Source organism: Hymenobacter cyanobacteriorum (genome assembly GCF_022631375.1).
Taxonomy (GTDB): domain Bacteria; phylum Bacteroidota; class Bacteroidia; order Cytophagales; family Hymenobacteraceae; genus Hymenobacter; species Hymenobacter cyanobacteriorum.
In genome coordinates this window covers 57672-115342 of the sequence record NZ_JALBGC010000004.1, presented here as the reverse complement: position 1 = coordinate 115342, position 57671 = coordinate 57672, and the positions used below count along the sequence as shown (strand labels likewise).

General features: G+C 65.0%; 35 protein-coding genes and 2 tRNA genes (2 of these 37 cut by a window edge). 15 read left to right on the top strand and 22 right to left on the bottom strand.

The genetic code is table 11. The features are described 5' to 3' along the window. Both MON38_RS14595 and MON38_RS14590 read right to left on the bottom strand, forming a co-directional pair. A protein-coding gene (locus tag MON38_RS14595) for a T9SS type A sorting domain-containing protein (protein ID WP_241936919.1) crosses the window boundary here: on the bottom strand, positions 1-4385 show its 5' portion. The gene continues 2398 nt to the left of window position 1, outside the view; the window shows 4385 of its 6783 coding nt (coding positions 1-4385); the start codon lies at positions 4383-4385; its stop codon lies beyond the left edge, outside the window. Positions 4386-5445: 1060 nt separating this feature from the next. Next, complete coding sequence (locus MON38_RS14590; RefSeq protein WP_241936918.1) at positions 5446-8277, bottom strand: 4-alpha-glucanotransferase; 2832 nt, start codon at positions 8275-8277, stop codon at positions 5446-5448. Positions 8278-8520: 243 nt separating this feature from the next. Between MON38_RS14590 and MON38_RS14585 the strand changes: the two genes are divergently transcribed. Together MON38_RS14585 and tamL are read left to right on the top strand one after the other, a co-directional pair. Then, positions 8521-13773: a translocation/assembly module TamB domain-containing protein gene (locus MON38_RS14585; RefSeq protein ID WP_241936917.1), complete on the top strand. Its 5253-nt coding sequence runs from the start codon at positions 8521-8523 to the stop codon at positions 13771-13773. Then, a complete protein-coding gene (tamL, locus tag MON38_RS14580; protein WP_241936916.1) occupies positions 13770-16211 on the top strand; it encodes a translocation and assembly module lipoprotein TamL in 2442 nt (813 codons plus the stop codon). The genes MON38_RS14585 and tamL overlap by 4 nt, the downstream gene beginning before the upstream one ends. A 105-nt stretch (positions 16212-16316) precedes the next feature. Here the strand turns inward: tamL and MON38_RS14575 are convergent, their stop codons facing one another. After that, complete coding sequence (locus MON38_RS14575; RefSeq protein ID WP_241936915.1) at positions 16317-17486, bottom strand: hypothetical protein; 1170 nt, start codon at positions 17484-17486, stop codon at positions 16317-16319. Between the two features lie 199 nt (positions 17487-17685). Beyond that, the gene (locus tag MON38_RS14570) at positions 17686-17970 is read right to left on the bottom strand and encodes a hypothetical protein (protein ID WP_241936914.1); all 285 of its coding nucleotides are present in this window, start codon (positions 17968-17970) and stop codon (positions 17686-17688) included. Between the two features lie 1169 nt (positions 17971-19139). On the opposite strand from MON38_RS14570, the gene MON38_RS14565 reads away from it, so the two are divergent. Then, the gene (locus MON38_RS14565) at positions 19140-19973 is read left to right on the top strand and encodes a universal stress protein (protein WP_241936913.1); all 834 of its coding nucleotides are present in this window, start codon (positions 19140-19142) and stop codon (positions 19971-19973) included. 181 nt (positions 19974-20154) lie between these two features. After that, positions 20155-22176 (top strand): cation:proton antiporter domain-containing protein, encoded by a 2022-nt coding sequence (locus tag MON38_RS14560; protein WP_241936912.1) that lies wholly within the window; start codon positions 20155-20157, stop codon positions 22174-22176. On the opposite strand, the gene MON38_RS14555 is transcribed toward MON38_RS14560, so the two are convergent. After that, complete coding sequence (locus MON38_RS14555; RefSeq protein ID WP_241936911.1) at positions 22173-23057, bottom strand: bestrophin-like domain; 885 nt, start codon at positions 23055-23057, stop codon at positions 22173-22175. The two genes, MON38_RS14560 and MON38_RS14555, sit on opposite strands and share 4 nt — an antisense overlap. A gap of 294 nt (positions 23058-23351) precedes the next feature. Between MON38_RS14555 and MON38_RS14550 the strand changes: the two genes are divergently transcribed. The 9 genes from MON38_RS14550 to adhP all read left to right on the top strand — a co-directional run bounded on the left by MON38_RS14550 (position 23352) and on the right by adhP (position 36213). After that, a complete protein-coding gene (locus MON38_RS14550; RefSeq protein WP_241936910.1) occupies positions 23352-24809 on the top strand; it encodes a BON domain-containing protein in 1458 nt (485 codons plus the stop codon). Positions 24810-24843: 34 nt separating this feature from the next. After that, positions 24844-25671 (top strand): universal stress protein, encoded by an 828-nt coding sequence (locus MON38_RS14545; protein WP_241936909.1) that lies wholly within the window; start codon positions 24844-24846, stop codon positions 25669-25671. Continuing rightward, positions 25668-25895 (top strand): hypothetical protein, encoded by a 228-nt coding sequence (locus MON38_RS14540; RefSeq protein WP_241936908.1) that lies wholly within the window; start codon positions 25668-25670, stop codon positions 25893-25895. The genes MON38_RS14545 and MON38_RS14540 overlap by 4 nt, the downstream gene beginning before the upstream one ends. A gap of 168 nt (positions 25896-26063) precedes the next feature. Further along, positions 26064-27704 (top strand): sensor histidine kinase, encoded by a 1641-nt coding sequence (locus MON38_RS14535; protein ID WP_241936907.1) that lies wholly within the window; start codon positions 26064-26066, stop codon positions 27702-27704. After that, the gene (locus tag MON38_RS14530; protein WP_241936906.1) at positions 27682-28734 is read left to right on the top strand and encodes a response regulator; all 1053 of its coding nucleotides are present in this window, start codon (positions 27682-27684) and stop codon (positions 28732-28734) included. Before MON38_RS14535 ends, MON38_RS14530 begins: the two co-directional genes overlap by 23 nt. A 549-nt stretch (positions 28735-29283) precedes the next feature. Next, on the top strand, positions 29284-32592 hold the full coding sequence (locus MON38_RS14525; protein ID WP_241936905.1) for a T9SS type A sorting domain-containing protein: 3309 nt from the start codon (positions 29284-29286) through the stop codon (positions 32590-32592). Between the two features lie 439 nt (positions 32593-33031). Then, positions 33032-33958 (top strand): coproporphyrinogen III oxidase, encoded by a 927-nt coding sequence (locus tag MON38_RS14520; RefSeq protein ID WP_241936904.1) that lies wholly within the window; start codon positions 33032-33034, stop codon positions 33956-33958. 164 nt (positions 33959-34122) lie between these two features. Next, positions 34123-35079, top strand: a complete 957-nt coding sequence (locus MON38_RS14515) for a 1-phosphofructokinase family hexose kinase (RefSeq protein WP_241936903.1) — start codon at positions 34123-34125, stop codon at positions 35077-35079. Between the two features lie 48 nt (positions 35080-35127). Then, positions 35128-36213, top strand: a complete 1086-nt coding sequence (gene adhP / locus MON38_RS14510; protein ID WP_241936902.1) for an alcohol dehydrogenase AdhP — start codon at positions 35128-35130, stop codon at positions 36211-36213. Between the two features lie 185 nt (positions 36214-36398). Here the strand turns inward: adhP and MON38_RS14505 are convergent, their stop codons facing one another. The 13 genes from MON38_RS14505 to MON38_RS14445 all read right to left on the bottom strand — a co-directional run bounded on the left by MON38_RS14505 (position 36399) and on the right by MON38_RS14445 (position 53027). Further along, entirely contained in the window at positions 36399-37382 is a 984-nt protein-coding gene (locus MON38_RS14505) for an MlaD family protein (RefSeq protein ID WP_241936901.1), read from the bottom strand. A gap of 174 nt (positions 37383-37556) precedes the next feature. After that, a complete protein-coding gene (locus MON38_RS14500; RefSeq protein ID WP_241936900.1) occupies positions 37557-38342 on the bottom strand; it encodes an ABC transporter ATP-binding protein in 786 nt (261 codons plus the stop codon). A 12-nt stretch (positions 38343-38354) separates the two neighbouring features. Continuing rightward, positions 38355-39113, bottom strand: a complete 759-nt coding sequence (locus tag MON38_RS14495) for an MlaE family ABC transporter permease (protein WP_241936899.1) — start codon at positions 39111-39113, stop codon at positions 38355-38357. A 38-nt stretch (positions 39114-39151) separates the two neighbouring features. After that, positions 39152-40042 carry a universal stress protein gene (locus MON38_RS14490; protein WP_241936898.1) on the bottom strand — a complete coding sequence of 297 codons (891 nt, stop codon included), beginning with the start codon at positions 40040-40042 and terminating at the stop codon, positions 39152-39154. Positions 40043-40057: 15 nt separating this feature from the next. After that, the gene (locus tag MON38_RS14485; RefSeq protein WP_241936897.1) at positions 40058-40942 is read right to left on the bottom strand and encodes a universal stress protein; all 885 of its coding nucleotides are present in this window, start codon (positions 40940-40942) and stop codon (positions 40058-40060) included. An 80-nt stretch (positions 40943-41022) separates the two neighbouring features. Continuing rightward, on the bottom strand, positions 41023-41868 hold the full coding sequence (locus MON38_RS14480; protein ID WP_241936896.1) for a universal stress protein: 846 nt from the start codon (positions 41866-41868) through the stop codon (positions 41023-41025). Between the two features lie 69 nt (positions 41869-41937). Beyond that, positions 41938-42756 (bottom strand): universal stress protein, encoded by an 819-nt coding sequence (locus MON38_RS14475; RefSeq protein WP_241936895.1) that lies wholly within the window; start codon positions 42754-42756, stop codon positions 41938-41940. A 45-nt stretch (positions 42757-42801) separates the two neighbouring features. Continuing rightward, entirely contained in the window at positions 42802-44280 is a 1479-nt protein-coding gene (locus MON38_RS14470; protein ID WP_241936894.1) for a BON domain-containing protein, read from the bottom strand. A 335-nt stretch (positions 44281-44615) separates the two neighbouring features. Then, complete coding sequence (locus tag MON38_RS14465) at positions 44616-45944, bottom strand: L,D-transpeptidase scaffold domain-containing protein (protein WP_241936893.1); 1329 nt, start codon at positions 45942-45944, stop codon at positions 44616-44618. Between the two features lie 243 nt (positions 45945-46187). Next, on the bottom strand, positions 46188-48845 hold the full coding sequence (locus MON38_RS14460) for a cation-translocating P-type ATPase (protein WP_241936892.1): 2658 nt from the start codon (positions 48843-48845) through the stop codon (positions 46188-46190). Between the two features lie 132 nt (positions 48846-48977). After that, a complete protein-coding gene (locus MON38_RS14455) occupies positions 48978-49997 on the bottom strand; it encodes a 2-hydroxyacid dehydrogenase (protein WP_241936891.1) in 1020 nt (339 codons plus the stop codon). A gap of 71 nt (positions 49998-50068) precedes the next feature. Then, the gene (locus tag MON38_RS22715) at positions 50069-51580 is read right to left on the bottom strand and encodes an amidohydrolase family protein (RefSeq protein WP_277881512.1); all 1512 of its coding nucleotides are present in this window, start codon (positions 51578-51580) and stop codon (positions 50069-50071) included. A 49-nt stretch (positions 51581-51629) separates the two neighbouring features. Continuing rightward, positions 51630-53027, bottom strand: a complete 1398-nt coding sequence (locus tag MON38_RS14445) for an MBL fold metallo-hydrolase RNA specificity domain-containing protein (protein ID WP_241936890.1) — start codon at positions 53025-53027, stop codon at positions 51630-51632. Positions 53028-53184: 157 nt separating this feature from the next. Between MON38_RS14445 and MON38_RS14440 the strand changes: the two genes are divergently transcribed. Then, entirely contained in the window at positions 53185-54003 is an 819-nt protein-coding gene (locus MON38_RS14440; RefSeq protein ID WP_241936889.1) for a universal stress protein, read from the top strand. Positions 54004-54203: 200 nt separating this feature from the next. Here MON38_RS14440 and MON38_RS14435 read toward each other — a convergent pair. Continuing rightward, positions 54204-54278, bottom strand: a tRNA-Val gene (locus MON38_RS14435). An 89-nt stretch (positions 54279-54367) separates the two neighbouring features. Next, a tRNA-Val gene (locus tag MON38_RS14430) sits at positions 54368-54442 on the bottom strand. Between the two features lie 257 nt (positions 54443-54699). Here MON38_RS14430 and MON38_RS22710 point away from each other — a divergent pair. Further along, positions 54700-55605 (top strand): TerB family tellurite resistance protein, encoded by a 906-nt coding sequence (locus tag MON38_RS22710; RefSeq protein ID WP_277881511.1) that lies wholly within the window; start codon positions 54700-54702, stop codon positions 55603-55605. Positions 55606-55702: 97 nt separating this feature from the next. Here the strand turns inward: MON38_RS22710 and MON38_RS14420 are convergent, their stop codons facing one another. Continuing rightward, the gene (locus MON38_RS14420) at positions 55703-56818 is read right to left on the bottom strand and encodes a mechanosensitive ion channel family protein (RefSeq protein WP_241936888.1); all 1116 of its coding nucleotides are present in this window, start codon (positions 56816-56818) and stop codon (positions 55703-55705) included. A 155-nt stretch (positions 56819-56973) separates the two neighbouring features. Continuing rightward, a protein-coding gene (locus MON38_RS14415) for an ABC transporter permease (protein WP_241936887.1) crosses the window boundary here: on the bottom strand, positions 56974-57671 show its 3' portion. Its footprint extends 565 nt past the window's final position; the window shows 698 of its 1263 coding nt (coding positions 566-1263); its start codon lies beyond the right edge, outside the window — the gene reads right to left on this strand; its stop codon occupies positions 56974-56976.

Below are 57671 nucleotides of genomic sequence, written 5' to 3'. Positions count from 1 at the left end.
GTACCGATGGTTGCAAACGTGTAGGTATCGATGCCACCGCTGGTGGATACCGTGGCCGCCCCCCCCGGGCCGCTGGCCAGTACCGTGAGGCCGGCCGGCAGCTGCAGCTTGGGCACGGCGTTGGTTACTACGGTGGGGCCGTTGTTGGTCGTCGTCACGAGGTAGGTCACGGAGTTGCCTACTACTGCCACGGGCGGGCCGCTGATGCTCACGGCCAGGTCGCCGTTGGCGGTTACGGCCGTGGCCAGGGTAGCCGCGTTGTTGCTGCTGATGCCGTCGGGCGAGGTGCTCGCCACGGCGCTGCTTACCGGGAAGTTGGCGGCGGGTGCCGTCAGCACCAGGGTGTACTGCTGCTGGGCTCCGGCAGCCAGCGTGGCTTGGTTGGGCAGCGTTACGAGGCCCGTAGCTGCATTGTAGGTGGCACCGCTTACAGGCGTGCCGGCGGCATCCAGGATGCTCACGCCACCGGCCAGGTTGGCAGGCAGCTGCACGGTTTCGGTTACGCTGCTGGCGTTGGTGGTGCCGTTGTTCACAAATTTCACCACGTAGCTCACTGGCAGGCCTGCAGGCGTGCTGGCCGGGCCCACGATGGAAGTGGTAACGTCGGACGTGGTTTGCACGCGCACACCTACCGAGGCCATGTTGTCGGCCGGCACGTTGTCGCGCAGGTCGGTGCTCACAATGGCGGTGGCCACCAGCTGGCCGTCGTTGCCAATGCCCGCCGGTACCGTCAGGTCAATTACCGGGTAAGTTGTGGTCACGCCGGGGGCCTGCGTCACCGAGTAGTACGTCAGCACGCCCGTAATCGGGTCGTAGCTGGTAGTGCCGCCGGTGGTAGCAAACAGGAGCGTGGTAGTGCCCGTGGCCGTCAGGGTGCCCACTTTCAGGTTAGCGGCCGTGAGGCCGGGCAGCAGCTGTACTTTCTGGGTCACGGAGGCGCTGGTTGTTGCGCCGGCACCGCCTTTGTTGGTCGAGGTCACCGTGTAGGTTACCGTTTCACCGGGCGTCACCACCGTCGAAGGCGTGGTGATGGTGGTGGTTTCGTTTTCGAGAGCTACGCCCGTGCCGGCCGATACCGTCAGGCTCGTGCTGCTGGCCGCGCCGTTGAGGAAGGCCCCGTTATTGGTCGTGGTCAGTTCGGTAGCAGTGCTGCTCACCGTGGCCGAGGGTGCGAAGTTGGCACTCGGGGCCAGGAAGCTGATGCTGTTGGTCACCGTCTGGCCGGCCGGTACGTTGGCCAGGGCCGGGAAAGTCACCGTGCCCACCCCACCCGAGTACGAGTAAGTGCCGCCGTTGGTGATGAAGATGTTGTTGGCCAGCGAGGCCGCCGACGGGATGGTCACCATCTGCGTGGCGTTGGGGGCCAGGTTCGGGCCGTTGTTGGTCGTCGTCACCAGCAGCGTTACGGGCGAGCCGGTGAAGGCCGAAGCCGGGCCGCTGAGCGTGGTGGTCAGGTCGAACAGGTTGGGCATCACGGCCCGGGCCACGTTGTTGGCCGTGCGGCCAGCTTCGTTGCTGGTGGTTGCTACACTGGCAATGGCCGTTACCGGGGTGCTCGGTGCAGTGTTCAGCGGGTAGTTAATCGTCACGCTCAGGGCGTTGGCCGTGTTGGCGGCAAACGTGGCCGGGGCTGCGTTGTAGGTCAGCAGGCCCGTAGCGGCGGTGTACGACCAGCCCGTGGGCGTGGCCGACAGCGTCAGGCCGGCCGGCAGCTGCACGGTAGGCACCACGCCGGCCGCTGCCTGCGGGCCGGGGTTGCCAAAGGTGGCGGTGAAGGTGCCGACAGTTGCCGTGTTGCTCATCGTGATGGCAGCCGTCACGTCAACGTTGTCAATGGTCGTGAGCGTGAGGGTAGCGGCATCGGGAGCGGCGTTGTTGCCCTGCGAAACCGTGCCCGTGGTGCCCACATTGCTGGTCAAAGCCAACGGGCCGGTAGCACTGGCTGCCGGCGTGAAGCTAAAGGTGAACGTGTTGGCAGCGCCGCTGTTCAGCGTGGTTGCCGTGCCGAAGTCAATCACGCCACCGGTTGCCGTAACCGGAGCGCCGTTTACGAACACATTGGTGGCACCGGTCGGCAGCGTCACTTTCTGCGTAACGAGCGTGGCCTGGCTCGAGCCTTCGTTGGTGAACGTCACCGTGTAGTTGCCCGTTGCCTGGCCCGGCGTTACGGAAGTCGGGCCGGTCAGGGAAGTGGTCAGGTCAGCGGCCGGAGTCACTACATAGCTGGCGTTGGCCGTGTTGTTGTCGGTCAGGCCGCCTTCGCTGGTCGTAGTATTGATTACCGACGAAGCGGTAACAGTGCCCGACACCGGAGTCGTAAAGGTGATGGTCGAGTTCAGGTTGCCGCCGTTGGCGAGCGAAGCAGTATTGGTGTAAGTAACCAGGCCCGAGGCCGAGTCATAGGTGCCGCCGTTGGTAGCTACCACACCCACCAGGTTCGGGATGAGTTGCACTTGGCGCGTTACGCTAGCCGCAGCGTTGGGGCCGTTGTTGACGAATGTTACGTTCAACTGAGCCTGCGAGCCGCCGAACAGCGGCGTGCTGGCCGCCGTGATGGTCGTAGCGACATCGGCCGGCGAGCAGTACGTCAGCAGGGGGATACCAAACGTCTGCTGGCGGCTGGAAGCCGTGCTGGTGCTCGTGTTGGTGTAGGTGAACACGATGCGCTGCACGGGCGAAGTAAACTTCACCGTCAGGTCGCCCAGTGTTTCGTTAGATGCCGAATTGTTGGTGCCTTCTACCGTATTGTTGCCAATAAAGCTGTTCGATGACCCCAGCGTGAAGTTGGCGGCCGTCAGGGTAGCGGCCGTGCCACCGGTGGCCGTTGGGTAGCCATCGAGGGTAAGGCGGTCAGTAAAATTCTGCGTGTTAAGGTTTTTGTCGATGTCCAGCAGTTTCAGCGACAGGTTATCAACCGGCCGGCTGAGCAGCATCGTCACCGTCGACTGGTCGCCAACCGCAGTGCTGGTAATCTGCCATACCAATGCCTGGCTGCTTAGTGCTACACTGGTGCCCACGTAGTAGTCGTTCTGCGTCGTGGTACTAGGTGAAGTATAGTTTTGATATTTAACTGTGATGCCATCGGAGGCCGCATCGGTGGTAGGCCCTTGCGAGGTGGCCCCGCCATTGATAGCACCGCGGCGGATGCCGGTGACAGCCGTTCCAGGTGTCAGGGCGGTGTAGTCCAACGATGCCGTGGTCGTGCAGTTGCTCACTACCAGCGTGCGGGTGGCGGTGTTATTGGCCAGGTTCGGGTCTTCGGCCGGGCTGCTGGTGCTGGCTACCAGGCTGTAGGTACCGGCCGTAGCCGGTGCGTTGAAGCTAAAGGCGAACGTATTGGTAGTGCCGCTAGCTACTGTAGCCGAGCCAAAGTCGATAACCCGGGTAGCGGCTGTGTAAGTAGCGCCCGTGGGCACCACCACGTTGGTTACGCCGGCCGGCAGGGTCACGGTGCGGGCCTGGGGGTTGGCCGCGTCGGCGCCGTTGTTGCCGAAATCAACAGTGTAGTTGACGTTGCTGCCCGTAGTAGTGGCCGTGGTGCCGCTGGCAAACTGCGTAAACACTTCGGCCTGCGAGCAGAAAATAAGCGACGGAATGCCCACTGTTTGTGTGCGGTTAGTAGTACCATTCACATAGGGAGCCGTGTTACGGTAGGTCAGTACCAGCTTCTGTACGGGGCTCGGAAAGGTCAGCACCACGGTGGAGGCCGGGTCGCTGGCACTTACCCCAATGCCCTGCACCGTGTTGGTGCCGGCTACTAGCTGGTTGACACCAGCAGCTACGGCCACGTCACCAGCCGACAAGCTGATGGGGGTGGCACTGCCAGTAGTGGCATAGCCATCAAATGTCAGTTCATCAATGAAATTGGCGTTGGTAATGTCTTTGTCAATATCACTTACTGCGAACGACAGGTTGCTTACCGGGCGGCTGAAAGTGAAAGTCACTGTCGCCACGTTGGGTGTAGTAGCGGGGTCGTTGCCGATGTTGTTCTGCTGCCATACCAGCGCCGGGCCGGGCAGGGTGCCGTTGTTGCCGATGGCAAAAGTATTCGTGTTCGTTCCGGTAACAGTAGTGCTATAGCCGCTGGTCGTAACCGTAGTATTGCCCACCGTAGCGCTAAAAGCTTTCCAGTCTTCGGCCCCGCGGCGCGAGAAATCAAGCCCCGCCGTGGCACCGCAAGCAGCTTTGCTCACCGGCAGCGAGTAGCGGGCCGTAGTACCTAAGGTGCCACTGGCATCGGCAGCAGCGTAAGTGAAGAAGGCATTGCCCGCGTAGCCGGCAGTGGGGTCAAACGTTATCTGCCCAGATTCGGCAACGGTTAGGTCACGGGCTGCAGTTACCTGCGTGCCGTTTACATAAAGCACCCCCTGCGAGGCGCTGGGCAAAGTCAGGATACGGTATTTAGCCGGCGTTAGGGTGGAGCTAACAGAAAGCGCTGGAATAGCAGTTTGCCCATTGGTATTGGGCATAATAACGGCCGTTTGGTCGTTGGCTATTATCGAGACGTTGATAGTGTAAACTGCGGCACCGACAAATGTGCCACCCGTAGTCTGCGAGTTGGCCGCGTACGTGAAAGTGAAAGTGCCCGTGTTGTTAGCCGTGTTCGCCGGATTGTAAGCCAAGGTACTAGCTTGGGCAGCAGTAACCACCGCATTGGCAGTAGCATTAGTAAAGCCACCTGTACCGTCAGCATTGGCTCGGTATTGGACAGTGCCCGTGGCAGGAATCGTATTGAACCTGTAACGTGCCGCAGCAGGTGTTCCCGTGACGCTAAAGCTTGGGATAAAGTATAGCAGGGTTGGGTTATTTCCAACATTAGCCGTTTTAGCGTCTGGTGTTTGTGCTCGGGCGGCTTGCTGGCCTATGACCGCCCAAGCCACAAACAAGATGAGAAACCGTAAGAGAATTTTCATAAAAAGTGGAAAAGGGTTAAAAAATACAGTTCAGAATCAAATGGTTAGTTACCAATGGCCGACTAGCTAACCTGGTAGAGAAAATAGTGCAGAGCAGACGGCTCTAATATTCTTGGTTTATCACATACCTAGAACACCGCAAAATTATGTTATGCAGTGTCCCACCAAGTCTAAATTTCGACCAACACCCTATTTCACACGACTAAATAGGTTGATTCTATATTTCTAAATCTGCCAGTATAACAATTAGTTAACTTTATTAAAATGAGATTAAAGAGAATATACGCCTTACTTTAGCAATCGGATTGACGTTTTAAATAACTATTATATTTATTATTATAGTACAATTTTTTATTACACAAGCAATACTTCCATTATTGCTTATCAGCTGAATATGAATAAATTGCGGTATTTCCCATCACTAAGGCGATTACCGGGTACGTTTTTGGCATTCAACCATTTTATGCACACGCAAAAAGCTCCTTTCCAAAAAGAAAGGAGCTTTCAGATTAACAATTTGTTACGAGTTGCGCTAGCCGCGCCCGCTGGCCGCCACCAGCGCCCGCAGCGGCTCGTTGAAGCCGACAGCTTCCACCAGCTCTTCTAGCGGCAGGTGCAGGCGATACTTCCAGAAGTGGGTGGGGTTGCTGGGCACGTTGATTTGCTCCTCGTGCGGGTTGGCCCGGCGCAGGTGGCCGTCGATGGCCAGCAAATCCTGGAGCGGGAAAATGGCCCACATGGCCGGCGAGTGCAGGTGTTGCACCAGAATCTCGCGTGCCACCCAGGGCTCGCAGTAGAACGGGGCCACCTCGCGCCAGTGGCCTAATATGGTTTCGAAGAAGCGCTGGGTGCGCACCCGGTCCTCCTCCCACCAGCCGCGCACGGTGCTGGTGTCGTGGCTGCTGGGCGTGACGACGCTCAGGTAGGCGGCGTCGTTGGGGTGGCTGAACTCGACTTCGGGGTTCGAGGGCATGCGCTGCACGTTCAGGCCGAGCATGCCGAGCTGCTTCATCACGCCGGGCACCGAGGCGGGCACCATGCCAAGGTCTTCGCCGCAGATGAGCATGTCGGTGGCGTAGCGCACGGGCGGCAGCTTGGTGAGGCCCTGCTGGCGCCAGAATTCCTCGTGACGACGGAAGAAGAAATCGACGTAGATGTCGTCGTAGAGGCGGCTGCGGTCCTGCTCCGAGTCGAGCTCGCGGAAGGAATAGCTCTTGTTCAGGGTGATGCGCGGGTGGTAGAAGTCGTTGCCGGCGGGCACGAACAGCACTTCGTTCACCAACCGGAACAAACCCTTTTGCAGCCAGGCGAAGTAATCGGCGTGCTCGGGCTGGGCGGCCAGCTTCTGGAGGATGTAAGCCTCGATTTTGCGCTGGTCGTTTACGTGCGGCTTAAGGTGGATGCGGCCGTAGCTGGCATCGTCCATGTACTCGTCAAACACGTGCTGCGCCTCTCCCTGGAAGATATCCTGCAGCATGTGCCAACGGATGTAGGGTTCGCACAGGCGCGAGTAGTCGAACCAGCCGAGGCGCTGCTCAATCTCGTGGCGGTGCAGCGGCAGAGCCGGCGAGAAGTGGCCCAGCAGGCCTTCCACCGACTCAATCGGCATCTCCCAGATGCGGAAGAAGCCGAGGATGTGGTCGATGCGCAGGGCGTCGAAGTAGCGGGCCAGGTGGCCCATGCGCTGTTTCCACCACAGGTAGCCGTCTTCGGCCATGCGCGTCCAGTTGTAGGTGGGGAAGCGCCAGTTCTGGCCGGTGGTCGAGAAGTCGTCCGGCGGGGCGCCGGCCTGGGCGTTCATGTGGTAGAGTTCGGGCTGCGTCCAGGCATCCACCGAGTGGCGGTAGATGCCGATGGGCAGGTCGCCCTTCAGCACCACGCCTTTGGAGCGGGCGTAGGCCACGGCTTCGCGCAGCTGCTTATCGAGATGGAACTGAGTGAAGAAGAACAGGCCGAAGTCGTCGTAGTCGGCAGCGGTTTCGGCGGTGAGCTCGCCCAGGTTCTGGGGGCTGCGGAAATCAGCAGGCCACTGGTTGAAATCGGCGGTGCCGAACCGGTCGCGCAGCGCCGAGAAGGCGGCGTAGGGCACCAACCAGCTGCCCTGGCTGGCCAGAAACTCGCGGTACTCCGGGTCGGCCAGGAAAGCCTGCTTTTCCTGCTTATAGAGCAGCTTCAGGGACTTCCACTTGGCCGCCATCACCGGCTCGTAGTCCACGAAGTCCTTGGCGTTGAGCTGTTCCTTGAGCTGGGCCAGCTCCTTCGCAGCCTTCTTGTCCTTGAGGGCGGCGATACCTTCGAGGTGGATGAACTGCGGGTGCAGCGCAAACACCGAAATGGCGGCGTACGGATAAGAATCAACCCAAGTGTGGGTGGCGGTGGTATCGTTGATTGGCAGAATCTGAATCAGCTTCATGCCCGTTTGCACGGCCCAGTCGGTCAGCAGCCGCAGGTCGGTGAACTCCCCTACCCCGAAGCCTTGGGCACTGCGCATGGCAAACACGGGCAGGGCCACGCCGGCCCCGCGCCAGGCATCGGCGTAGCGGTAGGCCTCGTCGTTGAAGACGCGGGCGGCGGTGCGGTTTTCGGTAGCGGGCACCACGCGGTTTTCGCCGCCTTCCATGTCGAGGGCGTGGCCGGCGGCCGCATCCCATATGGCATACTTATAGAAGCAGTCCTCGCCGGGGTTTTGCAGCGTCACGGTACCGGTCCAGGTCGGATACTCGGCATCCGACAGCACGAGGGCTTTGGTGTTGTCCCAGGCCCCCAGCGCCGGGTCGGAGCCGAGGACGCACAAACCCAGGTGCGAGTCGACGCGCGGAGCCAGCAGGCGGAACAGGGTTTCGCCGGCGGCGGGGGCTTTGCTGGTGGTTGGTTGCTGGTTGCTGGTTGCTGGCTCGGTTACTGATGATTCAGCAGCAGCTTTGGCAGCTTTGGTTTTGGCGGCGGGGGCCTTTTTGGCTTTAGAAACTGGCGCTTCGGCAGCTACCGCGGCGCGGGCCGGGCGGCGGAACAGGCCTTTGGTGAAGGCGGCGGTCAGCAGCTCATTTTCGGGCTGGGCGGGGGCCCGCCAGTAGTCGGCCAGATGCAGGCGGGTGGTGCGGGCGGGGTCGTAGGCGATGTGGCGGTTGGCCCCGGCTTCCCAGTGCTGCGCGCCGGTATTGTCGTCGCACAGCACGTACTTATAGGTAAGGTCGGCGGCGGTGTCGGGCAGCTCAATTTCGAGGCTCCAGCAGGTGGTGGCTTCGTCGTAGTTGAGGGCCACGGCCGCGGCGGGCTGCCAGCTGCCCAGGCTCGGGTGCGAGCCACATACGGCCAGGCGCTGGCCAAAAACGGTGCGGTAGGGTAGGGAGAAACGTAGTATCATGGGCAAGCTGGTGGGGGGTTGGGGGTGCAAGATAAGGACTTGCCGGAGGAGGATTTGTGAAGCCGAAAGCGTGGGGTTTTGCTCAAACGGTTGCGCATCCGCCGCCGCTTGGGCCGGGACTTACGCAGACCGGCGGGGCCGTGTTCAGCGCGCCACAGTGCCGCGCTATTTCCCAACCCGCGCCGCCGTTCCTGCGTTTGGGAGGATTGCCCCGCTTTGTGTCGTTGTTAATTCCTTCCCGCCTTGTCCACTTTTCTGCGCCGAACTCTTTACGGAATCCTGGGGCTGCTGGCCTTTATCCTGCTGTTAGTTATAGCAGTAGTCGTTGTGCTTCAATTCCCGGCCGGGCAGGATTTCGTGGCCCGGCGCGTCGAAAGCTACTTGCGCGGCAAGCTGAAGACGGAAGTAAGAATCGGGAAATTCCGCACCGATTTCCGCCACGCCATTAACCTCGACGGTGTTTATCTGGAAGACCAGAAGCGCGACACGCTGCTTTCCGTCGGCCACCTCGGCGTCGACCTCGACATCTGGGCGCTGCTGCACAGCCAGGTAAATGTGTCGAACGTGGAGCTGAACGACGGCCGCGTGCGCCTCACCCGCACCGAGCCCGATTCGGTAAACAACTACGACTTCATCATCGATGCCTTCGTGGACCCCAACGCACCGGTCGACACCACAGCCTCGGCCCTGAAGTACGACATCGGCAAGGCCCGCCTCACCAACATCTATTTCACCCAGAACGACCAGGTGACGGGCTCCGACATTCGGGCCCGCATCGGCGAGTTCACGGCCAACATGGACGAGGTGAATGTGGACAAGTCCATCTATAAGGTGGATAACGCGGCCCTGCGGCGCTCGGCCATCAGCATCATCCAAACCAAGACGGCGCCCGAGGTGGAAAATACTGGCCCCACCGAGCCGCTCACGCTCCAATTCGGCCTGAACCACGCGACGCTCGATAGCGTGGCATTTGTGTATAAAAACGACCCGGCAGCGCAGTTTATCAGCACCAACATCGGCCTGGCCGACATCACTGCCAAGGACATCGACCTGCAAAAGCAGCGCGTGACGCTGGGCAAGCTCACCCTCAAAAATACCGCTTTCGCCTACGCCCAGAACGAGGCCGTGCCCGTGGCCGAGCGCGTGGTGAACCCCGCCGAAGCCGTGCGCAAGCTTGACGAGGCCACCGACAAGGCCAAAGCCGCTACCGGCCAGACGGCCGCCGCGCCGGGCTGGCGCGTGCTGCTCGATGAGTCCGACATCAGCGGCCTGGCCGTGAAGTTCGACAACTTCAATCAGCCCAAGCAGCGCACCCGCATCCCGGCGCTCGACTACAACCACCTCGATTTCACCAACCTCGTGCTGAACACGCACGACCTGCGCTACTCGGAAAACAGCACCACTGGCAAAGTCGACAACCTGGCCGGGCAAGAGAAAAGCGGCTTCAAAATCGACTCGTGGAAAGCCAACGTGGTGTATGACTCGGTACAGATTCGGCTTGATAGCCTAGATTTGATTACGCCCCACACCCGTATCCGGCGCACGCTGGCCATTGGCTATAAAGATTTGGCCGCGCTGAGCGACGTGAAGCAGCTGGCTAACCTGAAGATTGAAGGCGACCTGCGCAATGTGCGCCTGGGCTTCCGCGACATTCTGTATCTGGCGCCCGACCTCGCGGGCACAGCACCTTTCAATACCGGTCCCAATCAGAGCGTGTTGCTGAATGGGCAGATTGCCGGCCGCGTGGGCGACTTCTCGGTGCGCAACTTCGAGTTTGTGGGCCTCCGCAATACCGTGCTCAAGGCCCGGCGCGGCCGCATTCAGGGCCTACCCAATACCGACGGACGGCTGTACGCCGACCTCGACATCCAGGATTTCCACACCACGCGGGCCGACATTTTGAGCCTCGCGCCGAAGGGCAGCATCCCGAACAACATCAGCATTCCGCCCACAGTGGCGGTTAGCGGTACCTTCCGGGGCCGGCCGACCACGCTGGCCTTCGATACCAATTTGAAGCTGCGCTCGACTTACGGCAACCTCGCGTTCAGCGGGCGGCTGGGGGCCAAGCAGGCCAACGGGCGGCAGCCGCTGGTGGGCACTTTCGCGGTGGGCGGCTTCGATTTCGGCAAGCTGCTGAAGGACCCTACCATCGGGCGCGTCACGGCCACGGGTCGCATCAACGCCACCGGCGACCTGCAAAACCCCAACACGCTGGTGGGCCAGGTGCGCGCCAACGTGCAAAGCGCCCGCTACAACGGCTACACCTACCACGGCGTGGCCGCCACGGTCGACCTCGACCGGAACCGCTACGTCATCAACGCCAGCAGCAAAAACGACCCCAACCTGAACCTCGACCTGACGGCCGTGGTGAACCTGCGCGATGCCAAAAACCCGACTTACGAAGTAACCAAGCTGAACCTACGCGGGGCCAACCTCACGGCGCTGGGCTTCTACACGGGCGGCGACCTGCGCGTGCAGGGCAACTTGGTAGCCAACCTGCGCGGCTCGAGCCTGAACACGCTCAACGGCACCTTCAGCGGCACTAAAATCATCATTGTGCGCGATAACCAGGCCTTCCCGCTCGATTCGCTGAACGGCCGCATCTTGCAGAATGACCGCCGCACGCTGGCCACCATCACCTCCGACATAGCCAATGTGAACCTCGACGGCAACGTGCACCTCGGCGACATCGCTACCGAATTGCAGCAGCACCTCGACCGCTACTTCGATGTGCCCGGTGTGAAGTACGTGCCCAACGGCGCTGACCGGCACTTCACCTACTCGCTCAAACTGAAAGACCCAACGCTGGCTACCAAACTGGTGAAGGGATTGAAGAAGATTTCGCCCTTCACGCTGGCTGGCGACTATTCGCGGCAGGCGGCCCGCCTCACGGCCAACACCAGCATCCCGGTTATCCGCTACGAGAATTACAAGCTCGACTCGCTGCGCCTAAACGTGGACTCGGACCCCGCGAAGCTGGACTACAGCCTGCGCCTGGCCCAGGCCGCCCAGGATACCACCCTGAAACTGCGCCGCCCGAGCATCATCGGCAACGTGGCGAATAATAAGCTGTTCACCCGCGTGGCCATTCTGGGCGACTCGGCCAACCGCGAGCGGCTGGCGGTGGCCGGCACTTTGCAGGCGCTGGCCCAGGGCGGCGGCCGCGGCAGCAGCGTGGTGTATGAGTTTGTGGCCGCGCCCGAGCAGGTGATTAACTACGAAAACTGGACGGCGGGCGCCAACAACTTCGTGCGCTACTACCCTACTGGCGAAGTGGTGGCCAACGGCCTCAACCTGACCAACGGCCGCAGCACGCTGGCCCTGCAAAGCCAGAACCCGCAGGTGCGCACCTCGCCGCTGGGCGTCACGTTCACCAATTTCGAGCTGGCCGAGCTGGCGAAAATTGTGCAGCAGTCCGACTCGCTGGTGGCCGGCAACCTCAACGGCACGGCCCGCATCGACAACCTGGGCAAGAAAAACCAGGCCTTTACAGCCGATGCCACCATCAAAAATCTGGTGTTCCAGAAGGCCCAGATTGGCGACATTGCCCTGAAAGCCACCAACCCCGCCCCCAGCCGCTACGACCTCGACGCGCGCCTGACCGGCGGGGCCTCGGGCACGGTGGGCGGCGCGGGCAACGACGTGCACGTGACCGGCACCTACCTGGCCAGCAGCGCCACCCCGCTCGATTTGGTGGTGGATGCCAACCGCCTCAACCTGAAACTCATCGAGCCCTTCTCCGTCGGCCAGGTGCGGCGGGCCAGCGGCTACGTGCGCGGCCAGCTTACGGTGAAGGGTGCCCCGAGCGCCCCGATAGTGCGCGGCACCTTGAATACTTCGGATGATGCCGCTTTTGTGGTGCCGCAGCTGGGCTCGCTCTACCGCCTGCCCAACCAGGCCATTGCCTTTGAGGAGCGTGGGCTGGCTTTCAACAACTTTACCATTCTTGATTCGACCTCGAATAAGGCGGTTATCAACGGTTACCTGCTCACGAAGAACTACGTGGACTACGCCTTCGACATGCGCGCCACGACCAACAACTTCCTGGCCGTGAACAGCACCCGCAAGAACAACCAGCTCTTCTACGGCAAGCTGGCCGTGGATTCGGACACCCGCCTGACGGGGCCGCTGACGCTGATTAAGGTGGTGACCAACGTGACCGTCGTGGAGCCGTCGAACCTCACGGTGGAGTCGCCGCTGGCCGACCCGAGCAAGGTTGATACCGAAGGCATTGTGCAGTGGATTGATAAAAGCGCGCCCATCGATACCATGCTGGCCCGCAAGCTGGCCGCCGGCGACACCCTGCGCATGGCCGCCGCCGGCTACGACGTGACGGCCGTGGTGACGGTGACCGACAAAACACCGTTCACCATCGTCATCGACCCGGTGAGCGGCGACAACCTGCGCGTGCGAGCCAACGGCACGCTCAATACCAACATCGACCCTACCGGCAACATCACGCTTAGCGGGCGCATTGTGGTGACGCGCGGCCAATACCATTTGTCGCTCTACGACCTGGCTTCGCGCGACTTCATCATCCGGCGTGGCTCCAGCATTACCTGGAGCGGCGACCCGTATAATGCCGACCTCAACATCACGGCCGTGTACCGGGTGCAGGCCGCGCCGGCCGACCTGCTGGCCGGCCAGGGCAGCAACGACCCCACGGCCAACACCATTTCGCGCAACCGCCTCCCCTTCCAAGTGCTGCTGAACGTGACGGAGAATCTCAGCAAGCCGCTCATCGGTTTCGACATCACGCTGCCCGAAAACCAGCGCGGCGCGCTCGGCGGCGAAGTCGAGGCCAAGCTGGCCCAGTTGCGCCAGCCCAACCAAACCTCGGAGCTGAGCAAACAGGTATTTTCGCTGCTGATTCTGGGCCGCTTCCTCCAGGAAAACCCCTTCCAAAGCAGCGCTAGCGAAGGCTTCGTGGCCACGCAGCTGCGCGGCTCGGTGAGCTCGGTGCTGACCGACCAGCTCCAGAACCTGACCGGTAAGTACCTGGCTGGCCTGGGCGTGGACCTGGGCGTGACCAACCAGGCCGACTACAGCTCGGGCAGCGCCAAAAGCCGCACCGACCTGAACGTGGCCGTGCGTCGCCAGTTCCTGAACAACCGCCTGTCGGTCCGCCTCGGCACCGACGTGCCGCTGAGTGGCAACCAGGGCACCCAGGCCACGCAGGGGGCCAACGCCGCCAGCAACTTCGCCGGCGACGTCAGCATCGAGTACACCGTGCTGCGCGACGGCCGCCTGCGCCTGCGCGCCTTCCGCCAGAACGCCTACGAAGACATCGACGGCCAGCTTATCAAAACCGGCGCGGCCCTGGTGTTCCAGCGCGAATACCGCGACCTGAAAGAGCTGTTCTCGAAAGTGCCCAAGGAAATCAAGGCCGAGCGCAAGCAGCAGCGCAAGCAGGAAAAAGCCGAGAAGAAAGCCGGCGGAAACGATTCGACCCAAACCGCCCCCGTTGCCCGGGCCGATAGCAGCAAAGTGAAATGAGAAAGCTGCCTTCCGATATCCGCTCGCTTGGGCTGCGCCGACTACCGGCCGCCGCCACCGCTGAAAATACCGTACTGAATTTGATTAAGCCATTCTGTTTTGTTCGAGCCGCGAAGCGCGCCACTGCGCCACTGGCGTTACTTCTGCTGGCCTCCTGCTCGGGCCTGCAATACATTCCGCAGGGCGAAAAGCTCTACACCGGCAGCAAAGTCACCATCAACGCGCCCGAGAAGCTGCCGAACCAGGCGGCGCTGCAAACCGAGCTAGAGTCGGTTATCCGGCCCAAGCCGAATGCCTCGATTCTGGGATTGCGGCCCAAGCTATACTTCTGGCACCTGGGCGTGGGCAAGAAGAAGGGCTTGGGCAAGACGCTGGCCGACAAATTCGGCGAAGCGCCGGTGCTGCTTTCGCAGGTGAAAGCCACTGCCACGCGCGACCTCATCAGCAACCGGCTGCACAACAACGGCTACCTGCGCGGCACCACCACATCGGAGGTGAAGGAGCAGGAAAAAACGGCCCAGGTGAACTACACCGCCAACGCCGGCCCGCTCTACCGCTACACCGAAGTCAATTTCCCCAAGCGCGACACGCTGATTGACGCGGCCATTCGCCGCACCCAGGGCGCGAGCCTGCTGAAAGTGGGCGACGCTTATAACCTGAACACCCTCACGGCCGAGCGGGTGCGCATCGACGCGGTGCTGAAAAACGAAGGCTACTACTACTTCTCGCCCGATTTGCTGGTTTTCCAGGTCGACAGTACGCTGGACAAGAAGGCCACCGTCGACCTGCGCGTGAAGCCGACCGCACCCGACAAAACGCTGCGCCCCTACTGGCTCGACCAGGTTTCGCTGAACACCGACTACATCCTCACCGACACGCTGCGCCACCAGCCCATCCGCTACAAAGGCTATAAGTATTACCCCGACGAGAAGGTCTTCAAAGCCTCGGCCATCACCCGCGCCACGTTCCTGTACCCGGACAGCGTGTTCCGCCGCCGCCGCCGCGACCAGACCCTAAGCCGCCTGATGAATCTGGGCACGTTCCGCTTCGTCGAAATCCGCTTCAAGCCCGCCGCGGCCGGCGATACCACCGTGACCACGCCCGCCGGCACCCCCTACCAGCGCGCCCGCCTCGATGCCGAGGTGCTGATGACGCAGCTCAAAAAGAAAAGCCTGCGGGCCGAAATTCAGCTGGCCACCAAAACCAACGGTTTCACCGGCCCGGCCCTCATTGTGGCCTTCCGCAACCGTTCGGCCCTGCGCGGCGGTGAGCAATTGCTGGTGAATGCCACCGCCAGCACCGAAACCCAAACCGGTGGCGGCAACTCCAGCGTAGGCCTCACCAGCTACGAGCTGGGTATCAATGCGCAACTGCTCATTCCGCGCCTGGTGGTGCCCGACCTGCCGTTGCTCGACGTGCACCTGCCTAATTCCGACTTCCAGCCCCGTACGGTTATTGGGGCGGGCTATAAAACGGTAACGCGGGCCGGCTACTTCCGCGAAGACCTGTTCAATTTCAACTACGGCTACACTTGGAAAACCAAGATTACCAACGAGCAGGAAATCCGGCCCATTGACATCACCTACGTGCGCCTGGGCAGCACCACCAAAGCCTTCGACGACTTGCTGAATAGCCGTGCCTACCTCAAAAGTGCCTTTCAGCAGCAGTTCATTCTGGCCAGTTCCTACCGCTATACCTACAACCAGCAGGTGCTGGAGCAGCGCCGCCAGCAGATTTATTTCAGCGGGCAGATTGAGGGCAGCGGCAACGTGGCCCAGGGCATCGCCAGCAGCTTCAGCTTTCCCAAAACCGATGGCAAATACACCATCGGCGGCCAGCAGTACAGCCAGTACCTGAAGTTCGATTTGGAGCTGCGCGAGTACTACCGCATCAACCCCAACCCGGCTTCCGGCAACCGCATTGTGGCCCGTTTGCAGGCCGGCATCGGCATGCCCTACGGCAACTCCGACGTGCTACCCTACCCCAAGCAGTACGGCATTGGCGGCCCCAACTCGGTGCGGGCCTTCGCGGCGCGTGGCGTGGGGCCGGGCACCTACAAGCCCGCCACCGGCGACCAAGTCAACAACCAGTTCTACGACCAGGTAGGCGACATTCGCCTCGAAGGCAACGTAGAATACCGCCAGGACCTGTTCCCCTACGTGAAGGGCGCCGTGTTCCTCGACGCCGGCAACATCTGGCTCGCCAACCCCGATACCGCCCGCCCCGGCTCGGATGCCAACGGCAACCCCGATGGCCGCTTCGGCCAGTTCCAGCTGAGTTCCTTTATGAAGGAGCTAGCCGTAGGCGCCGGTGCCGGCATCCGCATCGACGTGCAGTTCTTCGTCATCCGCTTCGATTACGCTATGCCGCTGCGGTCGCCCTCCGGCAACACCGGCGGCCCGGGTCGCCTGAATCTGGCCATCGGCTATCCGTTCTAGCGGTAAAATGGCAGATGAGTAAATGAGTAAGGGGGTGAATGTTCCGCGGTACCACACGGCACCAGTTGAACATTCACCCCCTTACTCATTTACTCATCTGCCATTTTACCGAATAATCGGCATCCGTTCGAACGGCCGCTCCCTATCAAACAAGTACCGGTACGTGGCGTGCGTTTTCACGATGCTCGCCCCGATGGAGCGAATCGTGACCAGCATGCGCGGGTTGAAATCGCCAATCCAGTTCATTTCCAGGTCGGCGTAGCCCGCGTCGATGAACTGCTGGCGCGCATACACCAGCATGGCCGCATCCACGCCCTTGCCCTGGTACTCGGGCACCACGCCGTAGATGATGCCGAACATGCGCTTGTCGGGCCGCCGCATGAAGCGCCAGCGCGCCACCAGAAACCGCAGCTTGCCCCACAAATTCAGCCGCCGGCCCACGTGCCGGAAAATCTGGTTCAGTTCGGGCAGGCTGATGAAAAACGCCACCGGCTCGGAGCCGTGGTAGGCAAACCAGAGCAGGCGCTCGTCCACCACGGGCTTCATTTCCTTCACAATGTTGCGGGCCTGGTCCAGCGTCATCGGCTTCACGCCGCCGTGCTTGGCCCAGGCCAGATTATACACGTGGTGGAAATCGTAGGCCAGCTTCTCGGCATCGGCCTTGCGGGCGTGCTCGAACCGGAATTCGGCCGCGTGCCCGGCAGCCTGCTGGGCAAAGCGGGCGTGCAGCGGGGCCGCCGTAGTGCGGTAGCAGGTGTACTGCTTGAAGTAGAGCTGAAACCCGTACTGCTCGAACAGTGCCTGGTAGTACGGCGGGTGCCAGAACATGCCGTAGTTCGGCGGCCGGTCGAACCCGTCAATCAAGAGTCCCCAGAATCGGTCACGCTCGCCGAAGTTGATGGGGCCGTCCATGGCCTGCATGCCTCGCGCCGCCAGCCACTGCCGGCCCGCGTCGAAAAGCTGGTTGGCCGCCGCCTGGTCGTCGATGCACTCAAAAAAGCCCAGGCCGCCGGTGGGCAGGTCGGGGTTCTGCACGTCGGGCGCGTCGCGGTTGAGGAAGGCCGCCACCCGGCCGATGGTGGTACCGGCCGCATCGGTCAGCACCCAGCGAATGGCCTCGCCATTGGCAAATTTCGGATTCTTGATGGGGTCGAACACCACTTCCACCTCGTTTTCGAGCGGGCCGATGTACTGGGGCACGCCGGCGTGCAGGCGGGCGGGCAGGGTAATGAATTCCCGCGCCAGGAGCGGGGTGGTGACTTCGAGCAGCGGCATACGAAAAGCGAGCTACGGCCGCGCAAAATGGCAGCGACCGGGCCGCAAAGAAACGGCTTGGCGGCGGCCCGGGCCCGGTGCAGGCTCACCGCAAAGCGGGCCCACAGCTACGGCAGCACTTTCACCATCGGTTCTCACGGATTGCCAGATTTGGCCGCGCCCTATCCGCTCCGTGCCCACCAGTTGGTTGGCTGTGGCTTTAGTAGCACAGCCGGAGCGCGCGCAACGGCCGCGAAGCCGTATCGGTACTGCTTGCCCCCAATGCCGACGGTGCCCCCGGCGGTAGGTGCCCGCGCAGTCCGCGGTTGGCCTGAAACTGGGCCAGCAAAAAACAGAACGGGCACTCCCCCCGGCTTTCCCCCGTGCCAATCACCCGCGCTTCGGCCGGAATGCGCTGGGCCACCCGGCAACGCGGGTGGGTATGATAGATGGCTGCCCCGGCATCGTCGGGATGATTGCTGAAGAAGGGGAATGCCGTTTCCATAACAATTCGAATTTTTTTTATAAATGTATGAACTATATCTCCAATTTAATGCACTTATCAAAAAATAAATTTAACTTATCCTTTATAGCTAAAACACTACGCTTTTCAATAGCTCCACCCTGCAAGTTGCTGGCAGGCTACTGTCCCCTCTCAACTTCTAGCCGCAGGCCTCCCAACCCTTCCGCACCGATTAGGGCTGCTTACGTAATGCTGCTGGCAGCTTCAGGGCCTGTCCCAATTAATTAGGTAACCTAAGACCTGCACACTTTAATATAAATGGAACTATCGCCTTTGACGAGCAGCCCAACCAAGGCGCCATGGTGTGTAATACGTGCGGCTTTGTGGGGGCGATGCTCTGGCCGGAGTGCACGGGCGTGGGCTGGCGTAACGTGCCGCCGCATGTAGAGCGCTGGCACCGGGTGGGCGTTGCTCATCAACGTGTGTCATTCCAGTCCATCCGCGCCGGTGCCGGATACGTCGAATGGGGTTTCGGTTTCACTCTGCCGATAACCGGGTCTCATGACCAGAATCAGCTGTCGGGCTGATTCTGGTCATGTGCGGCGGCGGGGGAATGGCAGATATTTGACTTAACATCGACGGAAGAAGCCTTGGCACAGGTCCCGGCCTGGAAATCCGGCCGACCTTCAGGCCGGGCCCGTTGCAGAGCAAAAAACCAGGCCGGCTCCCCTGGCCTGAAACGATTGAACGATAACTCTTAACCTACTGACGGCCTTCTCGTCGAAGGCATCAACCCGGAATGGGCGGGCAGTCTGCGATTGGCTGCCCGTCCTCCGGCAGTAGTTCTACAGATTGTATTGGCCACTACGGCCGGCTTTTCTCCCTTTCTTCTGCATTTTTTCGCTCACTTTTTTTGAACCGTAATGCCAGTGGTGGCGGCCTGGGTAGCCCCTAGGGAGGTGCCGTGGTGGTGGGCGCGGCGCTGGTGAGCCCGGGCGTGTCCGGGCTCACCAGCGCCTTTTGGCACGGAGTAGCGCTTAGGGCGGGCAAGTTCCTGCTGCTGGCCCACGACACCGGGGCCGAGGTGAAGCGGGCCTGCGGGACGCTGCCCCAGCCAGCTCTGGGATGACGCCCGGGCCGCGCGGCTACCGCACGGCCAGCCGAAACCTTCTTCACTCGCCGGCCTGCTGCCGGCCCAACGCCCTACGGCCATGAAATCAACGTTTGTTGTGCTCACCGATTTGTCGGCCGCCGCCGAAAAGGCGCAGGCCTACACCGCCCGGCTGGCCGCGCGCCTGCAGGGCCGCCTGGTGCTGCTGCACGTGTATCTGAGCATCGACCCGCTGCGCAACCCCGCCGAGCTGGTGCTCACGACCGCCGCCGAGCTGGCTGGCCGCGAGCAGGCGCAAGCCGCTTTGCAGCAGCAGGCGCGCCAGCTGCCCGTGCCCGCCGAGGCCGAATTATCGGTTGACACGCTGGCCACGGCCGTGGCCAAAGCGGTGCGCCGCCACCAGCCGCTGTTGCTGGCCGTTGGCCGCGCCACGCAGCCGGCGCGGCTCGGGCCGGCGCTGCCCCACGCGGTGGTGCCCGTGCTGCGGGCGGCCCGCTACCCGGTGCTGCTGGTGCCCGAAAGCTGGCCCGATGCCGCGCTGCCGCAGCGGGTGCTCGTGGCGGCCGATGGCCACCCATTTACCATTGCGGCCCCGGTGCAGGCGCTGCGCGAACTGCTGGCGGCCCTGCGGCCCACCACGGCCGTGGTGCACGTGGCCCCGCAGGCGCACGGCCCCTCGCACGGCGACATGGCCCTGAAATCGGTCTGGAGCACCAACCTCTTCGGCCCGCTCACCAGCAACAGCCTGTACGAAGTGCGGGAGGAAACTCCGGCCGATGGCATTCTGCAAGCTGCGCGGGAGCTCAATTCCCAGCTGATTGTGCTGCTGGCCCGGCCGCACACGTTTCTCGGCGGGCTCTTTCATCGCAGCGTGACGGCGCAGGTGCTGCGCCACAGCCCTGTGCCCGTGCTGGTGCTGCCCACGGTGGATTGACGCGCGCTTTGCACCAACGGTGGAAGTGGCGAACCCTAACCGCGGCTTGCCTGTGAGAATTTTACCGGCTATTGATGACCGTTTTGGAAAGAAATCGGTGGGACAAGTGCCCGGCAATGGCCTGATTCCTAAAATCGTGGGTACGACTCTTCAGGTGGCGCGCCCATTACAGCTGCGCGCCATGAACTACTCCCTGCTCCACGATTTACTGGTTATTCTGCTGCTCTCGGTGGGCGTTACCTTGCTGTTCAACCGCATTCGGCTGCCGTCCATCATCGGGTTTCTGGTAACGGGCATGCTGGCCGGGCCCTACGCCCTGGGCCTGGTGAAGCTGCCCGCCAAGGTCGACAACGTGGCCGAAATGGGCATCATCATGCTCATGTTCACCATCGGGCTGGAATTTTCGGTGCAGAACCTGGGGCGCATCCGGCGGGCGGTTTTTCTGGGCGGCACTTTGCAGGTGGGCCTCACGGTGGCCGCCGTGGCGGTGCTGGGCGTGGCGGCCGGCAATTCGTTCAGCTCGTCGGTGTTCTGGGGGTTTCTGCTGTCGCTGAGCAGCACGGCCATTGTGCTCAAGCTCATGCAGGAGCGTATGGAAGTGGAGTCGGTGCACGGGCAGATTGTGCTGGCCATCCTGCTGTTTCAGGATTTGGCGGTGGTGCCCATGATGCTGCTCATTCCGCTGCTGAGCGGGCAGGCCAGCGGCAGCCCCCTGCTGGCCATGGGCCTGATGGTCGTCAAAATCCTGGCCGTGGTGGCCGCGGTGGGCCTGGGAGCGCGCTACCTCATGCCGAAGGTGTTGCTGGCGGTGGCCCGCACCCGCAGCCGCGAGCTGTTTCTGCTCACCATCATCGGCACCTGTTTGGGCGTGGCCGTGCTCACCGAGCGGGCGGGGCTGTCGCTGGCGCTGGGGGCGTTTCTGGCGGGCCTCATCATCTCCGAATCGGAGTACAGCTACGAGGCCGTGAGCAGCGTGCTGCCGTTCCGGGAGGTGTTTGCCAGCTTCTTTTTCGTGTCCATCGGCATGCTGTTCGATGTGCACGTGCTGCTGGCCCACCCGGTCGAAATCGTGCTGCTCACCATCGGGGTTATTCTGCTGAAAATGCTGCTGACGCCGGTGGCCACGGCCTTTTTGCGCGCCCCGGTGGGCGAGGTGCTGTTCACGGGCATGGCGCTGGCGCAGGTGGGCGAGTTTGCCTTCGTGCTCTCGCGGGCGGGCCTGCGGGCCGGCCTCATCAAGCCCGACAGCTACCAAATTTTCCTGGCCATTTCGGTGCTCACCATGTGCTGCACGCCCGGCGTGATGGCCCTGGCCCGCCCCGTGGTGGCCTGGGTGATGCGCCTGCCCTGGCCCCTCGAGCTGGAGCGGCACCTGCACCTGGACCCCGCGCCCCTCCTGCCGGCCGCCGCGGCCGGCGAGCCGCCCCTCACCGGCCACCTCGTCATCGTAGGCTTTGGACTGAACGGGCGCAACCTGGCCCGCGCCGCCAAGTTTGCCCACCTGCCCTACATCATCCTCGAAGCCGACGCCGACAAGGTGCACCGAGGCCTGAAGCACGGCGAGCGCATCCTGTACGGCGACGTAACCCACGAGCACGTGCTGGAGCACCTCGGGGTGCCCCGGGCCCGGGTGGTGGTGGTGGCCATTTCCGACCCGGCGGCCTCGCTGCGGGCCGTGGCGGCCATCCGGCGGCTCAACCCCGTGGGGTGCGTGCTGGTGCGCAGCCTCTACGTGTACGAGCGCAAAAACCTCTACCACGTGGGCGCCACCGAGGTAATTGCCCAGGAGCAGGAAACCTCGATGGAGGTGCTGGCCCACGTGCTGGCCCGCTTCCTGGTGCCGCTGCCCGACATCGAAAAGGTCATCGGCGAGTTGCGGCACGGCAGCCACGCCATGCTGCGGCCCCACTCCATCACCAAAGCCGCCTGGTCGGGCATCCACGTGCGGCTGACCGGGGCCGAGCTGGCCACCGTGCCCATCGAAACCGACCCGCAGACCTGCCTGGGCGGCGAGCACCTCTCGGAAATCGAGTTGCGGCGGCGCTTCGGCCTGTGCCTGATGGGCATTTGCCGCGACGGCCAGATGTTGGAATCCATCACCACCGAAACGCCCATCCAGCTGCACGACCTGCTCTACGTCTTCGGCAAGCCAGATAAAGTGGAGCAGCTCATCCACGAAATGCAGGCGGTGGAGGCCGCTTAATGCGGCGGAAACAACCGCAACTGGTCGACCAGGATTTCCTGCACGTCGGTGGGCCTGATGATGCCGCGCCGGGGCCGGTCGAGCTCCAGCGTGATGTAGGCCACCAGCGTCACCATCAGGTAAAAGGTGATGACGGCCATCCAGTCGAACCGGCCGCGGTTGGCACTCACGTAGCCCGAAAAAAAGGCCGTGGTGAGGGCAATAATGAACAGCATATACACGATGGCATCGGGCACGTGGGCGCGCAGCGATGCCTGCCGCGTGATGGCATTTACCGTCATCTCGTTCAGGGAATCCACCATTTTGTCGGTGGCGATGTCGCAGCGCGGGTCCGTCGATAGCCGCACCACGCGGTGCCACACCTGCCCGAAAGCCGTATCGGCCCGCACCAGCGTGGCCCGGATAATCACCGAATCGTAGGGCGCTTCTCCGAAGGCGATGCGCGCCTCCAGGTAGTGGCGCAGCTCGCGCCGAAACCCGCTGCGCTCGGGCTCGGGGTAGAGGTTGGCCCGCAGCACGGTGGTGCGAAAGCTGGCGGCCAGCGCCACCAGCGCATCGCGCCGGGCCTGAAACCGGTCGCTGGCCATCGAAAACGAGAAGGCTAGCAGCAGGCCCTGCAAGGCCAGCAGCGAGGCCACGGCCACCGACTGCTCGGTGGTGCCGGCGGCGTAGGGCCGGCGGCGGCGGCCTTCCCACAGCCCGGCCCAGGTGAAGAGCAGCAACAGGCCAAACAGCAGCAGCACCAGCAGGCGCGAATCGGTGCGGTACAGCAGCGAATATTCTCTCATCATTTCCCGGCTTAAATCGCCAAACGGCGCACTCCCCAGCAGCGTGCCGGCGGGTGGGCCCGGCAAATCCAGTCGGTCGGCGAACGGCATCATGGGTTTTTCGGCAGGTGCTTCACGGGGTGAATATCCGCGCGCGGTGCGGGCATTTGCCTGATGAGAATCAGGGCGCCGGCTGTTCATTATCATAGGCCTGGCACTCGGGTTGCCGGGGCCGCTTTTGGCTTGCGCCGGCCGGCCTACATGATTAAAATCAAGCGGCAAGCTGATTGTATTCAATGCCTTGCCCCTGGCCACGGCCGAAATTTGCGCAGTAGCTGCCGCTCCCGGCCGGGCCTCTGCTCCGGCCCGCGCCGCCTGGCTTTTCGCTTCTCTAATCCGCTTCAGCTCATGGAAACCATTGAACAACTCAGCCAGCCCGTGGTGCAGGAAAAAGTAGCCGATGCCGACATTTCGGCGGCCATCGAAACGCTGTTTTTGAGCAGCCGCGGGGTTTCGGCGCACCTCATCGACGTGGCAACTCAGAACGGCATCGTGGCGCTGACCGGCTTCACCGACAGCCTGCTCTCGCGGCAGCGCGCCGAGGAAATTGCCCTGGCCGTGCGCGGGGTGCGCAGCGTGGTGAACGAGCTGGAAATCCGCACGCCGGAGCTGCCCGATGCCGACCTGCGCCGCGACGTGGAGCGCGCCCTGGCCCACGACCCCGCCACCGGCGACTACAACATCACCTGCCTCGTGGCCGACGGAATCGTGACGGTGAGCGGCGTGCTGCAAACCTGGCTGGAAAAGCAGCTGGTGCTGCGTGTGCTGCGCGGGGTGCGGGGCGTGCGCCGCATCGAGGGCGACAACCTGAAAGTGCGCGGCGGCGAAATCATGAATTCCGACGAGGAAATCTCCACGGAAATCCGCGAAATTCTCGACTGGGATATTCGGGTGAACAGCGCGTTGGTGGAAGTGCAGACCACGGACAAGGTGGTACACCTCGCGGGCACGGTGGGCTCGGGGGCCGAGAAGGAGCACATCATCAGCGTGGCCTACCAGGCCGGGGCCCGGCAGGTGCAGGCGCAGGATTTGTTTGTGGCCCACTGGGCCGTGGTGGGCGATTTGCGGCGCGACAAGTTTGCCCCGCGCGCCGATGCGGACATTGCCCAGGCCGTGCGCGACACCTTCCGCCACGACCCGCGCGTGCGCCCCGCCGAGCCGGGCGTGCGCGTGTACCACGGCTACGTCACGCTCACCGGCACGGTGAGTAACCTGCGCGCCCGCCTCGATGCCGAGCAGGACGCCCGCCACGTGGTGGGCGTGTGGGACGTGCAGAACCGCCTGAAAGTGCGCCCGCCGCACGACGAGCCCGACTCGATTATCCGGCAGAACATCCGCGACGCGCTGGCCCGCGACCCCTACGTGGGCGACTTCGACTTTATGGTGCTGGTGCGCAACGGCAAAGTGTACCTCGATGGGCGCGTGGGCAACCACTTCGAGCAGGAGCACGCCGCCGACGTGGCCGCCGGCATCGGCGGCGTGGCCGAGGTGGTGAACCGCCTGGAGGCCACCGGCAGCACCTGCGCCACCGGCGTGCGCCCCTACGGCCCGCCCGCCTGGGGCCTGCGCCCCACCCTGCTGCCCGACCCCGACTACGCCCTGGCCGAGCGCATCCGGCGGCGGCATTTCTGGTCGGCCAGCCTCTACCACCAGGATGTGCACGTGGCCGTGGAAAACGGCGTGGCCCTGCTCACCGGCACCGTCGATACCTGGTTCGACCGCGAGCAGGCCGGCTTCGAGGCCTACGAGGCCGGGGCCCGCTTCGTGAACAACGAGCTGAAAGTGCACTCGCCGGCGCACGCTTAACCACTGGTTTTCACCCCCTTTTTCTCCTCTCATCATGTCGTCCTGCATCGCCGTCCTCACCGATTTTTTCGCCGTTTCGAACCGGGCCCTTTCCTACGCCGCCGGGCTGCCCGTGCCCCTGAAGGCGCACCTGCTCCTGCTGAACGCGCAGCACGACCCCTTGCTGGCGCCTGAAGAGTTTGGCGATTACCAGACCTGGACGGGCCGGCAAAAAACGTTTTACGAACTGGAGAAGCTGGCCTCGGCCCAGTCCGTGCCCACCGAAGTCGACATGGCCGATGAGCCGCTCTCGGAAGCGGTGCGCGAGGTGCTGCGCGAGCGCGACCTGCGGTTGGTGGTGCTGGGGCAGCCCGGTTTCGAGAACGCGCCGCCCGACCTGGTGGCCCGCACGGCCCTGGGCCTGCTGCGCCGCGTGGCCTGCCCGCTGCTGGTGGTGCCGGCCGCGGGCTGGGACCAGTTTCCGCCCCGTCGTCTGCTGCTGGCCGTCGATGGCGAGCCGTTCGAGCTCGGCCCGCAGCACGGCGCCGTGTACCGCCTGCTGCGCGACTTCGGCGGCACGCTGGAGGCCGTGCACGTGACCGACGACGAGCACGCCCGGCCCACGGCCGGCGCCCTGCTCGAAACCATCACCCAAAACGACTTCGTGGCAGACACCCGCGACGCCCCGCTGCACCTGCACGAGCGCTACCACCCGCGCGTGGTGGACGGCATTCTGGCCGAAGCGGCCCAGCTGGCGGCCGATATGCTGGTGGTGGTGGCCCGGCACCGCAGCTTCATGGGCAGCCTGTTTCAGGAGAGCACCACGGCCCGGCTCATTCAGGAAAGCTCCATTCCGGTGCTGGTGCTGCCGGCCGACGCATGAGTGGACGAGGTTCTGAGGCGCTCGGCGCGGCCGAATCCTTGCTGCCAGCCGGGGTGCCGCGCGCCTGGGGAGATGCCCAGCTGAATGCTACGAAGCCAACGCCCTGGCCCTCCGACACGCTGGCGCCGATGCTCGAAGAGGAGCTGCCGGACGACGCGCTGACCGAAACCGCCGGCCTGGCGCGCAACGCCGATGCGCTGGGCCCCTACGCGGGTTCCTTCTAGGTTTTTGGGAGTTGCCGGAGCGGCATTTATTATCCTGCGGCGCTGCAAAAGCCAACTGGCTAATAAACCATTGGTTAGCCTGGCAAGCGCACTGCTTGCGCTGGTGGCGCGCGGGTGCAAACAGTTAAACAATATTGATGTTTTACAATATTTTCTGTTATTGTGCCAATGTCTGGCAAAAGCCGGCAGCCGCCCATGCCCGCCAACCGGTACCGCAACCCGCTCACCGACATTCTCTTTGAGAAGAGCAAGGAGTTTATGGGCCTGTACCACGTCGGGCAGGGCTGGTTTACGCACGTGAACACGGCCGGCTACCAGCTGCTGGGCTACTCCTCGGCCCAGGCGCTGTACGATGACCCCGCCCGCACCCTGCGCGCCCGCCACCTCACGCCGGCCGAATGGGACGAGCTGCGCGAGCGGGTGCTGCGCGACGGCTACTACGCGGTCGAAATGGAGCTGCGCCGGCAGTCGGGCGACACCTTCTGGGCTCACGTCGAGCTGACCTGCCTGTGGGTGGAAGAGCAAGCCTATTTCGTGGTGCACCTCACCGATACCACGCCGCTGCACGTGGCCGAGCACCGCCTGGCCGAGAGCATGGGCCGCTTCGAGGCCGTGGTGAGCCACGCCACCATCGGCATTGTGATGTGCAACCGGGCCGGCGACATTGTGCTGGCCAACGACAAGGCCCGGCAGCTGTTCGGCTATCCGGATAACACCTTACTGCACCAGCGCATCGAAGCACTGGTGCCGGCGGCCATCGGCCGCTACCACGAGCAGCTGCGCGAATCCTTTCACGCCCGGCCCGCCATGCGGGCCATGGGCCACAACCGCGACCTGCTGGCCCGCCGCCACGACGGCTCGGAATTTCCCGTGGAAGTGAGCCTGAGCTATTTCCAGCTGGACGGGGAGCTGTTCGTGGTGGCCTACATCATCGACATCACCGCCAAAAAAGAGGCCGAGCAGGAGCTGCATGCCCAGCACCGGCGCGTGGCCCAGCTCAATGCCGAGCTGGAGCAGAAAGTGGCCGACCGCACCCAGGCCCTGGGAGCCACCCTGAACCAGCTGGAGCAGCGCACCCGCGAATTGAGCCAGGCCCTGGCCGCCGAGCAGGAGCTGGGCGAGCTCAAAACGCGCTTCGTGAGCATGGCCTCGCACGAGTTTCGGACGCCGCTCACGGCCGTGCTCACCTCGGTGATGCTGCTGGAGAAGTACACCGAAACCGAGCAGCAGGCCCAACGCCAGCGCCACCTCAACCGCATCCGCACCTCGGTGAAGCACCTGACCGACATTCTGGAGGAGTTTTTATCAGTGGGCCGGCTGGAGGATGGCCGCCTGCCCCTGAACCGCGCCGAGCTGGCCCTGGCCCCGCTGGTGCACGAAGCCGTGGCCGAAGTAACCGGCCTGCGCAAGCCCGGCCAGCGCATCGAGCTGGCCCTGGCCCCCGGCCTGCCGCCGCTGTGGCAGGATGCCTCGCTGCTGCGCAAAGTGCTGGCCAACCTGCTCTCCAACGCCCTGAAATACTCGGCCGAAAACACCACCGTGGCCGTGCGCGCCACCCTCGAAGACCAGTGGCTGCGCCTCACGGTGCAGGACCAGGGCATCGGCATTGCGCCCGACGACCAGGAACGGCTGTTTCAGCGGTTTTTTCGGGCCCGCAACGCCGCCAACCTGCCCGGCACCGGCCTGGGCCTCTACATTGTGGCCCGCTACGTGGAACTGCTGGGCGGCACCGTGGCCCTGCGCAGCGAGCTGGGCGCGGGCACCACCGTCACCATCACCCTGCCCTATGAAAAGCATTCTGCTGATTGAAGACAGCGACATCGTGCGCGAAAACACGGCCGAGATTCTGGAGCTGGCCGGCTACGACGTGCACACCGCCGAAAACGGCAAAGTGGGCGTCGAAAAAGCCCTGCTGACCACGCCCGATTTGGTGGTGTGCGATATCATGATGCCCGTGCTCGACGGCTACGGCGTGCTGCACATCTTCAACCAGCACCCGCAGCTGGCGGGCGTGCCCTTCATCTTCCTCACGGCCCGCACCGAGCGCGCCGACCAGCGCCGCGGCATGGAGCTGGGCGCCGACGACTACCTCACCAAGCCCTTCGAGGAAACCGAGCTGCTCACGGCCATCCGCAGCCGCCTGAGCCGCTTCCGCCAGCTGCAGCCCCACTACGACCTGCACCAGCCCGGCGGCCTGCCCGCGTTTCTGGACGATGCCACCGCCGTGGGCAGCCTGCACGGCCTCACCACCGACCGCCGGCCGCACCTGCTGGCCCGCAAGCAGGTGCTCTACGCCGAGGGCGACGAGGCCACCCGGCTGTACTTCGTGCAAAGCGGCCGCGTGAAAACCGTGCGCCGCACCGCCAACGGCAAGGAGCTGATTACGGGCGTGTATGGGCCGGGCGAGTTTTTTGGCTACCTGCCGCTGCTGCAGCAGCGCCCGCACACCGACACGGCCGTGGTGCTCGACGACGCGGCCCTGCTCTACATTCCGCAGGAAGACTTTGAGCTGCTGCTGCACCGCCACCCGGCCGTGGGGCAGCAGTTTGTGCGCCTGCTGGCCGGCCAGGTAGAGGACCGCGAGCAGCAGCTGCTGGGCATGGCCTACGACTCGCTGCGCCGCCGGGTGGCCAGCACGCTGCTGCGCCTGCACGAGCAGGGCGGGGACGAGCCGGCCGGCATCCAGTTCTCGCGCGACGACCTGGCCGCCGTGGTGGGCACCACCCCGGAGTCGCTGATTCGGACCCTGAGCGAGTTCAAAGCCGATGGCCTGATTGAGCTCACGCCCAAAAGCATTCAGGTGCTGCGGGCCGACAAGCTGTGCCAGCCCAACTGGTAGCGGGCCAGGGACGGGCTGACCAGCAGCCCGAGGGAATGAGCACAATCAACTCCCCGGATGATGCGCATCAGGGGCGGGCGGGCGGAAAAAGCGGAGCTTTGAAAATGAGTCAAACCCCACGCCCCGGCCGGCTTCCTGGCTGAGCGGTGGGCGGTGTGGGGGCCCGGCCTGGTGCTACAGCCAGCCCTCCGGCAACCAACTGACGGGGTTTGGTAAGCGTCAAAAAAACGATTCACGATGGAAAAGCGATGCCTTTGCCTGATGTGCCACCCCAGCCGGGCCGATACGCGCCGGCCGGTTTTGCCTGGCTAACGCGGTAGCAACCGGGTGGCGGCGCTAAGCCGCTCCGGCCCGCATGGCCCCGCGCGGTGCGTTCCATCCATTCTCAATCCTACGCCTATGCAATTGCTCTCCATTCGGGCAGGGTAGCCGGCTATTGACCGCTGCTACCGGCCCCGTGTGCTCATTCTGGTTTTGCTACCACTCCTCCCGCTACCAGCCCCATGCCTTCCGCCAACAACGCCTTTTTTCCTGCAAATTCTTACGCTCATGAAAAATTTATGGTACTGTTTCGGTGGGGCTACGGCCCCGCGCTCGGCTGTCGGGGGTAGCTCCGGCCCGCTGGTGGCGCTTCTTTTTCTGCTGTTGCTGGCCGCGGCCCGGCCCGCCGGGGCGCAAAACGCGGCGGCCAACCTCGACCAGATTCGCAACGGCTCCTACGCCAGCCCACAGGTGCCGCCCGACTGGGTAAACGGCAACGCAGGCGCCCAGCAGGCCCACTTCCTCGAAGGCCATTCCATTGCCTACCGGATGGTAATCACCAATTTAACGGCCGGGGCGCACACGGTTATCATTGGTTGGGATGTGCGCGATGGCAGCAAAAACGCCCTCGATTTCATTACCCACTATCAAAACCTGCTGCCCCACGGCCAGTTCAACCACCCGGCCGAAACCGTGAACCCATTGGATGGCCTGGGTTTGAGCAGCCCTTCGGTGGTAACGTTCCCCATTGCCGCGCCCGCCCAGATTCCGGCCCTGCCGAGCAGCTTCAGCTTTTACCAGCTGCAGGCGGCCGGCAAAGAGCTGATGACCATGTTCAACGGCACCACCATCGACAACCTGCAGTACGTGGTGCAGGGCAACCGCAGCCTGGCCCACGCCGAAACCCAGCTGGCCATCACGTTTCATACCACGCAGCCCACGGTGGTGTTTGCCTGGGGCGGCCACATCGGCAGCCAGGTCGACTGGGGCCCGGGTACTTCGGCGGTCAACATCAACGGCTCGCCCTACCACACGCGGCTGATTTCGCTGGACGGCAGCGGCGGCAACCAGGACCGGTCGCTCTCGGCCGATGCGGTGGCCCAGCCGCCCACTTGCGCCTTCGGCGGGCCCAGCAGCGGCTGCGCTGGCGCGCCGCTCACTTTCACCGGCCCGGCGGGCATGAGCAGCTACCTCTGGACCGTGACGGGCGGAGGGGCCTCTCCCACCAGCGGCACCGGCCAGTCCATCACGGTCACGGCCTCGTCGTCGTACAGCATTCAATTGGTAACGGTGAAGTCGGGCCTGACGTCGGGCGACAACTGCCAGCAGGCCGTAACGATAAACCCCACCACAACGGCCACCGCTTTAGTCGACCTGACGCGCTGCCCGGGCGCGAGCGCCACGTTTACAACCACGGCCTCCGGCGCCGGGCCCTTCAGCTATAGCTGGACCCGGAACGGCGTGCCCATCAGCGGCGCCACCGATGCCAGCTACACCATTGCCAGCGTGAGCGCCGCCGATGCCGGCACGTATGCCGTGACGGTGAGCGGCGCCTGCGGCGCGGCCCCGCGCAGCGCCACCCTGACCGTGAATGATAACGCCGCCGCCACGGCCCTGACCGACCTGACGCTGTGCCCCGGTGCCAGCGCCACATTCGCCACCACGGCCTCGGGCACCGGGCCTTTTGCTTACGTCTGGGCCCTCAACGGCGTGCCCATTGCCGGTGCCACCGATGCCAGCTACACCATCGCCAGCGTAAGCAAGGCCGATGCCGGCACCTACACTGTGACGGTAAGCGGCGCCTGCGGGTCGGCCGAACGCAGTGCGTTGCTGCTAGTGAATGATATCACGACCACCACAGCCTTGAGCGGGTTGACGCGCTGCCCCGGCGCCAGTGCCACGTTCACAACCACGGCCTCGGGCACCGGGCCTTTTGCCTACGCCTGGACGCGGAACGGGATGCCCATCAGCGGCGCCACCGATGCCAGCTTCACCATTGCCAGCGTGAGCGCGGCCGATGCCGGCACCTACGCCGTGACGGTCAGCGGCGCGTGCGGCACAGCCCCGCGCAGCGCTACCCTGACCGTGAACGAGCGCGCCGCAGCAACCGCTTTAGTCGACCTGACGCGCTGCCCCGGCGCGAGTGCCACGTTCACAACCACCGCCTCCGGCACCGGGCCTTTCAAATATAGCTGGACCCGGAACGGGGTGCCCATTAGTGGGGCTACCGATGCCAGCTACACCATCGCCAGCATGAGTACGGCCGATGCGGGCACCTACGCCGTGACGGTGAGCGGCGCCTGCGGCTCGGCCGAGCGCAGTGCGTTGCTCAACATCAGCGAAGCAACGGCAGCCACGGCCCTGACCAGCCTCACGCAGTGCGATGGCACCAGCGCCACGTTCAGCACCACGGCTTCCGGCACCGGCCCCTTCAGCTACAGCTGGGCGAAAAACGGGGTACCCATCAGCGGCGCTGACGGGCCCAGCTATACCATTGCGGCGCTGGGTCTGGCCGATGCCGGCACCTACGCCGTGACGGTAACGGGCCTGTGCAACGCGGCAACACAGTCGGCAGCCCTGGTGGTGAACAGCTGCTCGGTGCAGCATTGCACCCTCACGCAGGGGGGCTATGGCAACGGCAACGGCGTCATCTGCAAATACCCCGGCGTGCGCCGCACGCAGCTGATTGCCGACATGCTCATCACCAACGACGTGGTGCTGGGCACCGCCGGCCGGAGCCTGACGTACTCGCACACGCCCGGCACCAGCAGCGCGGCCAACCTGGCCCGCCTGGCCACGGCGCAGTGCATCATCGACAAAATGCCCGCCGGCGGTACGGCAGCGGCCTTCCCAACCACCCTGGGCAATGTCAACGGCTGCAGCGCCCTGCCCAACAGCTTGCTGAGAAACGGCAAGTTCAACAACGTGCTGATTGGGCAGACCCTGGCCCTGGCCCTCAACGCCCGCCTGGATAATACCTTGAGCGGCGTGGTCCTGACGGCGTCGATGCAGTCGTACGCCACCCTGAACTGCACTTCGCTCGACCCGGCCGACCTCTCCGGCATCGTGCGCACCATGCCGGCGGCAGTGCTCGGCAACCTGAGCTACCTGGGCAACAGCCCCACGGTGGGCTCGCTGCTGGCGCTGGCCAACAAAGCCCTGGGCGGAGTGGCCTACGCCAACGCGGGCGGCAACCCCACGGCTTCGGAAATCAGCGGCGCCGCCGGGGCCATCAACGAGCTGTTTGATAACTGCCGCGTGGCCCGTACCAGCAGCCCCGTTGCGGCCCGGCCGGCCCTTGGCGGCGAGGCCGCGTCGGTAGCCGTCAGCTCGCTCGATGAAGCCCTGCACGCCTACCCGAACCCCTTCCCGGCCACCACCACGCTGGAATTTGCCCTGCCGCAAACCACCAGCTACCAGCTGGCCGTGTTCGACCTGAAAGGCCGCGAAGTGGTGCGGGTGAGCAGCGGCGAAGCCCAGGCCGGCGTGCGCTACAGCTTCCCCATCGGCGGCGGCCTGCTGCAGGAAGGCATTTACGTAGTGCGCCTCGTGACAGCCCAGCGCACGCAAACCATCCGCCTGAACCTGATTCACTAAGCAGGCTTCTGAAGTGGCCAGAAGGGCCGGCAGCGCACGCTGCCGGCCCTTTTTTTGAGGTAATGCGGGCTAGTGGCCCACCGCGCCTGATAAGCATCAGCTAGGCACCTGATGGGCATCAGCGCAGCGGCGGCTCATAAGCCGGAGATTTGAACTGTCAAGCCCTTCTGATTCAGCTTGTCTGCGTGTGTGCCGAAAGCAATGCTTTGCCGGAGGACACTTGCGGGTTCTGCATCCGTGGGCGGGCCAACCCGTTCGTTTTCGCACCTACTCCAGCCGCCGGAGGCTATTAACCGGCCTTTTGCGCGGCTTGCCGAAACGAACTGCCGGGACAGATTGCGCCTTGCCCCGGCACCAGTTTTCCTTCCCTTCCAACTGAAAAAGCGCCTTTCAGCGAAGCTGGCAGCCGTTTTTCAGTTGGGCAGCCGCGTGCGAAACCATGAAATATGATACCATTCTTCCGCTGACGTTTGCGCCGCGCCCCGGGGCCGAAGCCTGGATGCGGCAGTTTCAGGACTGGCTGTGCCACCGGCTGGAAACAGCCGACGGGGGCGGCCACCGGTTTCGGCCCGAAGAATGGGCACACGGCGGCGGCGGCGGCACCACGCACACCCTGGAGCAGGGCGCGGTGCTGGAAAAAAGCAGCGTGGCCTTTGCGGCCGTGTGGGATGTGATGAGCAAGCCGCTGGCCCAGCGCCTGCGCCTGCGCGACCCGCGCTATTTTGTGGCCAGCCTGCAGGCGGGCCTGCACCCGCGCAGCCCCATGGTGCCCGGCGCGCACCTGCACCTGCGCTACGTGGAGGCCGCCACGGGCGAGGCCTGGTTTGGCGGCAGCCTCGACCTGACCCCGACGTACGTGGACGTGGCCCAGGCCCGCTGGTTTCATCAGCAGCTGCAGGAAATGTGCGGCCTGCACGACGCCAGCTACTACCCGCGCTTCAAGGCCGGGGCCGACGCCCATTTTTACCTGCCCCACCGGGGCGAAACCCGCGGCGTGGGCGGCCTGTACTTCGACCGCCTGCAGGTAGGCCGCGATGGCCTGTTTGAGGAGCTGCTGGCGTTTGTGCAGGACGTGGGCGAAGTGTACGGCCGCACCTACGGCACGCTGATGAGCCAGAACGCCGGCCGGCCCTACGCCGAGCCCGAGAAGCGCTGGCAGCAGCTGCGGCGCGGCCGCTACGCCGAGTTCAGCCTGACGATGGAGCGCCCCGAGCCAGCCTGCCGCTGCCCGCAGAGCCTGGTGCTGGGCCTGCCCCCGCGCGCCGAATGGTACCACCACCACACCCCCGCCCCGGGCTCGGCCGAGGCCCAGACCCTGCAATGGCTGCGCCCGGGCATCGACTGGCTGCACGCCGGGGCCGCGTAGGCAGGCCAGCGGCGGGGGCCGCAACCCGTGCCGCCCTAATATCTATCAGCCCGGCGGCTGATTATCGTCAGGGTTTGGCGGGCGGCGGGCTTCGTCCTTTGAGCCTCGCACCGCCGGCTGCGGGCCAGCGGCTGACACGTTTCCCACCAAAAACCCTTGCTGCCATGCCCACCATCGTCACCCTCACCCTAAGCCCGGCCCTGGACAAAAGCACCACGGTAGCCGGCCTCGTGCCCGACCATAAACTGCGTTGCACCGCACCCGTCATTCAGGCGGGGGGCGGCGGCATCAACGTATCGCGCGGGTTGCGCCGGCTGGGCAGCTTATCGGTGGCCGTGTTTCCGGCGGGCGGGCCCACGGGCAGCCATTTGCAGGAGCTGCTCACGGCCGAGCACATTGCCCAGACCGTGGTGCCCACCAAAATGCCCACCCGCGAAAACTTTGTAGTAACCGATACCACCACCCAGCAGCAGTACCGCTTCGGCCTGCCCAGCGTCCACCTTAGCGCCGCCGAGCAGCACCTGCTGCTCGAAAAGCTGAGCCACTTTATGAGCCCGCCGAAGTTTCTGGTGGTGAGCGGCAGCCTGCCGCCCGGCGTGCCGCCCGGTTTCCTGGCCAAAGTGGTGCGCCAGGCCCGGGCCGTGGGCACCAAGGTCATCGTCGACACCGCGGGCCCGGCCCTGCGCCAGGCCGTCGACGCGGGCGCTTACCTCATCAAGCCCAACCTGCACGAATTGAGCCGACTGGCCGGCGTGGCCGAGCTCGACCGGGCAGCCGTGGCCGCCGCAGCTCGCCGCCTCATTGGCCGCACCCGCTGCCAGGCCGTGGTGGTGTCGCTGGGGGCCGAAGGGGCCTGCCTCATCACCCACAACAGCGAGGAACACATCCCGGCCCCAGCCGTGCTGCGCCGCAGCACCGTGGGCGCCGGCGACAGCATGGTGGCCGGCATCGTGCACGCCCTGGCCCAGGACCGCACCTTTGCCGAAGCCGCCCGCCTGGGCGTGGCCTGCGGCACGGCCGCCACCATGAACCCCGGCACCGAGCTGTTTCACTGCGACGACGCGCACGAGCTCTACAAGCAGCTGCGCCACGCCCAGCCCGCCGAATACGCCCTGAACTAATTGCCCGGGCACTTTAGCATCTCATTAATTATCACCTCCCAGAAAACCATGCCCTCCCCCACCATGAAAGCCGCCGTGTGCCACGCCTACGGCGAGCCGCTGCAAATTGAGCACGTGCCGGTGCCGGAAGTGCCGCCCGGCCGCATTCTGGTGCAGGTGGCGGCCGGCGGCGTGTGCCACACCGATTTGCACGCCATCAACGGCGACTGGCCGGTGAAGGCCACCCTGCCCCTCATTCTGGGCCACGAGGGCGTGGGCACGGTGGTGGCCCTGGGCACCGGCGTAACGGCCGTGCAGCTGGGCGACCGCGTGGGCGTGCCGTGGCTGTTCACCGCCTGCGGGCACTGCGAATACTGCCGCACCGGCTGGGAAACCCTCTGCGAAAAGCAGCAGAACACCGGCTACTCGGTGCCCGGCAGCTACGCCGAGTACGTGCTGGCCGACCCCGACTACGTTGGCCTGCTGCCCGACAACCTGTCATTCCAGGAAGCCGCGCCCATTCTGTGCGCCGGCGTCACGGTGTACAAGGGCCTGAAGGAAACCGAGGTGAAGCCCGGCCAGTGGGTCGTGATTTCGGGTGTGGGCGGGCTGGGCCACCTGGCGGTGCAATACGCCCGCGCCATGGGCATGCGCGTGGCCGCCGTCGACATTCGCGCTGACCAACTGGCGCTGGCCCGGTCCGTCGGGGCCGAGCTGGTGGTGAACGCGGCCGAGGAAGATGCCGTGGCCGTTATTCAGGAGCGCATTGGCGGGGCGCACGGCGTGCTCGTCACGGCCCCATCGCAGCCGGCGTTTGCGCAGGGCGTGGCCATGCTGCGCCGCCGGGGCACGTTGGCGTTGGTGGGCCTGCCGCCGGGCAGCTTCGAGCTGAGCATTTTTGACATGGTGCTAACGCGTAAAACCGTGCGCGGCTCCATCGTGGGCACCCGGCAGGACCTCACCGAAAGCCTGGCCTTCGCCGCCCAGGGCAAGGTAAAAGTGCATTACCACTGCGAGCCGCTCGAAAACATCAACCAGGTGCTGGATGCCATGAAAGCCGGCACCATCGAAGGCCGCGTGGTGCTCGACCTTACCGCTGCGGCTCCCTTAGCGGCCGGATTTGCCGCAAATGAGGCGTTGATTGAACTGGTATAGCATCACTGAAATCCCTGCGGCTAATTTGCCAGTGAGGATGTAGAGACGCGACACTTCGCGTCTCTGCGTTCACGCCGCCAAGCCATCGGACAATGGACACTGTTCAACGAACATCGTTCAACGCGGAGACGCGAAGTGTCGCGTCTCTACCTCATTCGTCGCCGGAGCTTGAATAGCTTTGGCAGTTAATGAACCATCGTGGCTGATGCCGCCCGGGCCTGCTTTTTCTGCTGGCGGCGCAGGTAGCCGCGCAGCAGGAAGTTGTGCTGCAGGGCCTCCATGCTGCGGTTGAAGCCAGCCGTGCCCTGCTCTACGTTGTGCATGGTTTGGCGCAGCTGCCGACTGGCGGTGGTGTCGCCGAGCAATGTGTGCACAGGGCCGGCCCCGTTGGCTACCTGCCCTTTCAGGTTGGCGAGCAGCGCGCCCAGCGTGTCGGAAGTGCCGGCCAGGCCCCGCGAGGCGTGCCCCAGCCGCCCCGCAAATGCCGTGTCGGTGAGCAGGTAGCCGAGCGGCCCCCGCCCCTGCCGCACCCCACCGGTGAGCCGGGCCACGTCGTGCGAAGCCAAACTTAGCTGGCCGGAAGCCTCGGCGGCGTTGCGCAGGCTGTGGCGCAGGTTATCGGCCAGCTGTTGGTCGTCGAGCAGGCCCCACAGAGCCTTGCTGCCGTTGAGCCGGCCCGTTATCTGGCGCAGGTCGCGGGTGATGCTGACCAGGTTTTTGTTCGACACGTCGAAGGTGCTCAGCAAATCATCCATGCCGACCGGGCGGCGGGTGTGCAGCAGGTCGCCGGGCTGCACGGCCGGGGCCGCGCCGGGCTGGGCCGTGAGGTTGATGATGGTGTTGCCCACCAGCCCGTCGGTGCCGATGGCGGCCACCGCGTTTTTGCGCACGAAAGGTTGGGCGTCGCGGTTCAGGTTGATGGCCACGCGCACCGTGCTGTCGTTCAGCAGTTGAATCTGGCGCACCGTGCCCACCGTGATGCCGCCCAGCCGCACATTATTCCCCGTAAGCAGGCCCGACACGTTCCGGAAATCAGCCCGCACCACAAAGCTGCGGCTGAACAGGCTCTGCTGCCGCCCCAGCAGGAAAAGCGTCCCGAGCAGGCACACCGTTCCCACGACCACGAATAGGCCCAGCTTCACATAATTTCCGGTCGGGCGTTGGGGCATGGGTTTGGTGAGGGTTGAGTTTTGAATGTTGAGGGTTGAATTACTAGCCTGTCGTCATGCTGAGCGCAGTCGAAGCATCTCTGCCGCAGAAGTAAATCAATCGTGAAATCAATTGTGCCAACGAAGCGGTAGAGATGCTTCGACTGCGCTCACCATGACGTTCTTCTTTCGTTTTCAGGCAAAAAACTCATGCACTTTGGGGTCCGCATTGCCAGCTAATTCTTCGTAAGTCCCTTCCGCGTAGCACCGGCCGTCGACCAGCAGCACCACGCGGTCGGCTACTAGGCGCACGCAGTTCATATCGTGCGAGATGATGAGGGCCGAGGTGCGGTATTTCTGCTGCACTTCGCGGATGAGGTGGTCGATTTCGCGGGCCGTCACGGGGTCGAGGCCGGTGGTGGGTTCGTCATAGAGAATGATGTCGGGGCGCAGGATGAGGGTGCGGGCCAGCGCGATGCGCTTGCGCATGCCGCCCGAGAGCTCGGCCGGCAGCAGCTCGGCGGTGTGGGCCAGGCCCACGTCGTCGAGGGCCTGGTGTACCAGCGCTTCTTCCTCGGCCGGGCCGTGGGCCAGCCAGTGGCGGCGCAGCGGGAAGAGCAGGTTGTCGCGCACGGTCATCGAGTCGTAGAGGGCGTTGCTCTGGAAAAGGAAGCCGACTTTGGCCCGCAGCCGGTCCATGGCGGCGTGGTCGAGCGTGGCCACGTCCTGGCCCAGCACCGTGATGCGGCCGGCATCGGGCAGCAGCAGGCCGATGATGCACTTGATGAGCACCGACTTACCCGAGCCCGACTTGCCCAGCACCACCACGTTTTCGCCCCGGCGCAGCGCCAGCGAGAAGTTGCGCAGCACGTGGTTATCGCCGAACGACTTGCTGACGTTGTCCACCGTCAGCACCGTTTCCGCCATCGCGGGAGCGGCGGCCGGCGAGGGCATTTCCTGAACGATGGATTCGGGCTGCATGGCTGGTTGGCGTTAGTTGAGGCCCAGCAGGCCGGTAATTTGCACGGCGACCAGGTCGAGCAGAAAAATGACCAGCGAGGCCACCACCACCGCCGAGTTGGCCGCCTGCCCCACGCCCTCGGTGCCCTTATCGGAGAAGTAGCCCTTGTAGCAGCCGATGAGGCCAATGGCGAACCCGAAAAAGAAGGTCTTGACAAAGGCCGGCAGCACGTCGCCGAAAGTCAGCCCGCTCAAAATATTGTTCGTAAACAGGGCCAGCGTGGTAGTACCCTTCATGTTGACGCCCAGGAAAGAAGCGTACAGCGCAATGGCATCGGCCAGAATCGTGAGCAGCGGCAGCATCAGCGTGGTGGCCAGCACCCGCGTAGCCACCAGGTATTTGAACGGGTTGGTGCCCGACACTTCCATGGCATCAATCTGCTCGGTCACGCGCATCGAGCCCAGCTCGGCCCCGATGCTGGACCCGATTTTTCCCGCGAAAATCAGCGCCGTAATTATCGGCCCCATCTCGCGGATAATCGTGAGCCCGACCATCACCGGAATCCACGACTCGGCCCCGAACTGCGCCATCGTGGGCCGGCTTTGCAGCGTGAGCACCATGCCCATGATAAAGCCCGTGATGCCCACCATCGGCAGCGACTGGTAGCCTACCACGTAGCACTGGTGCAGCAGCTCGGCCAGCTCGTAGCGCGGCCGAAACCCCTCGCGGAAGAAGCGCCCGGCGAAGCTGGTGATTTCGCCGGTTTCGGCCAAGAGGGCGGTGTTGGGCATGGCATGCAGAGTTTGGGGCGGTAAGCTAGGGGTGCAGGCTAGCGCGCCACGGCCTCGCTGTGGGTGGGCGCGGCCGCTTCCTGCGGCACTTCGGCGGCGGTGGGCAGCACCAGCACGGGCACGAGGCATTGCTCCACAAGCCGGGCCGTGACGCTGCGGTGGAACAAGTCGCTCATGAAGCTGCGCTGGCGGGCCAGCGTGATGACCACATCGGCCTGCGCGTCCTGCACGGCGCCCAGCAGGCCTTCGGCGTAGTCACTGTCGAGGTAGCCGCGCAGCTCGGGAATCATGAATTCGACTAGGCCACTTTCGCGCACGGCCCGTTGAGCGGCCGCGCAGCCGTCGTCGTCCACCACGCCATCCGACACGTGGGCGACGACCACCGTCGTGGCGAGCAAGGCTATCAGCGGGCGCAGGGCCTGGGAATTGGCGCTCAAGTCGAACTCCTCGCGGTCGGCCGCAATCAGGAAGCGGTGGGGCGGGTGGTCGGTGGGTATGGTGGTGGGCACGGCCAGCACCGGGTAGTGGCTGGCGCGCAGCAGTTCGGCGCACATGGCCGTCATGCCGGCGTAGTCGGGGTGGTCGGCATCGGGCTGGCCGAGTACAAACAGCGCCGGGCAGTAGCGGGCGGCCAGCTCGCGGGCCACGTCGGGCAGCAGGTCGGTGGCTATCTCAACGGTGGCGGGCACGTGCAGGCCCCGGGCCAGCTGGCGCAGGGCCACGGCGGTATCGGCCTGCGCGGCCAGTTCCTGCCGGTGCGCCCGCTCCCCTATCGCACCCACCAGCTCGTAGGGGTCGAAGAGGGCCGCGCGGTTGACGTGCAGCAGCACCAGCTGCCCGCGCACGGCCTGGGCCAGCGTCTCGGCGTAGCGAATGGCATGCCGGGCGGGCTCATAAAAACCAGATAATACAATGAGCGTGAGAGCCATGACAGATAAAAAAAATTAAATGGTGGCAGCAGCAAAAGCGGGGTTTTCGTCGGCGGCCGGCTCGGCATCGAGCACCTGGGCCGCGAGCAGCAGCACGGGCACCGGCGTATTGCGCAGCACGTAGTCGATAACACTGCCGCTGAAGAACTTGTGGGCCCAGCCGTGGCCCTGGTCGAGCAGCGCCACGAGGTCGGCTTCCAGGTCGTGCACGGCCTGCAGAATGCCCATGCCGGGCTGCTCGCCCACCACTTTGTGCAGCCCGCAACCGGCAATGCCGGCGGCCAGGCGGCTGTGCTGCACGGCTCGCAGCCCGGTCCAGCCCCCAACAATTGCGGTTTCGGGCAGCACCGTGACGGCCACCGGCTCCAGCTTCAGCCCATCGAGCAGGGGCCCGACGACTTTGGCGGCCGGGGCCAGCTGAAAGGCGCGGTCCTCCACGGCCAGGGCCAGGTGGTGGGGCTGGTGCAGGGCAGCATCGGGCAGGTGCTCGGGCACGAGCAGCAGCGGGCAGCCCGTTTGGTGCGGCAGCTGCACGGCGCGGTTGCTGAACCACTCATCAAGCAAACCGCTGGTGGCCGTGAGGCCGGCCACAACCAACATGGGCTGATATTTATCCAGGGCCTCCCGAATGGCGCCGGGCCAGTCTGCTTCCAGCACCTCGGCCGTGGTGGGCACGGGCATCACTTCGGCCACGTGCTGCAGGCAGCGACAGGTTTCGGGCACGTAGTCCTTGTCGAGCACGGGCAGCACCATGCCGTATTCGGTGGTGATGGGCACGGGCAGAAAGACGTGCACGAGGTGCAGCTCGGCCCCAATGGGCTCGGCCAGCACGGCGGCGTAGGCCCGGGCCCGCTCGGCGGCCAGCGAGAAATCAGTCAGCACAACAATGTTGGGCACCATGGTAAAAGGGGCTAGAAGTGGGGCAATAAGGCAGTGGCTAAAGCGGGCCCGGCGTTGAGCCCGCGGGTGTACATGGGCCGCTATTCCGGCAGGCCCGGGTCTTCGGCCGGCAGCAGCAGCACCGGCACCTGGCAGCGCCGCAGCACCTGCGCCGTGATGCTGCGGTGGAACAGCCGCCCCAGAAAGCTGCGGGGCCGGGCCACGAGTATCAGCAGGTCGGCGTCGGTGTCTTCCAGGGCTTGCAGCACGCCGGAAGCCGGGGCCAGGTGGTGCACTTCGCAGAGGTCGAGGGCGGTGCCGGGCGGGAGCAGCTTGCTGGCTCGCACGTCGGCCAGGGCCATGCGGCCCGGCTCGGCCAGCGTTTCGTGGCGGGTGCGCACGTGCGCCACGGTATACTCGGCCGGCCACGAGCCCAGCAGCGCGCCCAAGTGGCGGGAGGCCGCGTTGAGCGTGAACGGCTCGGCATCGACGGCCATGAGCACGCGCTGCGGCAGGCGCGGCGCGGCGGCGCCTTCGGGCACCAGCAGCAGGGGCCGGCGGGTGGCCCGCAGCACGGGCAGGGCCTGGTTGTGCAGCAGCTGGTCCAGCAGGTCGTGCTCCATGCTCAGGCCCATGGCCAGCAGCAGGGGCTGGCAGTCGGCCACGGCATCGGCCACGGCCGCGTGCAGCGTGCCAATGGCCACCTGCACCTCGGCGGCCGCAGGCAGGTGCTCGGCCACGGCCTGCAGCTCGTGCATGGTTTCGGCCTGGCTGCGGTAGGCCCGGGCGGCCGTCACGGTCAGCAGGTCGGGGTCGAGCAGGGGATGGTGATAGAGGCTGAGCAGCGCCAGGCGCACCTGCAGCGGTTCGCCAAGCACGGCGGCGTAGCGGGCCGCCAGTTTGGCCGTCTCCGAGAGGTTAGTAAGTACCAGAAAAGACGGCGCCATTATGCAGAAGGGTAAGGTGAGATAGCGAAGAGAATGCCGCCTTGCGCGGCTGGCGGGGCGGGTTGCAGGTTAGTCCTCGGCGGGCAGCAGCAGCAGCGGCACGGGGCTTTCCTGAATGAGCTGGGCCGTGACGCTGCGGTGAAACAGGCTGCCCAGCAGGCAGTGCCGCCGGGCCACCACCACCAGCAGCTCGGCCTGCAGGCGCTCGGCTTCGCCCAGCACGCCGGCCACCACCGCCGGCCGGCTGATTTCGTGCAGCTGGTCGGGCCGCAGCTCGTCCACGAGGTCGTTTTGCCGCAGGTTGTCGAGCAGCTCCACGGCATCGGGGCGGGCGTGGTCCGCGTCGGTCACGTGCACCACCGCCAGGGTGCCCTGGGTGGCGCGCAGCAGGCGGCGCACCGTGTGCCGCTGCGGCGCCAGCCTAAAGGGCTCGCCATCGACGGCCAGCAGCACGCGGGTGGGCAGCGGGGCATCCTGCCAGCCCACGGTGGGCACTATCAGCAGTGGGTAGGGCACGTGGCGCAGCAGGTCGAGGGCGGCGCTCACCACAATTTCCTGGGGCGCGGTGGCCGAGCCGGGCCGGCCCAGCACCAGCAGCAGCGGGTGGTGGCGGTGCACGGCCTCTTTCACGGCATCGGACAGAAACTCGTCCGAAATGTCTACCTCGGTCGTCACCGGCTGCCCCGCCGCCAGCTCGTAGAGGGCATGTACCGTTTGGCGCTCTGCCTGCTGGGCGTGGTGGTAGCCGGTGGGGGCCAGCAGGCCGTCGTGGCGCACGTGCAGCAGCACCAGCTGGGCGTGCATGGGCTCGGCCAGCCGCGCGGCGTACGACAGCGCCCGGTTGGGCAGGGCCGAAAAATCGGTGAGAACAACAAAGGAGGCACTCATGGCGAAGGAAATAAGGCAATTGAAGCAGCCGCGCGCCCGGCAGCGCTAGCGGGCGGCCGCAAGCGCCGCCGGGCGCGGGGCCAGGGGCTGCACCAGCAGGTGGTTGTTCACTTCCAGCGCACCCAGGTCGTAGGCCTCGCGGGCGGCCAGCTGGCGGTCGAGCCAGGTGGTCACCGTGCCAGTGAGGGTCACGCGGCCTTTTTCGGCCTGCACGTCAATGGCCGGGCCATCGAAGCTGCTTAGGGAGGTGAAGTGCGTGCGGATGCGCTCGGCCAGCTCGGCGTCGGGCGGGGGCGTGGTGGTGCTGGCCAGGGTGCCGGTGAGGTCGCCGGCCAGGGCCTGGGCGGCCAGGTAGCCGTCAGGAAAAAGCGCCACCCGGTTTTCCACGTCCACTACGCCGTTCACGCCGGAGGCCACCTCGCCGGCCTGCTCCTGCTCGAAGCGGTTGTTCACCCAGCCGTGCAGCGTGGCCCGGCCGTTGATGACCGTCAGGCTGAAGGCGTAGTGGTTCAGGTAAGGGTCGCGCTTCAGGGCGGCCACCATGCGCTGGGCAATGTCGGCATCGGGCCAGAACCGCTCGGTGCGCACCTTCAGCTGGTTGTGCACCTCGCGCACGCCGGCCACGTGGCGGGCATCGTGCTCGGCGCAGCGCCGGGCGCAGAGGTTGCTCACGGTGCCGGTCAGCGTCACGGCGCCGTTGCTCACGGCCACCTGCGGCTGGGCATCGTGCAGGCGCGGGTCGCGCCCGAAGGTGTCGCGCACGGCCTGGCCAATGGCTTCGTCCGGGCGTTCGGCGGCTTCTTCGCCGGCCAGCTCCGGCTCCTGGGCCCAGCGGGCCACAAACAGGTCGCGGCCGTCTACTCGGGTAGCGCCCAGCTCATAAGCCAGGCTTTCGAGGCGGTGCTTCACGGCGGCCGAGCCCACCGTGCCGGTGAGGTGCACCACCCGGTCGGAGGTGCGCACCTGCACGTGCTTTTTGTTGATGCGAATGTCCCAGTCGAGGATGTCGTGCAGCTGGCTGGTGAGCTCCTGGTCGGTTTTGGGCGGGCCTTCGTGGCAGATGCGCAGCTGGTCGGCCATGAGGTGGCGCACGCCCCGCACGCCTTCCACCACGCGCAGGGCCAGCTGCTTTTCGGCCCACGAGCGCACCGTGCCCGTAAGCCAGACCATGCCGCCCGATACCGTGCTGCGCAGGTTGTAGTCGCGGGTGGCCGCGTCGTCGGCCAGGGCCTGCTGCACGCTCAGGTACAGCTCGGGGCTGCTCACGTCGGGGCCGTTCACCACTAGCTCGTTCACCACGCCGCGCACACCGCGCACGGCCAGGGCAATTTCCTCGGCCCGGCGGCGCGAGAGCAGGCTGTCGGTGGCGCCGGTCAGCTCCACCACGCCGTTGCGGGTCGTCACCTCAATCAGGTGCGAGGTGATGCCTTTTTTGGTGATAAAGCACCGTTCGATGGCCGCCGTTATTTCGGCATCGGCCGCAATCTGGCTGGGCGACCGGGGCGTCGATTCCATAGTTTCCATAGGGCTTAAGGGAAGAAGGGTGAGAGGAACGAGCGGAAGCCCCGGCGCGAACCCGGCGGGCGCGGGCGCGTCAGGCCACGGGGCCCTGCTGGCGGCCGTGGAAGTAGGCGCTGCTCAGCGCCAGCAGGGCCAGCAGCAGCATCGAAAACATGAGGGAGGGCGTAATCATGGCCGTTGCAAAAGGGCCCGGGCCGGGGCGCGGGCGGGTGAGAGGGATGCTTCAAAATTCGGCTCACTTCCCCACCAATCCCCTGACGCTGATTAGCTCATCGGCTGATTCTCGTCATGCTTTTCGCCGCCTTCCCACCGCAATGCCGGGGCGGCAAGCCACCGGCCTAGCGCCGGGCCACGGCCCCGAACAGCGCCTGCCGCAGGGCCTCGTCGCGCCCGTACACATCGGCAAAAAACCGCAGCCGGCCGCCCTCGCCCACGCAGGTGGCGTAGCGCACAAACAGCGGCAGGGGCCGGCCCAGGCGCACGTCGCGCGGCTGGGGCTGGCGGGCGCATTCGGCCTCGCTGGGCAGGCGCACCGGGCGGCCCTCGCGGCGCAGCAGGTAGGCCGCCAGGGCCAGTGGCTCGGCCAGCCGCACGCAGCCGTGGCTGAAGGCCCGCACCGGCTGGGCAAACAGCTGCCGCGCCGGCGTATCGTGCAGGTACACCGAATACGGGTTGGGAAACCGGAATACCACGTTGCCCAGCGCATTTTCGCAGCCCGGGGCCTGCCGGATGCGGTAGGGAAAGTTTTGCACGGAAACCGCCGCCCAGCGCACGCTGTAGGGGTTGCGCCAGCGGCCCCGGTCGTCGTACAGCTCCAGGTTGTTCACGCTCAGGTAGCCGGGGTCGCGCTTCAGCTGGGGCAGCATTTCCTTGGTGGCGATGGAGTGCGGCACGTGCCAGTCGGGGGCCAGCGTGAAGTAGTGAATGGCGCTGCTGATGAGCGTGGGCGTGGGCGTAACGGGCTTGCCGATGATGACGCGGTGCCGCTGCCGCACCGAATCAAAAGCCACCACCTGCAGCTCAAACGCGGGCAGGTTGATGAAAATGTACTCGGCCACCGGCGCCCAGGCCTGCGAGCGCCAGCGTTCCAGGTTGAGGGCCGCGGTTTCGTATTGCGCCCGGCGCACCGCGGCCGAATCCAGACTGCCGGGCCGGGCCAGCCACCGCGCCAGCGCCTGCTGCAGCTGCCGGTATTCGCGGTTGGCTGGCTGGCCCGAGAGCACAGCTTTTCCCAGCTGGTTTTGGCTCAGTGCGGACCGCAGCCCCGCCGCCGGCTGCCACTGCTCCCCTACCCCGCTGGCCCGGCTCGGTTCCACATCCGGATGCAGGCGGCCCCGGTGCAGGTCGTGCATAAAGCGCAACACGGCATCACTAAGGCCTATTTCGAGCCGGGCCAGCTGCCGGGCGCGTGGGTCGGGCGCGGCGGGCCGGCGCAACGAATCGCGCAGGGCCAGCAGCGCAGCCGAGGCGTAATCAGCCGGTAGGCCATACTCGGCGGCGCGGGCCAGCAGGCGCAGGGCGGCGTAGGCATCGGCGTTGAGAGAGTCGGCGGGTGTGGTCCAGGCGGGCGCGCAGCCTGGGGCGTAGAAGGCCCGCACCGCCGACCCGGCGCGCAGGCCCAGGCGGGCATCGGCGGCGCGGGCGTGGCCGACGGCGGTATCAAGCAAGGCACAAATCAGCGGGCCCACCGGCACGGCTGGCGCGGAACTTCCAGCCGCTATTGCTACTGCTGCAGCTGCGTCAGAATGGTTCGGCGCGAGATTCTGCACTTTCGATACGGACGAACACCACGGCGACGTCAGCAGCAAACCCGCATACAGGCAACAACGGATAAGGGCTGACATGACGGGTATTCGGTTTTGTGTTTTTCGAGAATGACGGCGGCAATTGGCGCCCGGCGCGGCCGTTTCCTACGCTGCTTCAGCAACGGCCTTGCTGTCCGATGCGGCTACCCAGCGGCCCGCCTGCACCAGCAGCACCGATAGCAGGCTGAAGCCGACAATCAGCCCCAAGGCCGCAGGGGGCAGCGGCACGATGTTGAGTAGCGCGCGCAAGCCAGGGACCAGGTAAGTAGCCATTACCACCGCGCCGCACAGGGCCAGGGCGCCCCACACGTAGCGGTTGCGGACGACCTCGGAGCGCCAAAACGTGCGGTGGTCGGCCGCGAAATCGAAGACGTGCAGCAGCTGCACCAGCGCCATTTGATAGAACAGCACGTTATTGCAGACCTCGAACGACCAGCCCATTTTCCAGCGGGCGAAGCTGAATGCCCCCACCCCACCAATGGTGAGCGCCAGCGCGTAGAGCCCCGTGCGCCGCCAGTCGCGCCCCGTAAGCAGCGGCTTTTTGGGCGAGCGCGGCGGGCGGGTCATCAGGCCGGCCGGGCCGGGGCCTAGGGCCAGCGCCAAGGCCGGAAACACGTCGGTGAGGAGGTTCAGAAACAGGATTTGCAGCGGCCAGAGCGGCACGCCGGGGTGCAGCACGGCCACGCTGGTCACGATGAGCACCTCGCTCAGGTTGCACGACATGAGGTAGAGCAGGAAGGTGCGGATGTTGGCCAGAATGACGCGCCCCTGCTCGATGGCCACCACAATGGACCCGAAGGCGTCGTCCTGCAGCACCAGGTCGGCGGCTTCGGCGGCCACCTGGGTGCCGCGCTGGCCCATGGCAATGCCGATGTCGGCGCGACGCAGGGCGGGCGCGTCGTTCACGCCGTCGCCGGTCATGCCCACTACCTGGCTGCCTTGCTGGTAGTAAGTTATCAGGTCGAGCTTCTGGGCCGGGCTCACGCGGGCAAACACCTGGGCGCGGTGCAGCCGGCGGCGGCCCGCGCCGTTGGGATGCCGCAGCAGGTCGGGCAGTTCGTCGCCGGTTATCACGTCGCCGTCGTCATTTCTATCCAGCAGGCCCACCTGCCGGGCCACGGTGCGGGCCGTGGCCGGATGGTCGCCGGTAGCCATGATGACGCGGATGCCGGCCGTGCGGCAGGCAGCCAGCGCCGGGGCCACTTCCAGCCGGGGCGGGTCGAGAAAGGCCACGAGGCCCACCCAGGCCAGCTCGCGCACAAAATCGGAGCCCGGGTGCTCGGGCCACTCGGCGCTGGCGAAGGCCAGGGTGCGCAGGCCGTTGGTGGCCAGTTCCTCGGCCCGGGCCAGCCAAAGGGCCTTTTCTTCGGTTGACAGGAGCACCGGGCCGGCGGCCGTCCACTGGTGGCAGCAGTGGGGCAGCACGGCTTCGGTAGCACCCTTCACGGCCACCAGGCAGCGGCCGGGGGCGAGTTGGTGCACGGTGCCCATTAGCCGCGTATCGGCGCTGAAGGCTTGCTCGGCCAGGCGGTTGGCGGCGGCCAGGGCTCCGCCCGGCAGGGTGCCGGCCAGCTGCCAGAGGGCAATTTCGAGCGGGTCGCCGGTGGTGCGGCTGGGGTCGGTGGGGTGGTAGGTGGCGTTGTTGCACAGGGCCGCCAGCAGCTGCACGTGGGCAAAGCCCGGCCCGGCGAGTACGCCGGCAGCGGCGCATTCGCCAGCATCCGGCCGGGCCGTGGGCATCACTTCGGCCCGGCCTTCCGGCAGCCACACGGTGTGCACCTCGATGCGGTTTTGCGTGAGCGTGCCGGTTTTATCGGTCACGATGACGCTGGTGCTGCCCAGCGTTTCCACGGCCGGCAGGTGCTTCACCAACACCCGTTGCCGGGCCAGCCGTAGCGTGCCAAAGGCCATGGCCAGCGTGGCCACGATGGCCAAACCTTCGGGAATAGCGGCTACGGCCAGCACCACGCCGGTTTTCAGCACCTGCCCCAGCGGCTGGCCCTGCGCCCAGCCCAGCCCCACGTAGCCCAGCGTGAGCGCGCCCGTGAGCCACAGCAGCTGCTTGCCCAGGGCGTCGAGCTTGGTTTCGAGGGGCGTGGGCGGGCGCTCGGTGCTCTGCACCAGCTTCGTGACGTGGCCCAGCTCGGTGCGCATGCCGGTGGCCACCACCAGGGCCCGGCCGTTGCCGTCGACCACGGCCGTGCCTTTGAATACGCGCTGGCGCTGCTCGGCCAGCGGCGTGCCGGCCGGGGCCACGCCGGGCACTTTGGCCACGGGCAGCGACTCACCCGTCAGGGCGGACTCGTTCACCTGCAGCTGGTGGGCGTCGAGCAGGTCGGCGTCGGCGGGCACGAGGTCGCCGGCTTCCAGCAGCAGCACGTCGCCGGGCACCAGCTCGGCGGCCGGAATCCGGCGGGGCTGGCCGTCGCGCAGGGCCCGGGCCTGGGGCACGTCGAGGGCGTGCAGGGCATCCATCGAGGCGCGGGCCTGCCATTCCAGCGCAAAGCCGATGGCCGCGTTCAGCAGCACCACCGCCCCGATGGCAATACCCTCCAGATAGTCGCCGGTGAAAACCGATACGGCCGCCGCCACCGCCAGCACCAGCACCGTGATGCTCTGAAACTGCCGAATTATCAGCCGCAACAAGGTGTCGCGGGCAATGGTAACCAGCACATTCGGGCCTGTTTCGCGCAGGCGGCGCTGGGCCTCGGCCGTGGTCAGGCCGGGCGCCGGCGTGGGCGGCGGGGCGGCAGCGGGTACCATGCAAATTGGCGGAGGCGAAGCAAGCAGCGGCATGGCGAGGAAGAAAAACGTTAGGTCAGTAGCGCGGACTTTTAGTCCGCGAACAAGTAGAACTGAATGCGACACGAACTGAAAGCCCACGCTACTGGGCTGCTAAGCGACGGGCTGCTTTTGCGCAACCGGGGCAGCCACCTCGTGCGCGGCCGGCTGACCCAGGCCCCAGGCCGTGAGGCTGGCCAGGGTGGCATCGGCAATGTTGGCAAGAGCTTCGCGGGTGAGGTAGGCCTGGTGGCCGGTGAGCAGCACGTTGGGGAAAGTGAGCAGGCGGGCAAACGTGTCGTCGAGCAGCAAGTCCTGCCGGTGGTCGGCGAAGAAGAGGGCCTTTTCCTTCTCGTATACATCAAGCCCCAGAAAGCCCAGCTGGCCGGTTTTAAGGGCACGCAGGGCGGCTTCGGTATCGAGCACGCCGCCCCGGCCGGTGTTGATGAGCATCACGCCGCGCTTCATCTGCCGCAGCAACTCATCACTGATGAGGTGCTGGGTGTCGGCGTTGAGCGGGGTGTGCACGGATATGATGTCGGCCTGGGCGCACGCTTCAGCCAAGCTCACGTAGCGCAGGCCGTATTGCGCAGTGAGTTCAGGGTTGGGCTGCACATCCACGCCCAACAGCTCGCAGCCGAAGCCGTGCAGAATGCGCGCCACCACCCCGCCAATGCGCCCCACGCCCAGAATGGCCACAGTTTTGCCGTGCAGGTCGAAGCCGATGAGGTGGTCGAGGCGGAAGTCGTTGGCGCGCAGCTGCTGGTCGGCCTGGCGCAGGTGGCGGCACAGGGCCAGCATCAGGGTCACGGCGTGCTCGGCAATGGCGTAGGGCGAGTATTCGGGCACGTTGGCCACGCGCAGGCCCAGCTGGCGGGCGGCAGCCAGGTCCACGTTGTCGGTGCCGGTGGCGCGCACGGCCAGGTAGCGCACGCCCAGGTCCCAGAGCTGGCCCAGCACCGGAGCCGAGGCATCGTCGCGGGTGAAGATGCTGACGGCTAGCGCCCCCTGTGCCAGGTGGGCGGTGTCGGCGCTGAGGGGCGTGTCGAGCAGCGTGAGCTGGTGGCGGGCCTGGTTGGCGCGCTGCAAAAAGCTGCGCTCAAACCCCTGAGTACTAAAAGCGGTAACGTTCATAACAATCGAAAAAAGGAAGATGCCCGTTGCGAATGCCCACTGCTCCGAGGCAATTTTCGGCGGCCCGCCGCTTAGCGAATGGCCGTGGCGGCCTGGGCGGCAATGTTCTGCTGAATCGCGGCCTGTTCGGCTTCCGTCACCAGGCCAGCCAGGGCGGGCTGGTCGAACAGGCGGCCGCGCAGCACCACGGCCTCAATCCGGCGCAGGTTGTGGATGTCGTCGAGCGGGTTGCCGTTCAGCAGCACCGCATCGGCCAGGTAGCCGGCATGGATGCGGCCCATGTCGAAGCCGTGGCCGGTGGCCATAGCCGGGTTCACGGTGCCGGCGCGCAGGGCCTCGGCGGGCGTGAGGCCAATGGTTTGCAGCCGCTCCAGCTCGTCGTGCAGGCTGCCGCCGTGGAACAGGTTGGGCGTGCCCGAACCCGCATCGGAGCCCGCCACAATGCGCACGCCCAGCCCCCCCAACGTGGCCACCATGCGCTGCTGCAACGAGTCGGTCAGCCGCAGGCGCGCCAGCTTATTGGCCGACAAACGCGGCCGCTCGTGAGCGGCTAGGGCCCACTCCCGGCGCTCGCTGGCCGGCACCGAGCGGAAGCGCGGGTCTTCGGGGGCGGGGTCGCGCCGCAGGTCGAAGTCGTGGCCCACCAGCCCGGGCATCACGGCCGTGCGGTATTGCACCAGCGCCTGGGCCAGCGCCGTGCAGCGACCTATGCTGTAGCTGGCCAGCACGTCCTTCTGCTGGGCCCGGATGCAGGCCTCCAGCGTGGCCAGGGGCCGGGCTCCGGCCAACGCCTGGGCCCGGGCCGCCACCAGCTCGGCCTCGCGGCCCGAGCAGCCCAGCAGCAGCTTATCGCTGCGCTCGATGCCGCGCTGCCCGGCCGCAATGGCCTCCAGCACCGGCACGGCCTCGGGCACCACGCCGGTCAGGTTCACCCGCCGCTCCTGGGCCGCCGCCGCAATGCCCCAGTAGGCTTCGGCCGACAGTAGTGGCCCGGGCTGCAGGCTGCACCAGCCGGCGCGCATCTGGGCTTCGGCCTGGGTGCGGCCCTCGGTGCGGCTGGCGTTCAGGCCCAGGCCGGTGTGCTCGTCGACCGAGCCATCGAGCACGGGACCTGCCAGCTCGATGCGGGGCCCCACGCGCGGGCCGGTTTCGAGGGCCTGGCAGGTGCGCAGCAGGTCGCGCAGGGGCCGCGTCGTGGTCACGTCGCGGATGCTGGTGACGCCGTGGGCCACGTACAGCGGCAGGGCCATCCGCTCGTCGTCGGCCGAGGCCAGGGCGTGGGTGTGGCTGTCCCACAGGCCCGGCACCAGGTATTTGCCGGTGCCGTCGAGGGTGGGCACGCCCCGGCCGGCCGGCACCCACTTGCCCACCGAAATGATGACGCCGTCGCGCATCACCACATTCTTGTGCGGTTCGACTTCGCCCAGGTCCACATCCACCACGTTCACGTTGGTAATCACCAGCTCATCGACCGGCGGCGGGGGCATAACGGGCGGAAAAACGACCACCGGCCGCTGTCCGGCAGCCTGGTACTGGGAGAAACCCAGCCCCAATAGCAACCCGATAAAAAGACGCGTTTTCATGGCTAATTGCGGTAAAGAAGGAGTTATTGATAAGAGGTGTCGCAACCCGTCAAAGCCATTCGAACAGGCGGACGGATTCCAGGTACTCGGGCACTACCACGTTGGACCAGTGGCGCTGGCGCAGGGTGGCGGCCAGGTCTTCGGCGGCCGGTGGCTCGCCGTGCACCACAAACGTGCGCTGGGGCGGCGGCTGAAACTGGTCGAGCCAACGCAGCAAATCCTGGCGGTCGGCGTGGGCCGAAAAGCCGTCGAGGTGCTCGACTTGGCAGCGCACGGGTACCAGCTCGCCAAACATTTTCAACTCTTTTTCGCCGGCCAGCAGGCGGCGGCCCCGCGTGCCCTCGGCCTGGTAGCCGATGAGCAGCAGCGTATCCTGCGGCCGGGGCAGGCGGTGGTGCAGGTGGTGCACGATGCGCCCACCGGTGCACATGCCGCTGGCCGAGATGATGATGCCCCAGCCGGTTTTCAGGTTCAGCAGCTTCGACTGCTCGGCCTCGGCCACCAGGTGCAGACCATTGAAATCGAACACGTTGCCGTGGCCCAGCCGGTGCGCCGTGGGGTGGCGCGGGTACAGGTCGACCACGCGCAGGGCCATGGGGCTGTCGACGTACACCGGCACGGGCGGAATCCGGTTGGCCGCCAACAGCTTTTTCAGGTAGTAGAGCAGCACCTGGGTGCGGCCCACCGAAAAAGCGGCGATGAGCAGCACGCCGCCCCGGTCCAGGGCTTCGTTCACGGTGCGGGCCAGCACGGTTTCGGGGTCGGCCAGGCGGGTGATGCGGTCGCCGTAGGTCGACTCGACCAGCAGCACGTCGGCCCGGGCAATGGTGGCCGGGTCGTAGAGCACGGGGTTGTCGTAGCGGCCCAGGTCGCCGGAAAACACGAGGCGCTTGCGCTGGTGCATGCCCTGCACGTCCAGCTCGGCAATGGCCGAGCCCAGGATGTGGCCAGCTTCGCGGAAGGTGAGCGTGAGGCGTCCGTCGAGCAGCGCGATGGGCGCATCGTAGGCCACGCTTTCCACCAGCGGCAGCACCTGCGCCACGTCGGCCTGCGAGTACAGCGGCCGGGCCGGGTGGTGTTTGGAATAGCCTTGCTTGTTGGCGTAGGCAGCCTCTTCCTCCTGCAGCTTGGCCGAATCAAGGAGCATGATGCTGAGCAAATCGGCGGTGGGCTCGGTGCAGAGAATGCGGCCCCGAAAGCCGTCTTTCACCAGCTTGGGCAGGTAGCCGCTGTGGTCGATGTGGGCATGGGTGAGGATGACCAGCTCCACTTCGGCCGGAGCCACGGGCAGCTTTTCGCGGTTGCGCAGCCGCAGCTCCTTGTAGCCCTGAAACAGGCCGCAATCGACCAGCACCTGGTGGCGTGCGGCGGCCTCCTCCAACGTGAGCAGGTACTTGGAGCCCGTGACGCAGTGCGCGGCCCCGAGGAATTGCAGGTTAACATCCATGGCCTTGAAGCGAAGGTGAGTTGCACCTGCAAGATTCCGCCGGATTGCGCCCGCAAAACATGACTAAAATCAGGCATTCAACTAATTGTAAGCAGGGCCCCGCGGCGGGCCGGACGGGTTATTTGTAGCTGGATTCACCCTTTCTCCGGCCGCCTCCATGGACCCCTCGCTGCTCATCCTCACCGATTTTTTCCAGGCCGCCAACCGGGCGCTGGACTATGCCACCAACCTGGCCCGCCCGCTCAATGCCCGGCTGGTACTGCTGCACGTCCGGCGCGATTCCATCCTCGACCCCGAGATGTTCACCGGCGAAATCTCCAACCTCAGCCAGGAGGCCATCGATTTGGCCCTGAACAGCGTGGCCCGCAACCTGCCCGTGCCCGTGGTGGCCGAAGTGGGCCACGGCCGCGTGGCCTTCGCCGTGGCCGACGCCGTGGTCCGCCACCACCCGCTGCTGGTGGTGCTGGGCCGTCCCAATTACGCCGACACGCCCGACGAGCTGGTGCAAACCACCTCGCTCGATGTGCTGCGCACGGCCCCCTACCCCATGCTGGTGGTGCCGCACGGCATCGGCTCCACGGTGCCGCCCCGGCGCGTGCTGCTGGCCGTCGATGGGCACCCCTTCACCCTGGGCGAGCACGCCGGCGCCACCCACCACCTGCTCACGGCCCTCGGGGTCGACATCACCGTGTTCCACGTCGTGCCCGATACCGGCCCCGACGAGCTGCCGCCCATCGTGCTGGACTCGGTAACGCGCACGGGCCTGCTGGCCGACCTGCCTTCGGCGCAGTGCCGCACCGTGGTGGACGGCCACGCCGCTACGGCCATTCTGGCCGCCGCTCAGCCCGCCGATTTTGATATGGTGATACTCATCGCCCGGCACCGCAGCTTCATGGGCAGCCTGTTTCATCGCAGCGTCACGGCCCGGGTAATGCTGGAAAGCAGGGTGCCCGTGCTGGTGCTGCCCGCGCAGTAGCGCGGGCGCCGTTGGCGTCGTACCGAAGCCTGCCTTCATTTATGACCAGCCCTTGAAACCAATGCTCCGAGCTTTATCCGATTCCAAAGCAATGGAATGAGCGCGAAACACCGACATCCAGTTGAAAAAGGGTAAACCGTGGTTCAAACCCAAAAAGAAAAAGCCACTTAGCTTAATTGCTAAGTGGCTTTTAATTAATGTGGGAAGTAAAGGGCTCGAACCTTCGACCTCTGCTGTGTGAAAGCAGCGCTCTGAACCAACTGAGCTAACCTCCCGGGGAGTAAACGACAAGCACCGAATGTGCTTGCAGGTACTAAAAGAAAACAGTCACTTAGTTTGTGAGCTAAGTGACTGTTTTTCAGTGTGGGGGATGTAGGGTTCGAACCTACGACCCTCTGCTTGTAAGGCAGATGCTCTGAACCAGCTGAGCTAATCCCCCGAGTGGCGTTGCTGCCGTTTGGGATTGCAAAGATGGGAGGTGTTTTTGGAAATGCAAAACCCGATGAACTCATTTCCGCTCTGGAAGCGCCTTTTTTTGCGCTGAACCGGCCTCAACAATTTCATTTTCAGGCCAGGAAATTTTTCAAAAAAATTTCAAAAATCACCTTGCCAGCAACTCGCTTCCTCTCCGGACAACGGAATCAGCAGGCTGCCGTTAAGGAACCGCAACTACTTCTCACCCCTTCTTTTTCCCCCATGAATACGCAACTGCTCCAGAATTACTCGGAAGACGAAAAAACCGCTTACCTGAGCGCCATTGCCAGCCTCGCCACCGCCGACCGCCAGGCCTCGCCCGCCGAAGGCCAGTTCCTGCAGGCGCTGTGCCAGCAGGCCGGCCTGTCGGCCGAATCGACGCAGCAGGTATCGGCTGCCGCCCAGGACCCCAGCAACGAAAGCATTCAGCAGCACCTCGATGTGCTGAAAAACAGCGACCTGCGCTATTCGCTCATCACCGACCTCATCAGCTTTTCGCGCGCCGACGGCGCGTACTCGAACGACGAGGAAGCCATGGTGGATAAGATGTCGCAGTACCTGGGCATCAACCAGCAGCAGCAGCAAACCCTCGAAACGGTGGTTGACCAAGCCGCTACGGTCGCTCACGACCCGCAGGACCCAGCCAAGGAAGGCTTCTTCAGCAGCATCGGCGACAAGCTCTCCAACGTCGGCATTCCCAAAGGCGCGCTGATGGCGGGCCTGCTCGGCGTGGTGGCCCCCATGGTGCTCTCGAAAGTAATGGGCGGCGGCAGCTCCAATGCCAGCTACGGCGACCAGTCGGGCTACGGCAACCAAAGCAGCTCGGGCGGTGGCCTCGGCGGCTTGCTGAGCGGCGGCATGGGTGGCCTGCTGGGCGGCGCGGCCCAGAGCGGCATGGGCGGCCTGTTGGGCGGCCTGCTCGGCAACGTGATGGGCGGCGGCGCGGGCAGCAGCGTGCCGCAGCAGCAGTCGGCCATTGGCGGCGGCGGCCTGGGGTCCATCATGTCGGTGCTGGGCGGCCTGGGTGGCCAGCCCACCCAACGCCCGGCCAGCCAGGGCGGCGGCGGCCTCGGTGGCCTGCTGGGCGGCGGCATGGGCTCGCTGCTCGGCGGTATTTTTGGCCGCTAGGCGCTGCACAGGTTATAGCTTCAACAAAAAAGGCCCTTCCAGTGCGGAAGGGCCTTTTTTGTTGCCTTCATCAGTACGCTAATACAATACCGTCGGCCTAGGTTTTGGGTGCGGCAGCTACCTGCACGGGCGTGCCGGCCAGGCTGCCGCCCTCCTTTTCGACTACTTCTACGATGCAATAGTTGAGGTCTTCCTTCACGTTGAGGTATTCGTCGTAGCTGGTTGTTTCGACGAAATACTGCACCGTGACTTCCTTGCCGGCGGGCGTGAGGGCGCTGAACTTCATCTGCACGTCCTGCGTCACGAGCGGGTGGGCCTGAATGCCCGCCACCGCCCCGGCAATGATGGCGTGGAGTTGGGCGCTGGTGGTTTTCTGGTCGAAGATGAGCGTGAAGCCCACCCGGCGCGAGGTGCGCAGCGAGAGGTTGTCGAGGGGCTTGTCAATCATGCTTTTGTTGGGCACGGTCACGTAGCTTTTCTCGGCGGTGCGCAGGCGGGTGCTGCGGAAACCGATTTTCTCCACGGTGCCGCTCACGTCGCCAGCCGTCACGAGGTCGCCCACGCCAAAGGGCTGGTCGAGGAAAATGGTGAACGAGGCAATGAGGTTTTCGAGGCTTTCCTTGGCGGCGAAAGCTACGGCCAGCCCGCCAATGCCCAGGCCACCGATGAGGGCCGTCACGTTCACCCCGAACACCTGCCCCAGCGCCACCAGCACGGCAATAATGATGAACAGCACCTTCAACAAATCCTTAGCGAAGGGCAGAAACTGGTTGTCGAGCCGCGTGGGGCCGGCTTCGGTGCGCAGCAGGGCGCGGCGGTGCAGCACCAGCAGCGCGAAATCGACCAGCCGCAGGGCCACCCGCGCGGCGGCGATGATGAAGGCCAGCGCCAACAGCCGCCCTAGCAGCGCTTCGTGCCACGGAATCTCGCCGGGCTTGGCCAGCAGGCTGTGCGGATACGTGAGGGTAGCGCCCGCAATCTGGAGCGTGACGAGCAGCAGCAGCGTCGAGAGCGGCTGGATGAGCAGGCTGTGCAGTTCCTCCTCGCTCACGCCGGCCGCGTAGCGCTTGGTGAGCGAAAACAGCAGCTTGCTGAGCAGCCGCGACAGCAGCCGGCGGAAGATGCTACCCGCCAGAATAATCAGCGCGGCAATCAGGTATTGGCCCAGGGTGTTGCCCAGGATGGTGTAGTTGAGAAAGGGTGGTAGCGTCATGGATGGGTTATGATGGAACGTCATGCAGAGCGCAGCGAAGCATCTCGCCCGCGCAACGCAATCCAATCGACAGAATTAGTGGTGGCGGGCAAGATGCTTCGTTGCGCTCTGCATGACGTGCTTTTTGCGCGGGCAGTTTCGAGCGTAGTCCCTGCTTACTTGGCCCGAATGGCAATTACCGGGTCTAGGTTGGCGGCCAGCACGGCGGGCACAATGCCCGCTACAATGCCGATGCCCACTGAAATGAGCAGCCCCAGCACTACCCGCGCCGCCGACATGGTAAGCGGCAGGGCATCCTGCGGCACCAGCGTCACGAGCCAGACCAGCAACAAGCCGGCGGCCCCGCCAATCAGGCACAGAAACACGGCTTCGAACAGGAATTGGAACAAGATGAAGAAGTTTTTGGCTCCCAACGACTTCTGAATTCCGATGATGTTGGTGCGCTCGCGCACGCTCACAAACATGATGTTGGCAATGCCAAAGCCGCCCACCAGAATAGCAAACGAGCCAATAACGCCCCCCACGAGGCCAATTACGCCAAACAGCTTGCCGATGGCCGAGGCAATCATTTCGGGACGGTTCAGGGCGAAGGAGTCTTCTTCGCGGGGCTTCAGGCCGCGGATGTTGCGCATCACGCCGCGCATTTCGTATTCCAAATCGAGCAGGCCGGCATCTTCGTCGCGCCCCTTCACGGCGATGGACGCGGAGGGCCCACCGCTTAAGCCCGTGATATTGAGGGCAAACAGCTTGGTAAACATCGGAAAAGGAATGAGGCAGTTGGCATCGTTGCTCGAAATGGTGAGCAGCTTTTTGCCTTCCTTTTCGAGCACGGCAATCACCGTAAACGTCTGGC

What these genes read in the sequence shown, in the direction of transcription:
- MON38_RS14505 (WP_241936901.1), bottom strand. Translation starts at nt 37,382, where the DNA reads ATGCCCCAACGCCCGACCGGAAATTATGTGAAGCTGGGCCTATTCGTG.
- MON38_RS14520 (WP_241936904.1), top strand. Translation starts at nt 33,032, where the DNA reads ATGAAATATGATACCATTCTTCCGCTGACGTTTGCGCCGCGCCCCGGG.
- MON38_RS14515 (WP_241936903.1), top strand. Translation starts at nt 34,123, where the DNA reads ATGCCCACCATCGTCACCCTCACCCTAAGCCCGGCCCTGGACAAAAGC.
- MON38_RS14470 (WP_241936894.1), bottom strand. Translation starts at nt 44,280, where the DNA reads ATGGAAACTATGGAATCGACGCCCCGGTCGCCCAGCCAGATTGCGGCC.
- MON38_RS14455 (WP_241936891.1), bottom strand. Translation starts at nt 49,997, where the DNA reads ATGAACGTTACCGCTTTTAGTACTCAGGGGTTTGAGCGCAGCTTTTTG.
- tamL (WP_241936916.1), top strand. Translation starts at nt 13,770, where the DNA reads ATGAGAAAGCTGCCTTCCGATATCCGCTCGCTTGGGCTGCGCCGACTA.
- MON38_RS14575 (WP_241936915.1), bottom strand. Translation starts at nt 17,486, where the DNA reads ATGCCGCTGCTCGAAGTCACCACCCCGCTCCTGGCGCGGGAATTCATT.
- MON38_RS22710 (WP_277881511.1), top strand. Translation starts at nt 54,700, where the DNA reads ATGAATACGCAACTGCTCCAGAATTACTCGGAAGACGAAAAAACCGCT.
- MON38_RS14535 (WP_241936907.1), top strand. Translation starts at nt 26,064, where the DNA reads ATGTCTGGCAAAAGCCGGCAGCCGCCCATGCCCGCCAACCGGTACCGC.
- MON38_RS14495 (WP_241936899.1), bottom strand. Translation starts at nt 39,113, where the DNA reads ATGCCCAACACCGCCCTCTTGGCCGAAACCGGCGAAATCACCAGCTTC.
- MON38_RS14445 (WP_241936890.1), bottom strand. Translation starts at nt 53,027, where the DNA reads ATGGATGTTAACCTGCAATTCCTCGGGGCCGCGCACTGCGTCACGGGC.
- MON38_RS14420 (WP_241936888.1), bottom strand. Translation starts at nt 56,818, where the DNA reads ATGACGCTACCACCCTTTCTCAACTACACCATCCTGGGCAACACCCTG.
- MON38_RS14480 (WP_241936896.1), bottom strand. Translation starts at nt 41,868, where the DNA reads ATGGCGCCGTCTTTTCTGGTACTTACTAACCTCTCGGAGACGGCCAAA.
- MON38_RS14500 (WP_241936900.1), bottom strand. Translation starts at nt 38,342, where the DNA reads ATGCAGCCCGAATCCATCGTTCAGGAAATGCCCTCGCCGGCCGCCGCT.
- MON38_RS14560 (WP_241936912.1), top strand. Translation starts at nt 20,155, where the DNA reads ATGAACTACTCCCTGCTCCACGATTTACTGGTTATTCTGCTGCTCTCG.
- MON38_RS14485 (WP_241936897.1), bottom strand. Translation starts at nt 40,942, where the DNA reads ATGGTGCCCAACATTGTTGTGCTGACTGATTTCTCGCTGGCCGCCGAG.
- MON38_RS14490 (WP_241936898.1), bottom strand. Translation starts at nt 40,042, where the DNA reads ATGGCTCTCACGCTCATTGTATTATCTGGTTTTTATGAGCCCGCCCGG.
- MON38_RS14475 (WP_241936895.1), bottom strand. Translation starts at nt 42,756, where the DNA reads ATGAGTGCCTCCTTTGTTGTTCTCACCGATTTTTCGGCCCTGCCCAAC.
- MON38_RS14570 (WP_241936914.1), bottom strand. Translation starts at nt 17,970, where the DNA reads ATGGAAACGGCATTCCCCTTCTTCAGCAATCATCCCGACGATGCCGGG.
- MON38_RS14545 (WP_241936909.1), top strand. Translation starts at nt 24,844, where the DNA reads ATGTCGTCCTGCATCGCCGTCCTCACCGATTTTTTCGCCGTTTCGAAC.
- MON38_RS14525 (WP_241936905.1), top strand. Translation starts at nt 29,284, where the DNA reads ATGAAAAATTTATGGTACTGTTTCGGTGGGGCTACGGCCCCGCGCTCG.
- MON38_RS14540 (WP_241936908.1), top strand. Translation starts at nt 25,668, where the DNA reads ATGAGTGGACGAGGTTCTGAGGCGCTCGGCGCGGCCGAATCCTTGCTG.
- MON38_RS14460 (WP_241936892.1), bottom strand. Translation starts at nt 48,845, where the DNA reads ATGGTACCCGCTGCCGCCCCGCCGCCCACGCCGGCGCCCGGCCTGACC.
- MON38_RS14555 (WP_241936911.1), bottom strand. Translation starts at nt 23,057, where the DNA reads ATGATGCCGTTCGCCGACCGACTGGATTTGCCGGGCCCACCCGCCGGC.
- MON38_RS14590 (WP_241936918.1), bottom strand. Translation starts at nt 8,277, where the DNA reads ATGATACTACGTTTCTCCCTACCCTACCGCACCGTTTTTGGCCAGCGC.
- adhP (WP_241936902.1), top strand. Translation starts at nt 35,128, where the DNA reads ATGCCCTCCCCCACCATGAAAGCCGCCGTGTGCCACGCCTACGGCGAG.
- MON38_RS14530 (WP_241936906.1), top strand. Translation starts at nt 27,682, where the DNA reads ATGAAAAGCATTCTGCTGATTGAAGACAGCGACATCGTGCGCGAAAAC.
- MON38_RS14565 (WP_241936913.1), top strand. Translation starts at nt 19,140, where the DNA reads ATGAAATCAACGTTTGTTGTGCTCACCGATTTGTCGGCCGCCGCCGAA.
- MON38_RS22715 (WP_277881512.1), bottom strand. Translation starts at nt 51,580, where the DNA reads ATGAAAACGCGTCTTTTTATCGGGTTGCTATTGGGGCTGGGTTTCTCC.
- MON38_RS14550 (WP_241936910.1), top strand. Translation starts at nt 23,352, where the DNA reads ATGGAAACCATTGAACAACTCAGCCAGCCCGTGGTGCAGGAAAAAGTA.
- MON38_RS14440 (WP_241936889.1), top strand. Translation starts at nt 53,185, where the DNA reads ATGGACCCCTCGCTGCTCATCCTCACCGATTTTTTCCAGGCCGCCAAC.